The sequence below is a fragment of the Bradyrhizobium sp. RP6 genome, from assembly GCF_003837805.1.
Taxonomy (GTDB): domain Bacteria; phylum Pseudomonadota; class Alphaproteobacteria; order Rhizobiales; family Xanthobacteraceae; genus Bradyrhizobium.
The window spans coordinates 1-57,671 of the sequence record NZ_RQIT01000029.1 but is presented as its reverse complement, the minus strand read 5'-3'; the positions used below and the strand labels follow the sequence as shown (position 1 = coordinate 57,671).

Here is a 57,671-nt window from a genome sequence, read left to right as displayed (position 1 = left end):
GGGTCAAGCCCGGGCACGACGCTGGAGCAAGCGGCATGAGATCCCGGGTTAGCGCTAGTGCGCGCCGCGGGATGACGCGCTTTCGCGCGTCACTTCTTGGTCTTGCCGAGGTCCTTGACGGCTTCGAAGGTCGCGAACTCGACATTGTAGAGCTCGCCATCGACCTTCTCGACCTTGCGGATGTAGATGTTCTGCACGATGTCACGGGTCTCCGGATCGATCGAGATCGGGCCGCGCGGGCTCTCCCACTTCTGGCCCTTCATGGCTTCGATCAGCTTGTCGCCGTTGGTATCGCCGCTTGTCTTCTTCAGCGCCTCGTAGATCAGATGGATGCCGTCATAGCCGCCCACGGCCATGAAGCCGGGACGGTTGCCAAAGGCTTTCTTGTAGGCTGCGACGAAATCCTTGTTCATCTGCGAGGGATGCGCCGCGGAATAGAGGTGCGCGGTGACGGTGCCGAGCACGGCATCGCCCATGTTGTTGAGCAGGTCGTCATCGGTGACGTCGCCGGGCCCGATCACCTTGATGCCGGCCTTGTCGAGGCCGCGCTCGGCATATTGCTTCATGAAGTTGCCGCCCTGGCCCGCCGGCACGAATACGAAGATCGCATCGGGCTTGGCGTCCTTCATGCGCTGCAGGAACGGCGCGAAGTCGGGGTTTTGCAGCGGCACCTTGACCTCTTCGACCACTTCGCCGCCGCCGGCCGTGAAATGCTGCTTGAAGAAGTTGAGCGCGTCATTGCCCGGCGCGTAGTCCGAAGTCAGGGTCGCAACCTTCTTGATGCCGTTCTTCACCGCCCAGTCGCCGATGATGGTCGAGGACTGCGCCAGCGTGAAGCTGGTGCGCACGATATAGGGCGAGCGCTCGGTGATGATGGAAGTTCCGGCTGCCATCACGACTTCCGGAATCTTGGCCTGCGTGGCGAGCGGCGCAGCAGCGAGCGCGGCCGGCGTCACGCCAAAGCCGGCGATGAAATTGACCTTGTCGTTGACAATCAGCTCCTGCGCGGCGGTCTTGGTCTTGTCCGGGATCGCAGCATCGTCCTTGACGATGATCTCGATCTTCTTGCCGGCGACAGTGTCGCCCTTCTGCTGCATGTAGAGCTTGATCGCGTTCTCGATCTGCTTGCCAGTCGAGGCCTGGCCGCCCGTCATCGGGAGGATCAGACCGATCTTGACGCTGTCCTGGGCCTTCGCAGGCGAGAGGCCGGCAAGGCCTGCAATGGCCGCAACCGCGGCGGCCCAAGTCGCCTTATGCGACAGTTGTTTGCGTTCGAACATCAGATGTCCCTCCCCTTCATTCCTGACTGTTGTGCCCTGGACCGAGTGCCCGGCCCTTGCCTTCACGTTAGCTGCCGCAAGTGCTCTGGCGGCGCCACATGGGCGTCTTTCGCGCCCTGCTTGTCAATCGGACGTTCGGCGGCCCTTCGGCACAGCCCGAGTGCCCTGAAGACCGATCGACTGGACGCGGTGCCACCGCATCGGAGCAGCTCGAGCACCGCCTTCATTTGTACGAATGTACAAATAAAATGGACTTGTCAACGAAAACCCCCGCCGCGGGCCAGGCCATGTTGTCGCGAGCCTGGCACCAAGTCCAGAAATGCGAAGGATCGCGTGCATGGAGGATTTCGTCTTTCTTTTGCAGAATCTGTACATCCGCCCGCGTCAGTCGAGCACAACTCGGTAGTAAATTACCTACCTCGAATAAGTCTATTTTACCTTGTTGAAGGCTACTCCTCTCCTGGCCGGCCCGAGCCGGCGTCCAATGACCGAACGCGCGCGCACCCACACAATGCCCAAGACTCTTCGTTCCGCCCTCGTCCTCGTTGCGCTCGCCGCAGCGCTATCCGGCTGCGGGACGGTCAACGAAAAACTCTCCGCCGGCATGGGCGATTACGTCCCGCAATGGGCCGGCGGCCTGCCCGCCGATGCTCCGCCGCGACCGGGCACGCCGCAATACGACGCCTACATGAAGGAGCGCGAACGCAAGCGTCTGCTGCCGGCGGCAGATCGCGAGAAGGAAGAGCAAGCCCAGAAGGGCGCAACGGGAACGGCGTCGGCTGGCGCGGGGCGCTGAGGAAGCGAATGGCGAATAGGGAATGGCGAATAGGGCGCCCCCCGCTCCACTCGCTATTGGCCACTCATTGTTTGCTAGTCCACGAACACCACCGTCTTGCGGCCGTTGGGGATGACGCGATCGTCGAGATGATAGCGGATGGCCCGTGCCAGCACGCGGCGCTCGATGTCCCGGCCCTTGCGGACCAGATCTTCCGGCGTGTCGCGATGGCTGATGCGCTCGACGTCCTGATCGATGATCGGACCCTCGTCGAGATCGCGCGTGACGTAATGCGCGGTAGCGCCGATCAGCTTGACGCCGCGCTCATGGGCCTGGTGATAGGGCTTGGCGCCCTTGAAGCCCGGCAGGAACGAGTGGTGGATGTTGATGCAGCGCCCCGACAGCTTTGCCGATAGATCGTCCGACAGGATCTGCATATAGCGTGCGAGCACCACCAGATCGGTCTTCGTCTTGCCGACGAGGTCGATGATCTGCGCCTCTTGCTCGCGCTTGGTCTCCTTGGTCACGGGCAGATGGTGGAACGGGATGCCGCCGAAATCGAGCCCGGCATAGACTTCGCGCGGATGGTTGGAGACGATCGCCGTCGGGGTCATCGGCAATTCGCCGGTGCGCCAGCGATAGAGGATGTCGACCAGGCAGTGGTCGGATTTCGATACCAGCAGCATCACCTTGCGATGCGCAGCGCGGTCGCGCATCTGCCACTCCATGCCGAAACGTTCGGCGATCGCGGCAAAGCCGGTCTGCAGCGCCGACAGTTCCACGGCAAGATCGGCTGCTGTGAACACCACCCGCATGAAGAACTTCTCGGTCTCGACGTCATCGAACTGCTGGGCGTCGAGGATGTTCTGTCCGTTGTGGGCAAGGAACGTCGACACCGCCGAGACGATGCCGGGGCGATCCGGACAGGACAGGGTCAGGACATATTGATGGTCGGGCATGTTGATGAACGGGCTTGGCTCTTGATGAAGGTTTGTGTAGCGGAACTACCCGCGATTTGCGCCCTGCTCTAGCACCGACCCCGCCCTTGCGCCAATCCCAAGACTTGCTTCAACATAAAGCGCAGAGTCAGGACGAACGGACGAGCAATTCATGACCGGAGCATACCCATGGCCGACCGTTTGAATGGCTACCGCATATTAATCCTGGAAACGCGGGAGGAGGCGCAGTTTTCGAAGCTTCTGGTCGAGCAGGGCGCCGATGTCGTGCAATGCCCGATGTTCACCATCCATGATGCTCCGGATCCTGCTCCGGTGGAGGCCTGGATTCGCCGTGCCATCGACAAGCCCTTCGACGATCTCGTGCTGATGACGGGCGAAGGCCTGCGCCGGATCATGAAGCTCGCTGGCGCCCGCGGGCTCGACACCACCCTTGTCGCGGCACTCGCCAAAGCGCGAAAATTCACCCGCGGCCCGAAGCCCGGCAAGGCGCTACGCGAGATCGGTCTCGAGGCACAGCAGACAACGGAGAAGCCGACCACCGAGGGCGTGATCGAGATGCTGGCAAGGCTCGACCTGAAAGGACGACGCCTCGGTCTCCAGCTCTATCCAGACAAGGACCACGGCGCGCTGACCGGCGCGCTGACCGCGCAGGGCGCCGCCGTCGATACCGTGCTTCCCTATGTCTACGATTCCAAGGCGGCGGATGCCAACATCGTCGCCGCCATCGACGCCATGGCCGAGGGGCGGATCGACTCGATTGCCCTGACCAATCTCGGCCAGGTTCGCCGCCTGATCGAGGCCGCGAAGGCGCATGGCGTCGAGGCGCGTCTTCGCGCCGGGCTCGAGCGCACGCTGATCGCCTCGGTCGGCCCGGCGGTCTCCGGTGAACTCGCCGCGCATGGTCTGCGCACTGACATCTCGCCGCCAGAGGACGCCTATTTCATGCGTCCATTAATTTCGGCAATGGCCGCGGCGCTGACCGAGCGGAAGCCGACGACCGCCAGATAGGAGCCAAGCGCGGGAGCGGCATGCGGCGGTTCAGATTGACACGCGCAGCGTCGGCCCTAGGTTGCGGGAAATGAAAAGAAATCACACGGGCAGGGAATCGCCGTGACACGAGCCATCGCGCCTTGAGCACAGCACGACGTTCTGCGCTCGCGCCGTTCCGCATTCGCAATTATCGCTTTCAATGGCCATCCGATCTGCTCACCTCCTGGGCCTTCGAGGTGGAGACGTTGGTGCTCGGCTGGTACATCATGGTCGAGACAGGATCGGTGCTGCTGCTCACCGTGCTTGCCTCGCTCCAGTTCGTCGGGACACTGGTCGCGCCGGTGTTCGGCATGATCGGCGACCGCATAGGCCATCGCGATCTCCTGGTCGTGATGCGTCTTGCCTATACGGCGCTGTCGTCGACCATCATGGTCCTGGCACTGACCGGTCATTTGTCGCCGCTGAGCGTCATGATCATCGTCGCGATCATGGGACTGATTCGTCCCTCCGATCTCGGCGTCCGGGGTGCGCTGCTTGCCGAGATCATGCCGGCCGAGCAACTGGTCGGCGCCATCAGTGTTGCGCGCACGACCCAGGACAGTGCGCGCATCGCGGGAGCATTGACAGGCGCCGGGCTGTTCACCGTCCTTGGAATTGGGCTCGTGTATGTGGCAATTGCCGGACTCTACCTCATGGCCGCTCTTCTGATGCTTTGTCTGACACGGCCGAAAAGGTCCATCACCACGAGCGATCTCCCGCCGAACAGTCACGCCGTTTCGAGATTGCTGGGCGATCTGAAGGAAGGCATCGTCTATGCCTGGAATGGCCCGGGAATGCGCGCGGCGCTGTGCGTCGCCTTCCTGGCCAATCTCACCGCTTTTCCCTTCACGGGCGGATTGTTGCCCTACATCGCGCGCGAGATCTTTCATACCGACCAGACCGGCCTCGGTTATCTCTCGGCGAGCTTCGCCGTCGGCTCGCTGATCGGCTCCATCACGCTCAGCCTGGTCAGTGGCGTGCGCATTGCCCGGCTCCTGATCGGCGCGACGCTGGCCTGGTACGCCATGCTACTGGTATTCGTCGAGGTCAGGACCTTGCCGGTGGCGATGGCCTGCCTCGTTCTCGCCGGCATCGCCCAGAGCATGTCGATGATATCGGCGGCGGTGATCCTGATGCGCACCGCGAGCGCACATCTGCGAGGCCGCGTCATGGGCGTGCGCATGATGGTGATCTATGGCTTGCCGATCGGACTGCTCGCGGCCGGCAGTCTGATCGACGTCATCGGCTATTCCGCGACGGGCTCGCTCTATGCCGCCGCAGGCTTCTTCGCGATGCTGGCGATCGCGGTGCGTTGGCGCGCCGACCTCTGGCCGGTCCATGCCCCCGCCAATGCGCGGTGACGAAGATGCGCCCTAGTCCCCGTACCCGCGCAGCCGCTCGATATCGAGGATGGTGACGCCGCCATATTCCAGCCGCAGCAGCCCCTCTTTCTCCAGTCGGTTCAGCGCACGGTTGGCGTTCTGCCTGGACATGCCGGAAAGCGCCCCGATCTCCTCCTGCGTGATCTCCAGATGCGCGGTCGATTCGGGATAGAGGATCGGGTTGAACAGCGAAGCAATGCTGCGGGCGAGGCGCGCGGTGGCGTCGAGCGTCCGGTTGACTTCGAGCATGCCGATGAACTGACCAAGCCGCTCATTGAGCTGGCGCACCAGAAAGCGGTTGAAGCCGACGCTGTTCTCGAACAGCCACATGAAGGCACTGCGCTCCATCAGTGCGACGCGGCTGTCGCGCAGTGCGACCACGTCATAGCGGCGCGGCTCGTTCTTGAGCACGCTGCCCTCGCCAAACCAGGCCCCTGCCGTCAGCCCGGCAAGGCTGGTCTCCTTGCCGTCACGCGAAACCCCGCCCATACGGGCCAGGCCGCTCACCATGCCGGCCCAATAAGCAAAAATGTCCCCGCGCATGAACACGGTCTCGCCGGTGCCGTAGGACCGCTCCGTGATTCCGGCACGCGCGACCTCGATCTCCGCTTGCGTGAGCTCACGCGACCAGGCGGCGACGCGCTTCAGATGATCTTCTGAAATCATGATCTCGCGGCCAGCCGCACGGTTTCGTCACTCCGCCCTCTGCTGCATTGCAACATGATGCTTTCGACCGCCATTCGACCAAAGATGAACGCCGCTGCCGTCCGGCAAACTTTGTCGCAGAATTGTCAGCCGGGAGACATTTCAAAATAGCGCTTTCCCCTATTGAGGACCACCTCGGGCGATACGGCTTTCGATCCCAAACGGGAACGAGAGTGCGCGGCTCCGGTCGAGACCATCTGCTGCATGGCCTCACCGTCACCGCCGTACTAGGATCGCCCGACAGAACGGACGAAGAGCGCCGATAAAATGCGCCATGACCGGGAGGGATTCGTTTGGTGGCTACCAGTCTTGAAGTGCGCGGCGTGTCCTTGCGATTCGGCGGCGTCCGAGCGCTGACCGACGTCGGCTTCGCCATTAGAGAGGGCGAGTTGTTCTCGATCATCGGCCCCAACGGCGCCGGCAAGACCTCGATCGTGAACTGTATTTCCGGTCGCTACAAGCCCACCGAAGGCCAGCTCTTCTACCTAGGCCGCGACATCACTGGTTTAACGCCGAATGCCCGCGCCTCGCTCGGCATCGGCCGCACCTTCCAGAACCTGGCGCTGTTCCACCATATGACCGTGCTCGACAACATCATGGTCGGCCGCCATCACCTCCTGAAGAACAATTTCCTGACGGGCTCGCTATACTGGCTCACCGGCGCGCGCAAGGAAGAGCTCGAGCACCGCCGCAAGGTCGAGGAGATCATCGATTTCCTCGACCTGCAGTCGGTGCGCAAGGCGACCGCGGGCACTCTCTCCTACGGCCTGCGCAAGCGCGTGGAGCTCGCCCGCGCCATGGCGCTGGAGCCGCGTCTCATTCTCCTCGACGAGCCCATGGCTGGCATGAACTTCGAGGAGAAGGAGGACATGGCCCGCTACATCGTCGATCTCAACGAGGAGTTCGGGATGACGGTGGTGATGATCGAGCACGACATGGGCGTGGTGATGGACATCTCCCATCGCGTGATGGTGCTGGATTTCGGCAAGAAGATCGCCGAAGGCGATCCGGCTACCGTGCTCGCCGATCCCCACGTCAGGCGCGCCTATCTCGGCGAGGAGGACGAGGTGCTGGTCGATCCCGACGACGCTCCGCCGGCGCAGGAGAGCGCGGCATGATGGATTATGCAGGGCGCGTCGCGCAGGCCGACACCTATCCGAAAATGCTCCGGCTCAATGCCAGGGAGCACGGCAACGAGATCGCGCTGCGCGAGAAGGATCTCGGGCTCTGGCGCATCTTCACCTGGAACGACTACCAGACACGGGTGCGCGATTTCGCGCTCGGCCTGGTCGAACTCGGTCTTGGTCGCGGTGATGTCATCGGCATCATCGGCGACAACCGGCCGGACTGGGTCGCGGCGGAAGTCGCGACGCATGCGATCGGCGGCCTCAGCCTCGGACTTTATCGCGACGTGCTCGACGAGGAGGCCTCATATCTCCTCAACTATGGTGAGGCGCAGCTGGTTTTCGCCGAGGACGAGGAGCAGGTCGACAAGCTGCTCACCCTTGCCGAGCGCGCGCCCAAGCTGAAGCACATCATCTATTCCGATCCGCGCGGGATGCGGAAATATCACGACCCCCGGCTGATGTCGGCGGAGAAGTTTGCCGAGCTCGGCCGGGCGCGTGCTGCGCGGGAGCCGGAGCTCTACGACAGGCTGGTCGATGCCACCAAGGGCGAGGACGTCGCGATCCTCTGCACGACGTCAGGCACGACCTCGCATCCGAAGCTCGCGATGCTCGCGGCCGGCCGCGTCCTCGGGCATTGCGCGACCTATCTCGCCTTCGATCCGAAGGGACCCGATGACGAATACGTCTCGGTGCTGCCGCTGCCCTGGATCATGGAGCAGGTCTACGTGCTCGGCAAAGGCCTCTTGTGCCGGATGAAGATCAACTTCGTCGAAGAGCCCGACACCATGATGAACGATCTGCGCGAGATCGCGCCGACCTTCGTGCTCTTTGCCCCACGTGTCTGGGAATCGATCGCGGCCGACGTCCGCGCCAAGGTGATGGATGCGACGCCCTTCAAGCAGCGCCTGTTCGACATCGGCATGAAGAGCGGTCTCGCCGCACTCGAACAGGGTAAGCGTTCCGGCTTTGCCGACGCGATCCTGTTCCGCGCGCTGCGCGACCGCCTCGGCTTCACCCGCCTGCGGTCGGCCGCCACCGGCGGCGCAGCGCTCGGCCCCGAAACCTTCAAATTCTTCCAGGCCATGGGCGTGCCGCTGCGCACGCTGTACGGCCAGACCGAGCTGCTGGGGGCCTATACGCTGCATCCCGAGGGCAAGGTCGACCCTGATACGACCGGCGTGCCGATGGCCGACAGCATTGAGATCCGAATCGACAATGCCGACGTCCACGGCGTCGGTGAGATCGTGGTGCGGCACCCCAACATGTTCCTCGGCTATTACAAGAATCCCGAGGCGAGCGTCGCCGACATCAAGGACGGCTGGATGTGCTCCGGCGACGCCGGCTATTTCAACGCCGACCAGCAGCTCGTCGTCATCGACCGCATCAAGGATCTCGCGGAGACCTCGCGCGGCGAGCGCTTCTCGCCGCAATTCATCGAGAACAAGCTGAAATTCTCGCCCTATATCGCGGAGGCCGTCGTGCTGGGCGCCGGCCGCGACGCGCTCGCGGCGATGATCTGTATCCGTTACTCCATCATCTCGAAATGGGCGGAAAAAAACCGGCTCTCATTCACCACTTACAGCGATCTCGCCTCGCGGCCCGAGGTTTACGCCCTGCTGCAGAAGGAGGTCGAGACCGTCAACGCCACGCTGCCGCCGGCCCAGCGCATCTCGCGCTTCCTGCTGCTCTACAAGGAGCTCGATGCCGACGACGGCGAGCTCACTCGCACCAGAAAGGTCCGCCGCAGCGTCATCAACGAGAAGTATGAAGGGATTATCGACGCCATCTATCGCGGCGTCGCGGATATTCCCGTCGACACCGTGATCCGCTTCCAGGATGGCACCACGCAGCGGGTGCGTACCACGCTGCGCGTGGTGGATCTCGGCGGGCATGGGCACATGGCGGAGGCCGCGGAGTGACACAAGAAGTCGCCATGCGCGGGCTTGACCCGCGCATCCGTCCACTTCCGAACACGCTTTCCTCCGCATCGATGGATTGCCGGGCCAAGCCCGGCAATGACGAACTGGGTCAATCGGCATGAACACCGCGTTCCTCATCCAGCTCCTGGTCAACGGCCTCGTGGTCGGCACGCTCTACGGCGTAGTCGCGATGTCGTTCGTGCTGATCTACAAGGCGACGCAGGTCGTCAATTTCGCGCAAGGTGAATTGCTGCTGGTCGGCGCCTGGGTGTGCTGGGCCCTGCTGGCGAGATATCAGGTACCGTTCTGGATCGGGATGCCGATCACGTTGGTGTTCATGTTCGTATTCGGCATCGCGATCCAGGTCCTGATCCTGCGGCCGATGATTGGCGAGCCCATCATCTCGGTGATCATGGTGACGATCGGCCTATCGACGGTGTTGCAGGCGACGCTGAAGTGGATGTTCGGAGTCAATCCGCAGCCGTTCCCGCGCGTGTTCGAGAGCCAGTCGGTCAGCCTGTTCGGGCTCCAGATCCAGACCGTCTATGTCATGAGTCTCGTCGTCTCGGTCGCGATGATGATCGGCATGGCCTGGTTCTTCCGCGCCTCCAAATACGGCCTCGCGATGCGCGCCACCGCATTCAACCAGCAGGTCGCGCAGTCGCTCGGCATTTCCGTCAAGAGCGTGTTCGCGATGGCCTGGGCGATCTCGGCGACGGTATCGGCGGTCGCCGGCGTCGTCGTTGCAGTCGTGAACGGCGTGTCCTCGGGCCTTGCCGCCTACGGCATCAAGGTGTTCCCGGCGGCGATCCTCGGCGGGCTCGATTCCGTCGGCGGCGCCGTGCTCGGCGGCATCATCATCGGCCTGCTCGAGAACGTCGCCCAATATGTCGACAGCGAATATCTGCATTGGGGCAATCTCTACGAGATCGCACCGTTCTACGTCCTCATTATCGTGCTGATGATCAAGCCCTACGGGCTGTTCGGCACCCACGACATCGAGCGGATCTGACCCATGGCCGGCCCTGCCCTCATTCCTGCTGGTGATTTCCGCACCTCCTACGCGGCCGACACCACGATCTTCCCGACCGCGACGAGCCGCAACTTCGCCGTCGCTGGCGTGCTGCTGCTGTGTCTGGCGCCGCAATTCTTCAGCGGCTATTGGCTCAGCATCCTGATCCAGATCGGCATCTTCTCGATCGCGGCGCTCGGCCTCAATATCCTGGTCGGCTTCACCGGGCAGATCTCCATCGGCCATGCCGCCTTCTTCCTGCTCGGCGCCTTCACCTCGGCCTACATTTCCAACAACGCGCCGATCCCGGTGTTCTTCGCAATCCCGCTCGCCGGCATCGTCACCGCGCTGGTCGGGTTGATCTTCGGCATTCCGGCGGCGCGGCTGAAAGGTCTTTACCTCGTCATCGCGACGCTGGCCGCGCAATACATCCTGCTCGACTTCTTCTCACGCGCCGAATGGTTCTCCGGCGGCTCGGTGCCGGCGAGCGCCGCTCCCTTCTCGATCTTCGGCTATACGCTGCGCGGCGACCGACAGTACTTCTACGTCGTGCTGGCCTATGTGCTCGTGAGCTATGTCCTTGTCACCAATCTGATGCGCACCCGGGACGGCCGCGCGCTGGTGGCGATCCGGGACCATTATCTCTCCGCCGAGATCATGGGCATCAACCTCACCAAGTACCGGACGCTGTCGTTCGGGCTTGCCGCCTTCTTCGCCGGGATCGCCGGCGCGCTTTACGCGCATTACCAGCTCGTGGTCTCGCAGGAGGGCTTCGGCATCGAGCGTTCGATCCTGTTCCTCGCCATGATCATCATCGGCGGCACCGGCTCGATCATGGGCACGCTGATGGGTACCGCCTTCGTGGTGCTGCTGCCGGAATCGATGGAGTGGCTGAGCCATCATCTGAAGGGCGGCGCGATCGACCAGGCGCTTTCGCTCAACAACAACATCACCTTCCTGCGCGAGATCGCGATCGGGGTGATCATCATCGCGTTCCTGATGTTCGAGCCTGACGGGCTCGCGCATCGCTGGCGACAGATCAAGGCGTATTGGAAACTCTACCCGTTCTCGCATTGAGGGCGGGCAACTTCACTTAAACAATAAAACAGGAGGAACCGACCCATGACGACAAAGTCCCTTTTGAGCACCGCATCGCTCGTGCTTGCGATCGCCGCATTCTCGGCGAGCGCGCAGGCGCAGATCGCGATCGGGCATCTCGCCGACTATTCCGGCGGCACCTCGGACGTCGGCACGCCCTATGGCCAGGCTGTCGCCGACACCTTCGCCTGGGTCAACAAGAACGGCGGCATCGGCGGCAAGCAGGTCAATCTCGACACCAACGATTACGGCTATCAGGTGCCGCGCGCGATTGCGCTTTACAAGAAGTGGTCGGCGCCCGACAACAAGGTCGCCGCGATCATGGGCTGGGGCACAGCCGACACGGAGGCGCTGACCGGCTTCCTCGCGCAGGACAAGATCCCCGACATGTCCGGCTCCTATGCCGCCGCCCTCACCGATCCCGAAGGCGTCAGCGGCAAGGCGAAGCCCGCTCCTTACAATTTCTTCTATGGTCCGAGCTATTCGGACGCACTGCGCGCGATGTTGATGTGGGCGGCCGAGGACTGGAAGGCCAAGGGCAAGCCCGGCAAGCCGAAATTCGTGCACATGGGCGCCAACCATCCCTATCCGAACGCGCCGAAGGCCGCCGGCGAAGCCATGGCGCAGGAGCTCGGCTTCGAGGTGCTGCCGCCCTTGGTGTTCGCGCTCGCGCCGGGTGACTACAGCGCACAGTGCCTGAGCCTGAAATCCTCGGGCGCCAACTATGCCTATCTCGGCAACACCGCTGCATCCAACATTTCGGTGATGAAGGCCTGCAAGACCGCCGGCGTCGAGATCCAGTTCCTCGGCAATGTCTGGGGCATGGACGAGAACGCGGCCAAGACCGCGGGCGATGCGGCCAATGGCGTGATCTTCCCGCTGCGCACCGCGGTGAGCTGGGGCGGCGATGCGCCCGGCATGAAGACGGTGATGGAGATCTCGAAGATGTCCGATCCCACCGGCAAGGTCTATCGCCCCGTGCATTACGTCGCGGCCGTCTGCTCGTCGCTCTACATGAAGGAGGCGATCGAGTGGGCCGCCAAGAACGGCGGCGCCACCGGCGAGAACGTCGCCAAGGGCTTCCACCAGAAGAAAGACTGGGTGCCGGCCGGGATGGAAGGCGTCTGCAATGCTTCGACCTGGACCGGCAAGGACCATCGCGGCACGCTCAAGGTCGACCTCTATCGCACCAAAGTGTCAGGTGCGACCGATGGCGACCTCAACGACCTCATGGCCAAGGGAACGATCAAGCTCGAGAAGGTCAAGACCGTCGAGCTGCCACGCAAGCCGGAATTGCTGGGGTGGTGAGGCCCTAATGCGTCGTTCCGGGACGATGCGAAGCATCGGACTATGGTGCGCAATTGCGCACCTGGGAACCTCGAGATTCCGGGTTCGGTCCTGCGGACCGTCCCGGAATGACAGGATCGAGCAGCGACGATACCGAGAGAGTAACTGACCATGAGTGAAACGGCTCAAATCGAGCGTCCCTCCCCCAGCATCGTCCCCGCGCCTCCCCTCCTCGCCGTGCGCAACATCGAGGTCGTCTACGACGACGTCATCCTGGTGCTGCGCGGCCTCAGCCTCGACGTGCCAAAAGGTGCGATCGTGGCTCTCCTGGGCGCCAACGGCGCCGGCAAGTCGACGACGCTGAAGGCGATTTCCGGGTTGCTCAAGACGGAAGACGGCGAGGTTACGCGCGGCGAGATCCTGTTCGAAGGCGAGCGGATCAACGGCATCGACCCCGACAAGATCGTGCGCCGCGGCATCTTCCAGGTGATGGAGGGCCGGCGCATCGTCGCCGACATGACGTCGCTGGAGAACCTCAAGCTCGGCGCCTTCACCCGCAGGGACCGCGAGGTCGATTCCGACCTCGACATGGTCTTCAACTACTTTCCGCGCCTGAAGGAACGCACTGGCCTTGCCGGCTATCTCTCCGGCGGTGAGCAGCAGATGCTCGCGATCGGCCGCGCCCTGATGGCGCGCCCGAAGATGATCTTGATGGACGAACCTTCGATGGGCTTGTCGCCGCTGCTGGTGAAGGAGGTGTTCTCGATCATCCAGAAGATCAACCGCGACCTCGGCGTCACCATCCTGCTGGTCGAGCAGAACGCGCGCGCTGCGCTCTCGGTCGCGAGCCACGGCTACATCATGGAACAGGGCAAGGTCGTGCTCGACGGCAGCGCGGACGAATTGCGCGACAACGAGGACGTCAAGGAATTCTATCTCGGCGGCGCCGGCGACCAGCGCAAGAGCTTCAAGAACCTCAAAAGCTTCAAGCGGCGCAAGCGCTGGCTGTAGCGTTTTCAAACGAAGTAGGAACCGGTTCGCGTGAAGAAAACGCGTCGATGCAAAAGAGTTTCAATTTTCAAGCACCTGTTCCGCTTCCGTGACTGCGCAGAGAACATGATAGAACGACGACGCAGGAATGATGTCGATCAGCGATTTGCCGTCGCGATCGAACTGGTCGTACCAGCCACCCTTCACGGGATGGCTGAGATAGTGCCGTTCGAGCCGCACCAGCGCCGCGCGCGCCTCATCCGCCGCCCCCACCTCGCCGGACTCGGCTTGCGCAATCCACGCCTTCGCGATCTCGGTCTGCGGCCACAGCCGACGCGTGCTGCGGCGGACGTTGCCGACGTCGTCCCCCTCGTCGATCAGGCAGCCGGTGGCCTCGTCGCGATAGCGCAGCGCGGTCGACAGCAGTTCGGCACGCCGCGGCGCAGTCGGGCAGCCCGTGATGCGCTCGAACCCCTTCAGCAGCCAGACCCATTCCGCCTGGTGACCGGGCTCGACGCTGACGGGCTCGATCTTCGACCAGTCTTCCTCGAAGTACTCGGTCAGGATGCGCTTCTGCTTGTCGTAGAGATTGGCCAGGAACAGTGCGAAGAATTCTCCGGCACGGTTCTGGAACGACAGATCGTGGGTCGCCTCGAAGCACGCGATCATCGCCTCGAACAGATGCATGTGCGGGTTCTGCCGGCGCGGCAGCGAGACCGGAAGACCTTCGTGAACGCCACCATGCGGCGAGCGCAGATGGCCGTCGAGGAAGGCGAGCAGCGCATCGATCTCGCCGCGGACCTGCGCATCCTGGTCAAGGGCGTAGACGGCCGCGAGCGCAAAGAGGATGAAGGCGTGGTCATAGGCATCGCGCCGGGCATCCAGCACCGATCCTTCCGGCGTCAGCCGGTGCACATAGCCGGGCCGGCCGTCGGGCGCCTTCGCTTTGGCCAGCAGATGCTCCAGCCCCTTCAGCGCAATGGCGTGCCCCTGGGGGTACCAGCCCATTTGTGCGGCCTTGGCGTAGCACCAGATCTGACGGGCCTGCACGAACACGCGCCGGGGCGCGGCCGCGTCCGCCGCGCCGTCGCGGTGCAGCCTGTCGATGAAGCCGCCCGCGGCGTGATCCCAACCGACCGTCGACCAAAGCGGCAGCGCCTCGTCGATCATGCGGCGCTTCAGGCGCGCGACGACGTTCGACACCTCGTCCGCCGCAATGATTCCTTCGTCCGCCATCGGGTCCCCTTCAAGCCTAGCCAGTGGCGGTCTGATAGCCATGACGGTGGCGGCGCGCAACGGATGCCAACACGGAAAGAACAGCCATGACCGCCCATTACGACGCCCGCGAGACGCGTGAGCAAGCCGCGCGCGAGGCCGACCTGTTCTCCCGCCTGCCAGGGGTGCTGCGAGCCGCAATGGCCGCCCCGGCCTATGCCGAGCGGCTCAAAGGCTTCGATCCCGCCGCCGTGACCTCCAGGACGGCGCTGGCGGGCCTGCCGGTGTTGCGCAAATCGGAGCTGCCCGCCCTGCATAGGGCCTCTGCGCCCTTCGGAGGCCTTGTGGCGGGCCCCCCCGGCTCGTTCGCCCGCCTCTTCACCTCCCCCGGCCCGATCTTCGAGCCGGAAGGGCGGCAGGCCGATCCTTGGCGCGGCGCAAGGGCGCTGTTCGCGGCGGGGTTCCGGCCTGACGATATCGTCCTCAATACCTTCAGCTACCATCTCACCCCCGGCGGCTTCATCTTCGACGCCTCCGCGCGCGCGCTCGGCTGTGCGGTAATCCCGGCCGGCCCCGGCAATACCGAGCAGCAATTCGAGCTGATCGAGGCCTACCGGCCGGTTGGCTACAGCGGCACGCCGGATTTCCTGAAGATCCTGCTGGATGCCGCAGCAAGCTCCGGGCGCGACATCTCCTCGATCAAGCGCGCGCTGGTCTCGGGCGCTGCGTTCCCGCCCTCGCTCCAGGCCGAGATCAAAGCGCGCGGCATCGACGCCTACCAGGCCTTCGGGACCGCCGATCTCGGCCTCATCGCGTTCGAGACCGAGGCGCGCGAGGGCATGGTCGTGAACGAGGACCTGATCCTGGAGATCGTCAATCCCGGCACCGGAAATCCGGTGGCGCCAGGCGACGTCGGCGAGATCGTCGTGACCTCGCTCGATCCGCACCATCCCTGGATCCGGCTCGCACTCGGCGACCTCACCGCGGCCCTGCCCGGCACGAGCCCTTGCGGGCGCACCAACATGCGCATCAAGGGCTGGATGGGCCGCGCCGACCAGACTACCAAGATCAAGGGCATGTTCGTCCGGCCCGAGCAGATCGCCGAGATCGGCAAGCGCCATTCCGCACTCGGAAGACTGCGCCTCGTCGTCACGCGCCAGGGCGAAGCCGACGCGATGACGCTGAGAGCGGAAACGGCGGCCGCGAACAACGCCCTGCGTGAAGAGATCGCGGCCAGCTTGCGCGCCGTGACGAAACTCGGTGGAAGCGTCGAGCTGGTCAGTCCCGGCACCCTGCCGAACGACGGCAAGGTGATCGCGGACGAGCGGTAAGACCTGAGGCGAGGCGGCTATTTCGTTCCGATCGCCGCCCACGACATCTGGTTGACCCATTCGGTCCGCACATTCTTCAGCCCGGCCTCTTCCATCAGGCTCTGAACCGATTCGCGGCGCCAGTAATGCGCGATGCGCGGCAGCATCTGGTCGAATACGATCGAACGGATGTGCCGGAATGAGAACGTCCGCAACAGGTCGAAATAGGCCAGCCGCCCGACGCCGAGGCGAAGCAGCAGCCACAGCACCGCGCTCGGATAGAGCGAGAGATGGTGCACGAGGCCGATCGGCAAGCGCGAGAACAGCGCCTTGCGCAACGGATCGGCGAAGCGGACGATCCACTCGTTGTTCTCGTAGCCGTAGACCCAGATCAGGACGCGCCCGCCAGGCTTCGCCGCCTTCACCATCTGTCGCAGCGCCAGCTCCGGGCTCTCGAGGTGATGAATGACGCCGATCGAGAAGGCGACGTCGAAACGATCTTCGAAGCCGATGTCGAATGCGCTCCGCTTCAGCACGGTTGCGTTGGGATATTGCGCGAGGTTGCGGCGCGCGACTGCGAGCGAGCTGTCATCGATATCGATCGCGGTGGCCTCGCGCACGCCGTATTTCAGCGGCCACAGCGAATTGCGCCCGGTGCCGCAGCCGACGTCGAGCACACTCATGCCGTTCCAGTCGTCCGGCCCGAGGAACGGCGTCCATTTCCGGAACTGCGTCTCGTAGTCGGCTCGGATCTCGTTGTAATGGCTCCATTCGTAGCCGAAACGCTCGGATGAGCCGGTCTGCTTGCTCATGCCCGTGCTGTTCTCGCTCATCAAAATCTTCCGGTCGGGGCGACGTGCGCCTTGAGCCGCGCGAGGCTGTCGCGAATCGCGGGCGGCAGCACCCTAACGACGCGCTTGCGCAGGCGGAACCAGGACGGGGACACATCAGCAATCGCAACGCCCTCGGGCACGCGTGTGGCGCGGATCGCCGGATCGAGCGTGGCCTGATGCTCGCGGCGGACATAGAGGACGATGTTGTAGCGATACCAGAACGAAATGCGGTGATCGCTCACAACCTGAGGCCGGACAAAGTCGTAGGCGTCGAAGCCGTGCCGCGTCAGCCGCTCCCGCCAGAAATCGAGCGGCTGTTCGTTAACGTGATATTCGCCGCCCTGCCCCGGCACGGCCGCGGAGAACAGCAAGTACTTGTCCGCGTGGATCACGAGATTCTGCACGAACTGGTCGGCGAATTGCACCTGGATGTGTTCGGCGACTTCCAGCGATTGCACCAGATCGAATCGACGGGACAGATCGAGCGGCCGCGACAGATCCGCGGGCGTGAACAACTCGCGCGGAATCTCCAAACCGTCCTGATCGACATAGTCGCCGTCGACGCCCCTTATGTCGCTAACGCCGGACGCGCGCCAGACGCTCAGCCAGCCGCCGCCGGCGCAGCCGATGTCCGCGACGCTCGCAATCGGCAAAACGCGTAACAGTAGCGGAATGATCTCCGAGGCGGCGTAGTGGGACGAGATGGACGCGTAATCCATGAACTTCTCGTCGTACTGGCGCTGAGCGGCTTTCTCCGTCATGGGCCAACCACGCTGAGATAGGCGACATCGTGCATCGGGCCGTTCAACACCCGCGTCCGCGCAACGTCGGCCGCGCGTGACACGGTCGACACGAGATCCTCCAGCTTGCGCGGAAACCGGCCGCGATCCATGCGGAAGAACATCGCCTTTGCACGGTCGCGCGGATTAACCGGCAGGATGGCATCGACGATGTGAAGCGCCCCGCCCGGCCTGACCACACGCAGCGCCTCCAGCGCCATCGCCTGGAGCTGCTCGCCGTCGAGATGATGCGTGGTCGCGACCGAGATGACCTGATCGAACGAGGCATCCGGAAAAGAGAGCTTTGTCGCGTCCATCGCAATGAACTCGCCGCCGGAGCGAATTCGCTTTGCGGACGCGATGTAGTGGGGATTGATGTCGATACCGACATAGCGGCCGGGAATGAGCCTGCGTGTCGCGCCCGTGCCGCAGCCAAGATCGAGCACGTCGCCGCCTGCACTCAACGGCACCTCCTCGACCAGCAACTGCGTGTAGCGGCGCACGGTCGGCTGACCAATGAACTGGTTGAGATCGTAGACGGCGGGCAGTTCCAGAACCCGCTCCAGCGCTTTCCGCAACATCCGGTCCTATCCCATGGCTACAGGGCGACGAAAGGCCTGGAGGCCGAGCCAGATCCACAGGGCCATGGCATGGTTCGAACGCCTGTTGCGGTGTTGTTGCCACAAATCGGCGACCTCGGCGAGGTCAATGCCGGCGATTTTTTCCAGCGGTATGCGCTGCGGAATTTCCCGGAGCCAGGCAGCGAGCGGGATTCCGAACCCCTTCTTGGGCCGGGATACAAGGTCCGCGGGCACTTTTCGCGCCAGCAATTTCTTCAACAAATATTTCCCCACGCCATTGCGATATTTGAACGCGGTCGGCAGCCTCGCACTGAAATCGACGAGATCGTTGTCGAGGAAGATCGCGCGGGCCTCCAGCGAATTCATCATCGCGGCACGGTCGACCTTGGTTAAGATGCCGTCCTGGAGATAGAACTGGGTATAGAACTCCAGCGTCTTCTCGACGAGACTGAGTCTCGGGGATGCGTTCCACAGAGCCAGCGCCTCCTCGTAGAGTTCCTCGGTGTCGATCCTCTCGTCGAACAGTCGTTCTATGTCGGGCGGCGCCAGCGGGCCGAGCCAGGTCGGGTTCCACAACTCCGGACCATAGGAAAGGCCGGTCAACGTGCGCTTGAGCTTGAAATCCAGGCTCATGTTGCGGGTCGACACCGGCAATCTCCCGGCCACGCTACGAATGATGCCGTGTAGCACGTTTGGGACGCGGCCCTTGTAGATCGAAGCGACGCGCAGTGCGTGGAACGGGTCGTAACCGGCAAAGAGTTCGTCGGCCCCGTCGCCCGACAGCGTCACTGTCACCTTGCGTCGCGCGAACTCGCACAAGAGATAAGTCGGCAGCAGCGAGGAATCGCCGAGCGGCTCGCCGACCTTGTCCAGGAGCGCCGGAATGAGGTCGCGGGCTCGCGCCAAATCGAGCTTCTCCTCGTTGTGAAGAGACCGGAAGATCTGCGCCACGCGGCCGGCATGCGCGGACTCGTCGAACGAACGCTCGTTGAAGCCGATCGTGAACGTCTCGAGCCGCTCCTTGCCGACGATGTCGGTTGCGGCGGCCAGCACCGCGCTGGAATCGATACCGCCGCTCAGAAAGACTCCGAGGGGCACGTCACTGATCAGGCGGCGGCGCACCGCCTGTGTGACGAGATGATCGAGCTCGTCGACGAGATCGTCCTCCTTGCGCGAGGACATCGCCTCGTCGGGCGCGAGCGAAAACTGCCAGTATCGCTGAGTGGTGACGGCGCCCGAGCGAAGATCGAAACGCAGCCAGGAGCCGCCGGGTAATTTCGCCGCATGACGATAGGGCGTCCGCGGCGCCGGGAAGAAGCCGTAAGCGAACAGCTTTTGTAAGGAGCGAATGTCGAGCGAGGCGTCGAAACCGCGATGACTCTCGAGCGAACGCAACTCGCTCGAGAACGCAAAGAAGCCTACGCCCGTGGCGTAGAACAGCGGCTTCTCGCCGAACCGGTCCCGCGCCAGGAAGAGCTGGGCTTTCTCGCTGTCCCACACCGCGAAGGCGAACATGCCGTTCAGCCGCCGTGGCAGGTCGTTGCCCCATTCCTCGTAGCCGTGCACTAGAACTTCGGTGTCGGAATGGTCGGAGACGAAACGATGGCCACATCGCTCCAGCTCGGTGCGAAGCTCGATGTGATTGTAGATCTCGCCGTTGAAGATGACCGCGATCGTCGCAGTCTCGTTCCACATCGGCTGCGCGCCACCGCCGATATCGAGAATGGCGAGCCGCCGATGTCCCAGGAACACGCGATGCGTCTCGTCGGCATGATAGCCGAAGCCGTCTGGACCACGATGCGCGAGCGCATCCGTCATCGCACGGATGTCGCCGACGTCCCCTGCACCGCAAAATCCAGCTATGCCGCACATCGCGTCAATTATTCCTTTGACCGGTGCTCGTGGTCGCCTCGCCCTGGAAATTGATCAGCTCGCGCACGAGATAGGCACGGGCTCCTTGCGATTCGTAATAGGTGCGCACCAGCATCTCGGCGACGAGACCGAGCAGGATGCTGATCATGCCAACCAGGAACAATAGCGCAGCCAGCAGCGGCAGTGGCGTCTGGATCAGCGAGATTTGGGCACCGAAGCGCAGCAAGATGGCGAGCGCGATGGTGGCGAAGGCGGCGATGATCGAGACCAGCCCGAAGCCGCCAAACAGATAGATCGGCTTGGCGAAATAGCGTCGCAGGAACATCACCACGAGAAGATCGAGCACGACCTTGAACACGCGCTCGAGGCCGTAATTCGAGGCGCCGAACTGCCGCGCATGGTGGGCGACGGGGAGCTCGGTGATGCGTGCGCCCTGCCACTCGGCATAGATCGGGATGAAGCGGTGCATCTCGCCGTAGAGACGAACGCCGCTCACCATGCTACGGCGGTAGACTTTCAGCGTGCAGCCGTAATCATGCAGCTTCACGCCCGACATGCGCGAGATGAAGCGGTTGGCGACCCGGCTCACCCAGTTCCGCCTGAGCTCGGAATCCTTGCGCTCCCTGCGCCAGCCGGAGACGACATCGTAGCCCTCGTCGAGTCTCGCCAGCAGGCGCGGGATGTCGGCAGGATCATTCTGAAGGTCAGCGTCGATCATCACGACGATATCGTTCGTGGCGTGGTCGATACCTGCCATCAGCGCGGCGGTTTGGCCGTAATTCCTGCGGAAGTCGACGACCTTGACCTCGGGATGCGCCTGCGACAGTGAACGCAGAAGCGCAAGCGAGCCATCCTGGCTGCCGTCGTTGACGAGCACGATTTCGAAGCGGTTGGGCAGCCCGCGCAGAACAGCCATCAGCTTCTCCACCAGAAAAGGAAGCGACTGCTCTTCGTTGTAGACGGGCACGATGACGGAAAGGCCTGGGGGAGTTCGATCAGTCATGGTTTATCGCGCTCAACTGTTCCGCCGCGGTAAGACGCGCGGCAGCGACGACGACGTCAGCTCTTGGCGAAATACTCGTCAAGACCCTTGCCTCCGAGATACGCGCGCCTGAGCATCAGATAATACCACGGGGTCTCTGTTCTGGAGAAAGAGCCCTCGTCCGGCACATAGTGTTGACCCAGGACCGTCTCGTAAGCCTGGGCGTCGGCGACCAACGCCGCAGTCGGAATCCACGGCCGCCTCCATTGCGCCACGGCCAGAACAAGCATGAGGCAAGAGACCAGGGCCAGCGCCTCGCGCGTCGCGGTCGTCCGCTTCGTCAGGACCCAGGGCCACACCGCGTAGATCAAGCCGGCGAACACAGGCAGCTGGAACAGTCCAATGTAGCGCGGGAAGAGTTCCGACCAGAGATAGATCACGCGGAACACCTGATCGATACGCGAAATGGCGAAGCAGAGGATCACGACTGCAACCCATCCGAGCAAGATGACGACAGTATCCGCCACAGGAAGGGCCAGACGCTCCAACCAGTTCGTCCTAACGCGGCTGACGATCAACCCGAGCGAGGTGACGGCAGAGCGCAGCTTCGGCACGGCTAAGACCAGAAGTGCAAGCCCGATCGAAACGGCCAGAACGATGGCTGTCCCCAACAAGGAAAAACCCATGATCGACAGCATGCGTTCGCGCAGCACCGTGACGACGACCGTGAGCAGGATCGGAACCATGTAAGCCGGGCGTAACAACTCCTTGGGCCGCGAAGCGAGATCGCAGGCGATCATAACAGCGAGCAGGATCGGCGCTTCACTCTGGTGCACGAAGCTCACGACGATCGGCGCCCAATAGGCCAGCCCGCCCCGTCCCGACCAGCGCAGTGCAAATGCTGCGAAGGCGATCATGGCACAAAGGCAGCGGGGGAAAACCGAGAATGGCGAGAACGCCGCCCCCGGGTTGATCCAGGCGTAGAGACCAAGCCAGAGCGTATGATGCAGGCTGACGCGTGGCGCGGGCGGTGCCGGCGTCACCTGATATAGCGACCAAGATAGGCTGGGCGGCGGCACTGTGAGATAGAACAGCGCGGCAAGCGCGATGGCGGCAAACAGCGGAAGCACCAACGGACCTCTGGCCGCCCAGAATACAATGAGCAGACACAAAATGCCGACAAGCGCGCCCGAGAGGATCATGCCCCACCACAACGAGAGGTACAGAAACTCGGGAAAATCCCTCGCGGGATCGGTCATGCCGAGCGACTGCTGCATCCTTCCGACGAAATACATCGCGAGCGACGTGAACGGATAATTGTTGCAATAGGCAGCGCGCATCTTCGCGCGATAGATCAAGTGATCGCTCGCCGAGACCGCGATGAGGTGCTCGACGAGCTTGTCCTGCTGGTCATGCGAGACCTGTCCGGCCTGTTCGACCCCGCAAAGATACAGATACAGGAGATCCTTGTCGAAGCGGATGTCATGCTCGCCGATGCGCCCATTGATCCCGACCCAGACCACCAAGGACAACAACACCGCGATCAGAGAAGTGAGCGTAAAACGCCGCATCGAAACCACCGCACCTACCGTCATTGACGCCGAGTTCCTCTCGCCCTGGTTGCAAGCCGGACAATATAGACGCTCCCCCGCACATTCAACCGACATTCTTTCGCGTGTAGACACGGGGCAGGAACCGCATGCTACGCCTGCTCCGGCTGTGTCGCGGCTGATACGGCGGCTCGGCTGCGCTGGGAAGCGAACTTCCTGCTGCTTGTCTTCTTGGTCGGCGCGCCGCTCACGAGGTCAACCCCGTGGATCGTCGCGCGCAATTGCGGTCGGGATCGAGTTCGTAATTGACACCGCAGGGACGCAGGAGCTTGGCGAACTTGTCGAGATAGTCCGGGCTGCCATAGGAGGACAGGCCCATGACCTTGTGCTCGTCGTTGATCATCTGATAGCCGAGATATTGAGTCAGCCCCCGGAATAGAGACCAAGACTGTTATGGCGATCAAATCGTGTCGGCACGCGGAAGGCGTTGCCCCGCGCATGAGCGACGAGGCCGGACCTGGAATCGCCTGAGAAATAGAAGCAGGCGACGGTCGCCTCCGGAAAACCGGAGCCGTAGAACGAACTCGCGACAAGACAGAGATGATGGTCGTAGACTTTGATCTTCGGGCAATGGCCGAACTGACATTTGAAATATTCGGTGAGGCGCTGCGCGTAGTTCGTGGAGGTCTTCAGCGGCGAGCAGATCCAGTCGACCTTGCGCATGTTGATGCCGGCCTGCTTCAGGCAGAATTCGATTGCTCATGCGGTAGCTCGCCGCGCGCATGTTTCGCAAACGTGAAGCGCTCCTCCTCCGCGGCTGCGATCAACTAGCAGCACCGCCGCACCATCGTGGTGCCCGTGCTTGTTCCGATCACATACACGTCGCGTAGACCCCTTGCGAAGCCTTCTATCGAAACCGCCGCCGATGTAAATCGGGGCGGCCCGAACGGAACGCTTGACGGCAGCCACATTTGCGCAATGCCCCGGGGACGCAGGAGCCTTGCATCGTCCCTGCGGCTCCCGTATTACCAACCCCTGCTCCAATATGGCCTCGAATTGGCCCTTTCTGGACCCAAAACGTGCTTGAACGAACCCTCGTCACCATTGCCGAAACCGAGACCATTGAGGAAGCCTTCCGGCGCCTGAATGCGAACATGCTCGGCATCCTGTTCGCGCAGGACGCGAGCGGACGAATCGTCGGCGCCGTGACGGACGGTGACATCCGCAGGCGCATGCTGACCGGCATCACGATTCAGGACCGGGTTGCGTCCTGCATCAATCGCAACTTCGTCTGGGCGCCGACCGGCGGGCCACGCGAGCAAATCCTCAAGCTGCTCGACCAGCGCGTCCATGTGGTGCCGATCCTCGATGGCGAGGGACGGCTGGTCGACGTATTCAGCCGCGAGCTGTTCAACCTGTCGGAAGAGAGCGAGGTGTTCGCGCGTGCCCGCTCGCCGGTGCGGATCAGCTTCTCCGGCGGCGGCACCGACCTGACGCATTACTTCGTGGCGAATGACGGTGGCGCGGTTATCAGCGCCACGATCAAGATGTACGCGCACGCGACGCTGCGGCGCCGGAGCGATCCCAGCATCCGGATCTACTCGCACGATTTCCGCCGCACGGTTGAGGCCGACAATCTCGCGGAACTCGGAACGGGCGGAGATCTCGCGCTGATCAAGTCGGTCGTGCGCCTGATCAAGCCGACTTATGGATTCGAGCTCGAGGTATCCGCCGATTTCCCGGTCGGTTCCGGCCTCGGCGGCTCCGCGGTGGTCTCGTCCGCGATCATCGGTTGCTTCAACGAATTCCGTGGGGATCAGTGGGACCGCCACGAGATCGCGGAAATGGCGTTCCAGGCCGAGCGGCTGATGCTCAATATTCCCGGCGGCTGGCAGGATCAGTACGCCACCGTGTTCGGCGGCTTCAATCACATGGAGTTCTTCTCCGACCAGAACACCATCGTGCCGCTTCGCCTGGATCCCAACATCATCGCCGAGCTCGAGGAGAGCCTGGTGCTCTGCTACGCCGGCTCCGGCCGCGATTCCGGCGCCATTCACCGCGACCAGAAGGCTCAGCACGAGACCAGCGACGCCGTCGCCGCCGCAGCCAAGCAGAAGGAAGTGACGCGCGACATAAGGCGGCATCTGCTGCGCGGCCAGCTCCTGGAATGCGGCCGGCTGATCGACGAGGCCTGGCACGCCAAACGGAAGCTGAGCTCGAAGATCTCGTCGGAAGCGATCGACGCGATCTACGATTTCGCCAAGCAGCACGGTGCGGTCGGCGGAAAGCTCCTGGGCGCCGGCGGCGGCGGTTACTTCCTGTTCTTCGTGCGTCCGTTCGAGCGTTACCAGCTCATCGCGGCGCTGGAACAGCAGGGGCATCGCTGTTCGCGCATCATGTTCGAGGAGAACGGGCTGCGGACGTGGAAGTCGCGCGTTCCCGCGCGGCTCGCCTGACGCATATGAGACGAGAGTGTTGATGACATCGCCCAAACAGTCTGCTCCAGTCCGCATCGGCAACCGTCTTCTGGGCGATGACGAACCCTGTTACGTCATCGCCGAAATCGGCAACAACCACAATGGCGACTTCGACCGCGCCATCGCGCTGGTCGATGCCGCGGTTGCGGCGGGCGCCGACTGCGCCAAATTCCAGATGCGCAAACTCGACGAGGTCTATCGTGCCTCGAGCCTGTCCGGGAAGGACGACGATCTCGCCGTCGAATATACGCTCGATCTCCTGCGCCGCTTCGAGCTGCCCATCGCGCAGCAAAAGAAGATCGCCGAGTACTGCGCAGCCAAGGGTATCGAGTACCTCTGCACGCCCTGGGACGCGAAGAGCGTCGCCGTGCTCGAAAGCTTCGGCGTGCAGGCCTACAAGGTCGCGTCGGCCGACCTCACCAACCTGCCGCTGCTCGCTCGCCTCACAGCAACCGGCAAGACGCTGATCGTCTCGACCGGTATGAGCACGACGGACGAGATCAAGGCGGCGGCGAAGTTCCTCGACGACCGCAATGCCAGCTACGTGCTCCTACATTGCCAGAGCACCTATCCGGCCGCGCTCCACAACATCCATTTGCGTTTCATGGAAACGCTGCGCGAAATCCATCCGGTCGTCGGCTATTCCGGCCACGAGCGCGGCATTGCCGTTTCCACAGCCGCCGTCGCGCTCGGCGCCGTGGTCATCGAACGCCACATTACGCTCGATCGCGAGATGGAAGGTCCGGACCATGCCGCGAGCCTGGAGCCTGAGGAATTCAAGGCACTGGTCTCCGGCATCCGCGAGGTCGAGGCGGCGCGCGGAGAGAAGCTCGCGGAGCGCGCGCTGAGCCAGGGTGAGCTGATCAACCGCGAAAACCTCGCCAAGAGCTTGGTGGCCGCGCGCGACCTTCCGGCCGGTACGATGATCTCCGAAAACGACATCGCCGTGAAGAGCCCGGGACAGGGCCTGTCGCCACTGAAGATGCCGGCGCTGCTCGGCCGCAGGCTGAGGCGAACGATGGCGGCGGACGACTATTTCTTCCAGAGCGACCTCGACGAGGGCGTCGCGAAGGCACGGCGCTACCGTTTCGACCGGCCCTGGGGGGTGCCGGTGCGCTATCACGATACCGCGCGCTTCCTTGAGATCTGCGAGCCCGACATCATCGAATTCCATCTCAGCTACAGCGACATGGAACGCGATCCAGCGGCCTATCTCTCCGGCACCTATGATCTCAGCTTCGTCGTGCATGCGCCGGAGCTGTTTGCTGGCTCCAAGCTGATGGACCTCGCAACCCCCGACGAGGCGCTGCGGCGCTATTCGCTGGAGCAGACGCAAGCGGTGATCGACATCACCCGCGGCCTGAAAAAGTTCTTTCCCAAGACCAAGCGCCCGCCCATCGTCGCGAATATCGGCGGCTTCACCATGGATGAGCCGCTGCCGCCGGAGGAAAAAGCCGAGCGCTATCGCATTTTTGCGCAGAGCTTGAGCGAGCTCGACATGGACGGCGTCGAGCTGACGCCGCAGACCATGGCACCGTTCCCCTGGCATTTCGGCGGCCAGCGTCATCAGAACATCTTCATCTTCCCGGAGGAGTCGGCCGCATTCTGCGCCAGGCATGATCTGCGCATGTGCGTCGACATCTCCCACACCAAGCTCGCCGCCAATCATTTCGGCTTCGACTTCGCGCAAGGCCTCGCCCAGCTCGGGCCGCACACCGCGCATCTGCATTTCGGCGACGCCAAAGGGCTGGACGGCGAAGGACTCCAAATCGGCGAAGGCGAGATCGATTTCGACGAGATCGGACAGGTGCTGCGCAAGCATGCACCGACGGCGTCGTTCATTCCCGAGATATGGCAGGGCCACAAGAACATGGGCGAAGGTTTCTGGACCGCGCTCGAGCGCCTCGAGGGACACATCTGATGGCGCGCAAGACGCTGGCCGTGATCGCCGCGCGCGGCGGCTCCAAGGGTATCCCGCACAAGAACCTGCTCGATCTCTGCGGCAAGCCGCTGATCGCCTGGACGGTCGAGCAGGCGCGTGCCGCACGTGGCGTCGACGTGGTGGCGGTCTCGTCGGACAGTGACAATATCCTGGCCGCGGCCGAGGCCGCGGGCGCGGTCGGCGTGCGGCGTCCGGACGACATTTCGGGCGACCTCGCCTCCTCCGAATCCGCCTGGTTGCATGCCCTCGATGCGATCGAGGCGAGCATGGGACGGTTCGAGCGCATCGTCGCACTTCAGGCCACATCGCCGATCCGCGAGCCCGGCGACATCGAGAACGCGCTTGCGACCTTCGACCGCGACCGTCTCGACAGCCTGCTTTCGGTCTGCGAGGTCGAGGATTACTTCAACTGGCGGATCGGCGCGAGCGGACCGGAGCCGATCAATTACGACTATCGCAACCGCCGCATGCGGCAGCAGATCGAGAAGCGCTACCTCGAGAACGGCTCGTTCTACGTCCTGATCCCATCCCTCCTGCGCGAGCAGAACAATCGTCTCGGCGGCAAGATCGGCTTCCACGTGATGGAGCGTCACAAGATGTTCCAGATCGATCGTCCCGAGGACGTCAAGCTTTGCGCCGCCATCATGCGCAGTTACGGCTATGCCTGATCTCAGCGCCTTCTCTCTCGCAGGCAAGATCGCCGTGGTCACCGGCGCTTCGCGCGGCATCGGCGCCGCGATCGCGAGCGGCCTGAAGAATGCGGGGGCCACGGTGTTCGGCCTCAGCCGGTCCGGAACCGCGCCGCAGGGCGTCATCGCGATTGCCTGCGACCTTTCAGACGACGGAGCCATCGAAAGCGCGTTCCGCACCATTGCGGCAAAAGGCGATCGCATCGACGCACTCGTGAATGCCGCCGGCATCAGCCTTCCCGCCCAAAGCAGCGAAAGCGAGCTCGCACGCTTCCGCGCCACGGTCGCAACCGATCTCACCGGCGTCTACGCCACCATCCTCGCCGCCTACCCGCTGCTGAAGAACGCGGGCTCGGCGGCGATCGTCAACGTCACCAGCATCAATTCGGTGCGGGGCTTCCCCGGCAATCCCGGCTACGTGGCAGCGAAGGCGGGTCTGGCCGGGCTGACGCGCGCGCTCGCCGCCGACTACGCACCCGACGCCATCCGCGTCAACGCGCTTGCGCCCGGATACGTCGCAACGGAGATGACCGCGAGGAGTTACGCCGATCCCATCATGCACGAGGATCGACGCCGCCATACGATGCTCGGCCGCTGGGGACAGCCCGCCGACATGGTGGGCGCCGCCATCTTCCTGGCCTCGGAAGCCTCCGCCTACGTGACCGGCCAGGAAATCTTCGTCGATGGGGGCTGGACCACCAAGGGTCTCGCCATCAGCTCGGATAACACATCGTGACCGCAACACTGCAACGCATCGGCTTCATGCAGGGACGCCTGTCGGCACTGGTCGACGGCAAGATCCAGGCTTTCCCGTGGAATGAATGGCGCGAGGAACTTCCCCGTGCCAAGGCGCTCGGCCTGACGCGAATGGAATGGACCATCGATCAGGAGCGGCTGCGGGAGAACCCGCTCACGACCGAGGCGGGACAACAGGAGATTCTGACGCTGTCGCGCGAGAACGGCGTCCGCATCCCGAGCCTGACAGGCGATTGCTTCATGCAGGCGCCGTTCTGGAAGGTCGATGCTGTGGTACGCGACGCGCTCGTCACCGACCTCGACCTCCTGATCGCGGCCTGCAGCCGGATCGGCATCGAATTCGTGGTGATCCCGCTGGTCGACAACGGCAAGATCGAGCGCCTGAGCGAGACCGATACGTTGAAGCGCGTGCTTCTCGCGCGCTCCGAGCAGCTCGCAAGACGGAACGTCAGGATCGTCTTCGAATCCGATCTGCCGCCGCATGAGCTCGCCCGGTTCATGGAGGCGTTTCCGGCGGACGTCTTCGGCATCAACTACGACAGCGGCAACAGCGCTTCGCTCGGCTATGACAGCGACGAGGAGATTGACGCTTATGCGCCGCGCATTCTCAATGTCCATGTGAAGGACCGCATTCGGGGCGGCACCACCGTGCCGCTTGGCACGGGCAATGCCGACTTGGCGAAGACGATCCGTCTGATCGAACGCTCCGGCTACAAGGGGCAGTACATCCTGCAAACTGCGCGAGCCAGCGACGGCGATCACGCCGGCGCGTTGGCGAAGTATCGCGACATGACGGTTCGCTGGATCGAGGATGCCGCGCGATGAAACTCGAGCTGAACGATCGCGTCGTGCTCGTCACAGGGGCCAGCCGCGGCATCGGGCTTGCGATCGCAACGACGCTCGCCGCGGAAGGTGCCAAGGTCGCGCTCGCCGCACGCGGCGCCGATGCGCTCGATGCCGCACGGGCCGCGGTCCGCGGCAGCACGTCGGTACACGTGGCCGATGTCGCCGATCCGGCTGCCGCTGCGACGTTGGTGCAGGAGGTCGAACGGCAGTGGGGCCGCCTCGACATTCTCGTCTGTAACGTCGGCAGCGGCGCTTCCGTACCTCCTGGGAAGGAAACCGCCGCGGAGTGGTCGCGGGTGATGGACCTCAATCTCTTTGCCACGACCAACATGATCGAGGCCGCACGGCCGCTGATGGCGCGCGGCAGCGGCGACCGGTCCATCGTCTGCATCTCCTCGATCGCCGGCATGGCGGCGCTTGGCGCGCCCGTAACTTACTATGCCGCGAAGGCGGCGCTGAACGCCACCGTGCGCGGGCTGGCGCGCCCGCTGGCGCTTGAGGGCATCCGCATCAATGCGGTCGCACCCGGCAACATCCTCGCCGCCGACGGCACCTGGGCGCGCAAGCTCGCCGAGAACAGGGCCGCAGTCGAGGACATGCTTGTTCGCGAGGTGGCACTGCGCCGGCTGGGCAAGCCGGAAGAGGTCGCCGACCTCGTCGCGTTCCTCGTCTCGCCGCGCGCGGCGTTCATCACCGGCAGCGTCATGGTCGCCGACGGCGGCCAATTGCGCAGCTGAACAGGAGCTCCCGATGGCAAGCCCGTCCTCACGCTATGACCTGACCGGCCGCACCGCTCTCGTGACCGGTGCAGGCGGCCTGCTCGGCCGGCAGCATGTCGCGGCGCTCTCCGAGGCTGGCGCGCGCGTCGTCGTCACCGACGTCGGGCTTGCGCAGGCCGAAGCCGCCGTTGCCGCGCTCAAGCAGAACGCGCCGTCCGCCGACCTGATTGCGCTTGCGATCGACGTCACCACACTCGATTCGGTGCGCGCTGCGCACGAGCAGCTTTCCAGCCGTGCCGTCTCCATCGACATCCTCGTCAACAACGCTGCAATCGATCCCAAGGTGACCTCCGCACCCGGCGTGATGCATTCCTCCCGCTTCGAGGCGTTTCCGGTGCCGCAATGGCAGACCGAGATCGCCGTGGGCCTGACCGGCGCGATGCTGTGCGCGCAGGTGTTTGGCGGCGCGATGGCCAAACGTGGTCGCGGCGTGATCCTCAACATCGCCTCCGATCTCGGCGTGATCGCACCGGACCAGCGGCTTTACCGCCAGCCGCAGGTGACACGCGAGGAAGAGCAGCCGGTGAAGCCGGTGACTTATTCGGTGATCAAGCACGGCCTGATCGGGCTGACGAAATATCTGGCGACCTATTGGGCCGACCATGGCGTCCGCGTCAACGCGATCTCTCCCGGCGGCGTCTTCAACAACCAGGATCCCGCTTTCGTCGAACGACTGACGCGCCTGATCCCCATGGGCCGCATGGCCGAGGTCGACGAATACCGCGCTGCGGTGCAGTTCCTCTGCTCGGATGCCTCCAGCTACATGACCGGGCAGAACCTAGTGATCGACGGCGGCAGAAGCGTGTGGTAGCGGCGCAAGCGCCCACGCGCGACGGCTCTCCGGCCCGAGGGCGTCCCCTCATGGGAATTCTCGATCCACGGTCACCATTTCTGAGATACACGTCCGCGGGACATTGATCACGGCCGACCTCTGACGGGTTTGTCGGATTCAGGCCGGACGAGAACATCCATCTCTGACTGCCCTCCGCTTGGAGGCGCGAGAGCCGGCTCCGCTCCTGCGGAAACTCGGTCCGCCATGAGCACGATCAGCAGCTTGGAGGGGAACCTGCGGCCGGCGACGTAGTCGGAAAAGAGGCACTTCGACCTCGATCGGATTTGCTTCCGAGTCCGCCCCCGCAACCTTGCGTTGCGCCTGCGCCCCCCATATAATCAAAGCTGGCTATGCGATTTGGTACCCGCCTGAACAGCCGGATCAGGGCCCATCCTGGACATCCACCACGACGACCGTTCGTCAGCACCATGCCAACCACGACGTCCATTCAACCGAGGAATCGCTGACGTGCGTTGGCAGACAAAGGCGCGAGCGTTCTTGGTGCTGTCGAACATCCCCTTTGGCGAAGACATCCACTACGCCCTGCAGCGCTACGTTACACGACGGCTGCCCCGGCCCGAGAAGCAGGTCAAATCCGTCTACACGCTCGCGCGGCGGCTGCTGGGCGTTCACCAAGCGTACAGTCTACGGCCGCTACGGGATTCGACCTGCTTCGAGTTCGGCACCGGGCGCGATCTGATCATTCCGCTCGCCTTCAGCGCGTATGGAGCGCAGCGCTTCATCACGGTCGACATCGCGCGCTTGGCCAAGCTGGAGCTGATCCGCTCCAATGCCGCCATCATTTCCAGACTCAGCGGCACCAGCCACCCCGATATCAATTCCCTTGACGACCTCAAACGTTCCTGGAGGATCGACTATCGCGCGCCAGCCGATGCCCGGACGACAGGCCTGCCGGCCGGTTCGATCGACTGCGCGGTCTCCGTCGAAACGCTCGAACACATTCCCAAGGATAACATCGCGGCGATCTTGAAGGAGCTGCGACGCATCATTCGTCCTGACGGACTGGTCCTCATGCAGATCGACTATGGCGACCACTTCAAAGGCTTCGATCCGTCCATCAGCTCGTTCAACTTTCTGACCTATTCCGAGGAGGATTGGGCGCCTTTCCAGTCGCGCTTCCAGTACGTCAATCGTTTGCGCCACAGCGAGTATCTGAAACTATTTAGAGAGGCCGGGTTTGAGCTACTCAGCGATCAGCCCGATCGTCGGCCGCCGGAGCGGCATATTCTGGAACGATTGGCACCATGCTTCACAGGCTTCTCCGAAGAGGATCTGTTCACGCTTGGCGCCCTGATCATCTGTCGTCCGGCCGATCCATCGAACCAAAATTGAAGGTCGCGATTTGCTCGTTGCTGTGCAGAATTGCGGGCTGTGTCAGGGCAATTGCGGACGTCGCACCACAAAGCGGCGAAACAATCGAGTCCTGTCGGCCAGCACCAACGGAAGAATGGGGGCCCGCTCCTCGACAATGATTGCCGCAAAGAGCGCAGCAATCTTCACCCAATATGTCGGCGTCGCGACAAAGTTCAGCATGCCGCCGATGTACATTACGTAGATGCCGTACAGCACGTAGAAAGATAGAGCCGCCGTCAGATATCGTTCGACGATGATTGACCGGATCATGACAGCTGAGAGGAGCGCAGTGAGCCAACCGGCCCCCAGCAGAAAGATCCAGCCGAAATAGGGACCAAACAGTTCGAAGAAAATTTCGGGAAACCCGCCGGCGAATTGAAAACCGCCTGTGATGTGTTCGGTCGTCCGCGGCTCGCCAATGGTTTCGGACATCAGAAGTTGCGGGGTCGTGTTCCGTCCCGCAACGATGGGACGGTCGAACAGAAAATCGAAGACGTGGCGCGCATCCCAATCTCCGTGAACCAGAACGCGTTGATAGGACGCCCATCCTATCTCCGAGGGCTGCACCAGAACGCGCTCCACGAAAGCATCCAGCGCCGCATGACCTTCGAACCCTCGAACCCTGGTCAGATTCCAATAGAGCGCGAATGCAATCATCGTGGCCGTCAACACAATGACGCCGGTGCCGGCCAGCACGATGCGACGGTCGGTAATGCGGGGCAGCAAGCTGAACAAACTTGCGCTCCCGAGACCTCGCGCCTGAACGATCAGCACCGCGGAAAACGGTATGACAAAGAACGAGCAAAATCGGTAAAAGGGCGAGAAGCGTCCGCCTACGAGAAATATGTAGAAGACGAGGACGGCCAGCAATCCCACAAAGCGGTAATCGTATCGCTGGCGTCGCAGTCGCTCGGCCGCAAACATGGTCCCCCACCAGAAGCAGAGCATGTCGCCTCGCTCGATCACCAGACGATGGAGAAAATTGGCCTGTTCGTTGAAGGTCCAACGCTCGATCTTGGCAAACAGCGGAATGACACCTCCTTGAAGGAGGGCAGCGAAAAGCAGGATCAAGAAGAGGATGGACGCGTAGAACGTGACGTCGGAAAGGGTCAGCTGGGATCGGGGCGCAGGCAGTCCGGGAATCGGAGCCGAGCGCGCCCATTCATCGAGCGAACGGGAGTTAAAGACCCAAAGGAAGGGAAGAAGCGTCAGAAAATACGCAATCGACTGGAACACCGACATGACGCCGGGTCCAATGAACATCTGCAGTTGGGACGAGAACAAGGGCCCCGCCAGATCGATGTAGAGCGACGAAATCGTCCGCCATGCGAAAGTGAACAAAAGGAAAACAAGACAAACAAAGATGGTCGACCTGAACAGTCCCAACCAAACGATGAAGAGTAGTATGGAGGCTCCAGCCAGAAGGGTCATTGCCGAAGTCCTACCCGAGACGAGCGGGCCGCCTCAGAAAAAAGGTCAAAAGACCGACGAAGAGCAGAATGCCCAAGCCCGCCAGGATGGCTCTTTGCACGAGATTGACTTCCCTCGGCCCTTCTGTCGCGGGAGGCGATCCATCCTGTGGACCCGTCATCCTCACGGTGCGTTCAAGGTAAGCCAGTAGAGCAATGCGCGTATCGATGTTGAGCATCCTGTCGACCGAAGTCCCAGGACTCTCCACGAGGGTAGAGCCGATGGAAATCCCGTCCGGCCGAGCCGGCGTGAATTCCATCTTCTTCAATGCATCGCTGAGCACCGCTCTTGCATCTTGCAGGCGCACGCGCATCGAACGCAACAACTCCATTCTCGGTTCGAGCAACCTTTGGTGCGCAGCCTGGATCGCAAGAACAGCTTGTTGAAGCAGGGTCACCGCCTCCTCCTTCGAGGCGGAACTCGCCTCCAGGCGGATCGACGAATCGCCAATAACGATCCCGCGCAATGAGGCTCCACCGAACGCCCCACGCGAGTCGGGAAAGGCCTTCCGAGCATCGGCCAGAACAGTGCTCTGAAATTGGACCGTCCCGATTCGCGTCACCAGATCGCGGGCACTTTCCACGGGTTCAACTCCTGCTCCAGCGGGCCCGAGAATACTTTGAAGGGAGGGCACTGTACCAATCGCGATCGTCGAGGTCGCGGTCCAGGATTCCACCCTCTGCCCGACGGCAAGGGAGCCAAGAGCAGCCAACAGGATTGCCCCGATCATGAGCGAAAGGACCCAATGTATCCGCACTACTCGGACGGCACCATGGAACCATCTCGCGAGCTGCTGAAACGCTGGAGCTCGCGACGTACGCTCGGCCATAGGCATGTGACTCTTGTCCCCGGCAATCCCCACAACACGGATGGGGAACCCAATCACTATCATACTGAGCTATCTCTGGTTGATCAATCGGCCCATGGCAAGGGCTCTCGATGAACGATCTCCGTATGAGCGCCCGCCTGCGCTCCGCGCCGCCGGTTCGTTCAACAGGAGAGTCCACGACTTCTCCCTTGCTCGTTGCCTCCGAGCGTCGCTACGCGTAAACAGAGAACACAATGGTTTCTGAGGTAGCGAGCAGTGCGCCATTGACAAGTGTTGGTGCGGGGTCTTTGTCACTCAGTGTCGCTCCACCAAGCCCTTTATCAACGCTCGACCGACGTTGTGGGAATATCCGGCCACCACAGCTCAATCCAACGAGAGCCAGAACCTTGAGACAGACATTTGTTGCTCACCTTCGACGGAGGTGCCGAGGGGGAGAGCCGTCATGCTGAGACAGGCCGTCGTCCTCGTCGGGGGGCTCGGCACCCGCCTCGGCGAACGCACCAAAACCGTGCCGAAGCCGATGCTCGACATTGGAGGGCGGCCGTTTCTCGACACGCTGATCGACGAGCTCGTACGTTATGGCGTGTTCGATGAAATTCTCCTGCTTGCAGGCCACAAGGCGGAGATCGTCGAGACGCACTACGCCGCGGCCGCCAGGGAATCGACGCGAATCATCGTGTCGCGCGAGACCGAGCCGCTCGGCACCGGCGGTGCGCTCGTGCACGCGCGAGATCTGCTGCATGATCGCTTCCTGCTCCTCAATGGCGATTCGCTGTTCGATTTCAACCTGCTCGACCTGATCGTGCGCGCCCAAGGGGGGCACGTTCACATGGCGTTGCGCGACGGCGTCGTCGGCGACCGCTATGGGCGCGTCGTTCTCGACGGTGACGTAGTGCGTGACTTCATCGCCCCGGGTGTGGGTGCCACGGGACCCGTCAATGCCGGTATCTACATCATCGACAAGTCCGTTCTTGCCGGCATCACAAAGCTTCCCGCCTCGCTCGAGCAGGACGTATTCCCTGGCCTAGCCAATTCTGGCGCGCTGCGCGGCACCGCCTATCGCGGTTACTTTATCGACATCGGCATTCCCGACGATTTTGCGCGCGCCGACCGCGAATTGCGGGACAAGCTGCGGCGGCCGGCCGTGTTTTTCGATCGCGACGGCGTGCTCAACCATGATTCAGGATACACTTTCGAGGCGCACAAGCTCGAATGGATCGAGGGCGCACGCGAGGCCGTGAAGGCCGTCAACGACGCCGGCTATTTTGCCTTCGTCATCACCAATCAATCTGGAGTCGCACGCGGCTATTACGAGGAGCATCACGTGGTCGCGCTGCACCGCTGGATGGCGGACCAGATGGCACTGATCGGCGCGCATGTCGATGCGTTCGAATATTGCCCCGATCACCCTGAAGGAACCGTCGCGCGCTATTGCCGCACTAGCGACCGGCGCAAGCCGGCGCCGGGCATGATCACCGATCTCGCGCAGCGCTTTCGGATCGACATGACGCGCAGCATGGTGATCGGCGACAAGCCGAGCGACATCGAAGCCGCTCGTGCAGCCGGCCTCGCCGGCCACTTGTTCGAGGGCGGCAATCTGGAGACCTTCGTGAGACAGCGCCTCATCCCGGCCGGCCAAGCCTAGGCGCGTATCACGAAAACTGCTGCATCCCCCGGCATTTGGCAGCTTTCCAGTGCTGCTCTGTTGCGCGCAACCGCCAGTGTGCTATAGCGCACATCTTCTTGTGAACACAGGCTTAATCGCCTTCTGGGGTCCGGCATGGCAGATCTAAGTGGCGCCCGCGTCCTCGTTACCGGCAGCGACGGCTTCATCGGTTCGCATGTCGTCGAGGAGCTGGTGAAGGCCGGGGCCCGCGTCAAGGCGATCGTCTACTACAACTCCTTCAATTCCTGGGGCTGGCTGGACACGGTTCCCGCCGACATCATGAAGTCGGTGGAGGTGGTCGCCGGCGACATCCGCGATCCGCATTTCATGATCGCAACCGCCAGCGGCTGCACCGACGTGCTACACTTGGCGGCGCTGATCGCGATCCCCTTCTCCTACGTTGCGCCCGACTCCTATGTCGACACCAACGTGAAGGGCACTGTGAATGTGCTTCAGGCGGCGCGCATGGCTGGCGTGCGGCGCTTCGTGCAGACCTCGACCAGCGAGGTCTACGGCACGGCGCAGATCGTCCCGATCAAGGAGAACCATCCGCTGGCGGGCCAGTCGCCCTACTCGGCCTCGAAGATCGCGTCCGATCAGATGGCGCTGTCGTTCCACGCCTCGTTCGACATGCCGGTCGTTGTGATCCGCCCGTTCAACACCTTCGGCCCCCGGCAGTCGGCGCGCGCGGTGATCCCTACCATCATCAGCCAGATCGCGACCGGCAAGCGCAAGATCCGTCTCGGCGCCGTCAGTCCGACGCGGGACTTCTCCTTCGTCACCGACACCGCGCGTGGCCTCATCGCAGGCCTCAGCGCGCCGGCCGAGCAATGCGTCGGCCAGACCATCAATCTCGGCAGCGGCTTCGAGATCTCGGTCGGTGCGACCGTCGAGATGATCGCCGATGTCATGGGGACCACGATCGAAATCGAGACCGACGAGGCGCGCCTGCGTCCCGCCAACAGCGAGGTCGAGCGGCTCTGGGCCGACAATTCCAAGGCACGCCAGCAGCTCGGTTGGAGCCCTGAATTCGGCGGTGTCGAGGGCATGCGTCGCGGCATGGTCAAGACCGTCAACTGGTTCACCAATCCCGCAAACCTCAACCGCTACAAGGCTGACGTCTACAATGTCTGAGGTGATGGTGGACAGTGTCGTGACCAGCTCAGACTTCAAGGCGGAGACGATCGTGGACGCCGTGCGGCACGTGGTGGGAACGCCGAACGGCGTCCTCGGCCTGCACGAACCGGTGTTCGCCGGAAACGAGATTGCCTACCTCGAAGAGTGCATCAAGAGCACCTTCGTTTCCTCGGTCGGCCCCTTTGTCGATCGGTTCGAGCGCATGCTGGAGGAGCTCACCGGCGCCAAACGTGCGGTCGCCGTCGTCAATGGCACGGCCGCCTTGCATGCCTGCTTCAGACTCGCCGGCGTCGAGCCCGACGACGAGGTCATCTCGCCAGCGCTGACCTTCATCGCGACGACGAACGCGATCGCTTATTGCGGCGCAAGGCCGCATTTCGTCGACAGCTCGCTTGCCACGCTCGGCATGGATCCCAACGCCCTCGCGGTGCGCCTTGGGGCGATTGCGGAGCGGACCGCAAGAGGCACGATCAATCGCGAGACCGGACGCCGCATCGCGGCGATCTCGCCGATGCACACGTTCGGGCATCCCGTTGCACTCGACGAGATCGCAGCCATCGCGCACGACTGGGGCATTGCGCTGGTGGAGGATGCCGCGGAATCGCTCGGCTCGACCTACAAGGGTCACGCCGTCGGATCGCGGGCACGGCTCGCGGCGCTGAGCTTCAACGGCAACAAGATCGTCACCACAGGCGGCGGTGGTGCCATCCTCACCAATGACGAGGAATTGGGACGACGCGCGAAGCATCTCACCACGACCGCGAAGCTGCCGCACAAATGGGCCTTCGTGCACGACGAGATCGGCTTCAACTACCGCCTGCCCAATCTGAACGCCGCGCTCGGCTGCGCGCAGCTCGAGCAGCTCGAAGGCTTCCTGGCGAGCAAGCGCCGGCTGGCGGCTGCCTATGAACGTGCGTTCGCGCATGTCCCGGGGGTACGCTTCTCGCGGGAGCCGAAGGACACCACGAGCAACTACTGGCTGAATGCGATCCTGCTCGACGAGGCGCATGCCGAGCGGCGCGACGACGTGCTCACGGCGCTGAACGAAGCGGGCTTCGGCGCGCGCCCGGCCTGGACCCTGATGCACAGGCTGCCGATGTTCGCGCAAAGCCCCCGCGGCGATCTTTCCGTCGCAGAATCCATCGAACGCCGGCTGATCAACCTGCCCAGCAGCGCAAGCATCAGGCCTCGCGATGAGTAGTGGCGGACGAAAAATCTGCTTCGTCACCGGGAGCCGGGCCGATTTCGGGCTGCTGGTCTGGCCGATGCGCGCCATCCGTCAGACGCCAGGCCTAACGCTTCAGCTCATCGCCACCGGCATGCATCTCGCGCCGGAATTCGGCTACACCTTCAATGTCATCCACGAGGAGGGGTTTGAGGTCGACGAGCGCATCGAGACGCTGCTGAGCAGCGACAGCGGCGCCGGCGTCGCCAAATCGGTCGGACTCGGCGTGATCGGCTTTGCCGACGCCTTCACGCGGTTGCAACCAGATCTCGTGGTCGTGCTCGGCGACCGCTTTGAGATGTTCGCGGCCGCGCAGGCCGCAATGTTCATGCGACTGCCGATGGCGCATCTGTTCGGCGGAGACGTCACCGAAGGCGCCGTCGACGAATCCACGCGCCACGCCATCAGCAAGATGTCGCATCTCCATTTCACCAGCAATCAGGGTTCGACCCGGCGGTTGATGCAACTTGGCGAGCACCCGTCCCGTATCCATACCATCGGCTCGGTCGGCATCGACGCCATCAAGCATCTCGATCCGATGAACCGCGACGACATAGGCGACGCGATCGGAATGCCGCTCGGCGAACGCAATGCACTCATCACGTTTCACCCCGTCACGGTCGAAGCCGGGCGGTCGGTGGCCGAGCTGGACGAGTTGTTTGCTGCGTTGTCGACACTCGATCCCGCTTTCCGTCTTATCTTCACGCTCGCCAATGCCGATGCCGAAGGCCGCGCGCTGAACGAGCGGACCAAGGCCTTCGCGTCGGGCCGACCGAACACGATCGCGGTCGCCTCGCTCGGACAGCTCCGCTACCTCAGTCTGATGAGCCAAGTAGACCTGGTGATCGGCAACTCCTCGAGTGGCGTGCTCGAAGCACCTTCCTTCGGCGTTCCCACGGTGGATATCGGCGACCGTCAGAAGGGGCGTGAGCGCGCGGCCTCGGTGTTTCACGCCGCGCCCGAACGTGGCGCAATTGCCGCCGCCATCGCGGCGGGGCTCCAGCGTGGCCGCGAAGACACCGTCAACCCCTACGGCGACGGCAAATCCAGCCGGCGATTTGCCGACATTGTCGCTAAAATCCCCGATTTCAGGCGGCTTCTGGCCAAGGGCTTCTACGAACTTCCCGCAAGCGGAGCGCGGCCATGACGACGCACACGCTGATCATCGCGGAAGCCGGCGTCAATCACGACGGCAGCCTGGAAAAGGCGCTGGCCCTGGTCGATGCGGCAGCCGATGCCGGTGCCGACATCGTCAAGTTCCAGACGTTCAATGCGAAGGCATTGGCGGGCGGCGCGGCGAAGAAGGCCGACTATCAGCAGCGCACCACCGATGCCGGCGAGAGCCAGCTGGCCATGCTGAAGCGTCTCGAGCTGCCGCAGGCTGCGCATGATACGCTGATCGCGCGCGCCAAGGAGCGCGGCATCGAATTCCTGTCGACGCCGTTCGATGATGCGTCGCTCGGCTTCCTCTTGTCCCTGAAACTGCCGCGGGTCAAGATCGGTTCGGGCGATCTCACCAATGCGCCGCTGCTCCATGCAGCGGCGAGGGCCGGCGCCATGCTGATCCTGTCGACCGGCATGGCAACGCTCAGTGAGGTCGAGGAAGCGCTGGGCGTATTGGCCCATGGCTATGCGCAGCGCAAGGATCCCGCAGGCGTCGCCTCATTCCGCGCAGCATGGCGCGATCCGGCGGCGCGCGCCGCGCTGGCGCGGCACGTCAGCCTGCTCCATTGCACGACCGAATATCCCTGCCCCATCGCCGATGTGAACCTCGCCGCGATGGCGACGATGCGATCGGCGTTCCAGCTTCCGGTCGGCTATTCCGATCACACCGATGGGTTCGAGATTTCGATCGCCGCAGTCGCGCTCGGCGCGGCCATCATCGAGAAGCACCTGACGCTGGATCGCGATGCGCCCGGCCCCGACCACGCAGCCTCACTCGAGCCGGACGATTTCAAGCGCATGGTCAGCGCCATCCGCAATGTCGAGGCCGCGCTCGGCGACGGCGTGAAGACGCCAAAGGAATCCGAGATCAGGAACGTCCCGGTAGCGCGCAAGAGCATCGTGGCGGCGCGCGCGCTGAGGGCCGGCGAGATCATCGGACCGGCCGACATCACGGCCAAGCGGCCGGGCACCGGACGGCCGCCTATCGATTATTGGTCCTTGATCGGAACAGCGGCGCCGCGGGCGCTCGAACCGGACGATCTGGTTTAACGACGAGGCTTTGCAGGAATCCCGCGCAGTACGGAGCCGGGCGGCCATGAAGCCGTGACGACAGAACCCATCGCCACCAGCGTATCATTGCCGAGAGAAATGTGATCGCGGACACGGCTGCCGAGCCCCACAAAGCTGTTGTCGCCGATCTCTGCCCCGCCGCCGATTACGGTTCCGGGAGACAGATGCGTGCAGTGCCCGACTCGCACGTCGTGCTCGACGATCGCGCCGGAATTGATGATGCAGTGATGGCCGATCATGCTGCGCGCATTGACGATCGCACCCGGCATGATGACGCTGCCTGCACCGATCGTTGCCGACGGCGAGACGGACGCACGCGGATGAATTACCGACGCCCAGCGCTTGAGCTGCAGCCGGCCGACCATCTGCCGGCGCGCAGGCCCCGCCTGCATCGTTCCTATCCCGACCACGAAGGCAGCATCCGGATAGTTCGACGCATCGTCGTCGGTTCCGAGATAGCGCGCATCGCCCAATGTTCCCGGCTGGCGATCTAGAAAACCCATGACGTTGAACTGGCCCGACAGGAGAGCGGCCTCGTAGACCATGAAGGCATGCTCACCGCCACCGATGATGATCAGATCGTCCATCGCGATTCCCCTGCACCGATCAACCTTAGCGACCGGGCTGCGGCACTTCAAACCGCCCGGCCTGACCAGAAAAACACTAGGATTAACAAGGTCCGCGCCGGGGCCCCTGGCGGGGTTGACGCCGCCTCTCGCAGCCGCGATATAGCAGGCTCAGCCGTGGGCCGCCCCCAATATCTTGCGTATACGAGGCAGATTGCCATGAAATCCTGGCGCAAAGCCGTCGTCGGTACCCAGGCGACCGTGGGCGAGGCCATCGCCGCGATCGAGAGCGGAAGCATCCAGATTGCGCTGGTGCTCGACGACCAGAACCGTCTGCTCGGCGTGGTCACCGACGGCGACGTCAGGCGCGGGCTGCTGCGCGGCATTCCCCTCACCGGACTTGCGACCGAGATCATGAACCGGGCACCGGTGTCGGCCCCTGCGACGTTGCCGCGCGAGGATCGCCTGCAGCTGATGCGGCAGAGGTCGATCAAGCAGCTGCCGCTTGTCGACGGGGGCGGCCATCTGGTCGTGGTCGAGACGCTCGATGAGCTGCTCGAACCGCGTCATTATCCGAACCCTGTGTTGATCATGGCCGGCGGGCTCGGTGAGCGTCTGGGCGCGCTGACGCGCGATGTGCCGAAGCCGATGCTCAATGTCGGCGGCCGACCACTGCTCGAGACGATCGTCCGTAACGTTGTGCAGCAGGGTTTTGCGAACATCTTCATTTCGGTCAACTACAAGGCCGAGACGATCAAAGACTACTTTGCCGATGGCGCCGCCTTCGGTGCCAACATCCAATACGTGCACGAGACCGAGCGACTCGGTACCGCCGGTGCGCTCGGACTGTTTTCGACTCCGCCGGATCTGCCGATGATCGTCACCAACGGCGACATCCTCACCACAATCAACTACGGAGCGCTTCTCGACTTCCACAACGGAACGCCGGCGGAAGCGACGATGGCCGTTCGTGAGCACAAGGTGCACGTCCCCTATGGCGTGGTTTCCACGTCAGAGGGCTTTCTCCAGACCATTCGCGAGAAGCCGACCGAGAGCTGGTTCGTCAGTGCCGGCATATATGTGATTGGAAGCTCCGTCTTCCGCCATGTCGCCCCAGGGGTCAGCATCGATATGCCGACCGTGTTGGAGCGCGTGATCGCCGATAAGGGACGCGTCGCCGTCTTTCCCATTCGCGAGTACTGGCTCGACATCGGCCGCCTGGAGGATTTCGAGCAGGCGCATGCCGAGTTTCACGAGGTCTTTCCGTGACCTCTACAACCGCCGTCGTGGTTGGCCTCGGCTCGATCGGCGCAAGGCATGCGCGGGTCCTGCACGAGCTCGGCCTTCGAGTCGCGACAGTCAGCCGGCGCGAAGGCGGCGACTACGGATCGATCGCGCAGGCCGTCGCGGCGGCGCATCCGGACTACGTGGTGATCGCTACCGAAACTGCACGCCATGCGGACAATCTGCAAGAGCTTGCGCAGACCGGGTTCCATGGCAGAGTCCTCGTCGAAAAGCCGCTGTTCGCAACACCGGCACCGGCCCCGAAATATCCCTTTGCCCATGTCAGCGTCGGATACAATCTGCGCTTTCACCCTGTGATGACGGCGCTGGCGGAAAGATTGCGCGGGCGCGACGTGATCACGGTCGGCGCCTATGTCGGCCAGGACATCAGGGACTGGCGGCCGGGCCGCGATCACCGCGCGACTGCATCCGCCACGGCCGATGCCGGCGGCGGCGTGCTGCGCGATCTCAGCCATGAGCTGGACTATCTTTTGTGGCTGTTCGGGCCATGGCATCGCGTCGCAGCGCTCGGCGGGGCCTCCGGAGCTCGCGACGTCGACGTCGACGACCACCTCGACCTGTTGCTGGATATGCAGCGGGCGCCATCGGTCCACGTCCATATGGACTATCTCGATCGCCAGGGCATCCGCCGCATTCGCGTCAATGTCGACGACGACACCATCGAGGCCGATCTCGTCGGCAGCCGTCTCACGGTCAACGGCAGGGCAACAGAGATCCCCAGCGAGCGCGACCAGAGCTATCGCGATATGCATGTCGCGGCGATGCGTGGCGCGAGCCCGGTCTGCTCGCTGCCCGAGGCGCTCGGTGTCGTGCATCTGATCGACGCCAGCGAGCGCGCGCTGCGCACCAAGACCTGGGTATCGCCATGAGTCTCGTCTGCACCATCTGCGCGCGCGGCGGCTCTAAAGGCGTCGTCGGCAAGAACGCGCGAGACCTCCTGGGCAGGCCAGTGCTCGCGTGGAGCATCGCGCAGGCGCGCGAGACCGGCCTGTTCGATGCGATCGCCTTCAGCAGCGATTCGGACGGCCTGCTCGACGCCGCGCTGAAGGCGGGCGCCGACATCGCGGTCAGGCGTCCCGACGAGATGGCGACCGATACCGCGCCAAAGCTGCCGGCGATCCGCCATTGTCTCGAGCAGGCGATCGCGCAAATAGGCACGACGCCGGAGATCTTCGTCGATCTCGACGTCACGTCGCCGCTCAGGCTGCCCTCAGACATCGCGGGTGCAGTGGCACTGCTGCGCGAGAGCGGCGCCCGCAACGTCATTACCGGGGCGCCGGCGCGGCGCTCGCCCTATTTCAACCTTGTCGAACAGCGCACCGACGGCAGCGTCGGCCTCTCCAAATCGGCCGATCCCCCGGTTACGCGACGGCAGGATGCGCCTCGCTGCTTCGACATGAACGCGTCGATCTATGTCTGGCGCGTCGCGTCCTTTCTGGAGCAGCCCGCAGTGTTCTACCCGGACACGCGCCTGTTCGAAATGCCGGAAGAGCGCTCGATCGACATCGATTCCGATCTCGATTTTGCGCTGGTGGAACTGTTACTGCGCCAACGACTGCCGGCCTGAGGAGGCTCAAGCGATGACCACGAGCTTCAAGGCTCTGTTCGATCTGACCGGGCGCACTGCCGTCGTCACCGGCGGGTGCGGTATCCTGGGGCGCCGCTTTGCCGATGGCCTTGCCGAGTTCGGCGCCAACGTTGCGATCGTCGATCTCGATCAGGCCGCAACCGATGCCGCGGCAGCCGACGTCGCCTCACGCCATGCCGTGCGCGCCGGGGGCTACGGCTGCGACATCACCAACCCTGACGCGGTGCGCAACACGGCCGATGCGATCGAGGCCGACCTCGGACCGGTCTCGATTCTGCTCAACAACGCGGCCAGCAAGACCCGCGACGTGGACGCCTTTTTCGCGCCAGTCGAGGAATTCTCGCAGGTGACCTGGCGCGAGATCATGGCTGTCAATCTCGACGGCATGTTCACCGTCGCGCAGGTGTTCGGCGGCCGAATGGCCGAGCGCGGCTACGGCTCCATCGTGCAGACCGCATCGATCTACGGCCTGATGGCCCCCGACCAGCGCATCTACGAAGGCTCCGAATATCTCGGCCGCGCCATCAACACGCCCGCGGTCTACACGGCGTCCAAAGCCGGCGTTATCGGCCTGACCAAGCACCTGGCGACCTACTGGGCAGCGAAGGGCGTTCGCGTCAACACGCTGACCCCGGGCGGAGTCGAGAGCGGACAGAATGAGACCTTCAAGGCGCGCTATGGTGCCCGTATCCCGCTTGGTCGCATGGCCCGCGCCGACGAGATGGTTGGGACGATGCTGTTCCTGGTGTCTGACGCGGCGTCCTACGTCACCGGCCAGAACATCGCCGTCGATGGCGGCCTGAGCGCGTGGTGAGCCGGGCCATGCCATGCTGAAGCGCCTTGTCCAGAACACCGTGGTGTCGGCGATCGTCTTCGGACTTGTCGCCGTCCTCGGCGTCATCGTCATCCCGATCATCATTCGCACCTGGGGCGTCGCCGAGTTCGGATTGATCGTTCTGACGCGCCTCTTCCTACCGTCCGGGCTGATCGGGGTCATCGATTTTGGCCTGGCGGAAGTGACCACGCAGGTGGTGGCGCGCGCCAGGGAGCACCGCGATTGGCGGCTGGCCGGCGGTCAGCTCCTGTTGCTGACGGTGGTCTCGCTGCTGCTGGCCATCGTGCTCAGCGCTGCGATGTGGCTGACGGTGCCGTTGATCGTTGCTCAGTTCAAGGTCGAGCCGGCTCACGCCGCGAGCTTCACCAACATGCTGCTCGCGACGGCGGCGAGCAACCTCGTGCTGTTTCCGGCGCTGGTGTGGGAAGGCGTCGTCAAGGGCTTCGAACGTTACGGGCTGCTGCGGCTCTGCGAATTCTTGACAACCCTGCTCTACGTGGGCGCCACCATCCACGCTGCGCGATCCGGGCAACCCTACGAGGTGGTGACTTACTATTTCCTCGGCAGCGGCTTGTTGCGCGCGCTGATCCTGCTCGGCGCCTCGATCGCCGCGCTCAGTCGCACGCGGATCAGGCTGTCGGTACCTGTCGCGGCGGTCAGCCGCGAGGTGATGACGCGCTGCATCCTTGTGATGCAGGGCAAGTTGATCGGCGGCATCATTGCGCCGATCCAGCCGTTCCTGATCGGCATCTATATCGGTCCGCAGAGCGTCGGCATCTATGATACGCTGGTCAGAATTCCGCGGCTCGCCAAAGTGGTCGCGAGCCTGCTCATCTCGGCGATGCTCCCGGTGGTCAGCCGGCTTGATCAGCGCGACAACCACCGCCAGTTCAACCGGTTTGGTGAAACGGGCATCATGATGCTGCCGATCGTAACCGTGCCGCCCTTGGTCGCGGCCGCGGTGATGTCACCCGCGATCATGCATATCTGGATCGGACCGCAGATTGTTCCTTACGCCCACTGGATGGGCCTGATGTTCGTGGTCACGATGTGCTTTCAATATGTGATCTTCGGTAACACGCTGTTCATGACGCGCACGAAGGTTCAGGGGCGGCTGAACATGCTGATGATGATCCATCTGGCGGTCTGGGCGGTTTTGACCCTTGCGGCCGTCAACGTCTTGTCCGAGCGGGCCTTCATTCTCGGACAGACCATTGGAACCGCAGCGATCGTACCATGGCAGCTCATGATCTTCGTCAAGGAACTCGCAATGGATGCGAAGCGCTTCTGGGTTGCCATCCTGATCCACTGGACGATCCTTGCGATCGCTGCGCTTCTGCTCGCCGCCATCCTCTATTTCGCGCCCGAGCCGGGGATCGTCACCCTGACGGGGCTGATGGGTGCGTTTTGCGCCGCCACATGGGCAGCACAATACTTCCTGGTCCTGAGCGAGGATCAACGCGGCCAGATTGGCTCTCTTGGACGGACCTATTTCGGCCGAAAGGGCGTCTCACCGGCCACACTTTAGGGTGGCAAAGGAGGGCGCCTTGAGGTTAAAGAGACTTGCTTTCCTGCGATCGGGCAACCCCACATGACGACCATCGATGCCGGCGTGAAAACACCGAAGAAGCAGAAGATCAACCAGTTTCGGCGCCTGTTGTGGCACATCAACCGGACGGATCTCGGCTGGGTCACCAAGGCGGCCCTGACAACTCTGCAACCGGGCGCACGGGCAAAGCGCGTCGCACTGCTCAATCAGCTTCCCTCGAAAGCGGAGTGGAGCGAGGCAAGCCGGAAGCTCGACCGGGACGGCTACGTCGACGTATCCACGCTGGTGGACCGCGGCCTTGCTGAAGCGGTCGCGGCAGTCGCGGACAACAAGGTGAGCCGGCTGAACGAGCTCTCCGACAAACAGCAGCTCGGTCACAAATCCTTCTGGGTGAGCCTCCTGGACGAGGATCTCGTCGACGGTGCTTTCGCGACCGACCATCCCTTCGTTCGCTATGCGCTGCAGCCGGCGGCGCTGCGCATCATTGGCGATTTCATGCGTGATCTGCCGCAACTCTCCGACGTACTGCTGACGCTGTCGCAGCCGACTCCGAACCAAGCGCTGAGCTATTCCCAGCTCTGGCATCTCGATCACGACGACAAGCGTGTCTGCAAGCTCTTCATCTACCTGACCGACGTCCGCGACACCGCCGACGGTCCGTTCACGTTCATTCCCGCCGGCCCCTCCAGGCCGTTCCGAAACACGCTGAAGAGCCACATGAACGATGCGACGGTGTTCGCCAAAACCGGGCCCGACGCGGTCAAGGAGATGGTTGCGCCGCGCCTGTCGTCCTTCATCGTCAATACGGCCCGCTGTCTGCACATGGGAAGCCGGATCCAGTCCGACCACAGCCGCCTGCTCTACACCGCGACATACATCCAGCAGCCGCGCATCTATCCCGAACCGCGCCCGCGCTTCCGGGCGAGCGGAGCCCTGACGGACGTCGAGCGCGCCGCGATGCGCCTGTGAGCCGCACCTGCCTGGAGCTCACATCTTGCGCATAGGCCTGGTGGTCGATCACCCCAAGCGTGACCTGCCGGGGGCAGTCATGCTCGGCTATCAATTGGCGCGGCGCGGCGTCTCCGTCGTGCTGGTGCCGATGTACGAGCAAGCTGTCGACGTTCCGAGGCTTGGGCTCGACGCGCTCGTCGTCAACTACGCGCGTCCCGTCAATCTCGATCTGATGCGCAGCTTTGCGCGGGCCGGGCTCGCATTGTACGTGCTCGATACCGAAGGCGGCGTGCTCGCGGAAAAGGGCGGGAACTCGCCCCGGGCAATGGCCGCCCACATCAAGGACAGCGGCTACGCCGACATCCTGGCGGGCTATTTCTTCTGGGGCAGCCGGCTGCACGAGGCCTTCCTCGCGGCCGGAACCATGAAGCCGGAGCAGCTTCACCTCACCGGATGCCCGCGCTTCGACTTTGCGGCGCCGCGCTGGCGCGCGCTGCTCGATGGCGAACCGCGCGACTACCTGCTGGTCAACGCCAATTTCCCATTGGTCAATTCACGCTTCACCGGCAAGCCGGGCGGCGAGCGCGAAGCGATGGTGCGGGCCGGCTGGGATGGGGCCTATGTCGATAGCTTCATCGCGGACCTGAAGCAGGTCTTCGCCAACTATCTCGCCGAGATCGACCGGCTCGCCGCGGCGCGGCCCGATCGCACCATTCTGGTGCGTCCGCATCCCTTCGAGAGCGAGGAGGTCTACCGCAACGCGCTTGCGCGCCACGCCAACGTCCTGATCGACGGCAGCGGCAGCGTACTCGACCGTATCCGCAATGCGGCCGCGGTCGTTCATCTCAACTGCGGCACGGCCGTCGAATCGGTCCTGCTCGGAAAGCTTCCGCTCCAGCTCGAATATCTGAACACGCCGATCACCGCCGGACATGCAGCGCTGCCCGCGCGCGTGAGCAGGCCGGTCGCCTCGTTCGAGGAGCTGCTTGGCGCGATCGACCGCATCGAGCGCGAGACCGAGACATTCGATTTCGCCCGGGTTCATGCCGCCGATATCGAGGCCTTCTTTCATCTCAACGACGGGCAAGCCGCCGAACGCGTCGCTGATGTCCTGACGCACGCTGGGGCGACGCGCCGGCCCTACGTGTCGTTGCTGGCGACCGTGAAGGGCACGCGCGACAAGCCGAGTGTCGGTCAGATCGTCAAAGGCGCTGCCAGCGCCGCGCTCGGATCGGCCGTGACGGAACGGCTGCGCAGCCGGTTCAACCCGGCCCGGCGTGACAAGCAGATCGGGCCGGTCTTCGTCAAAACCCTGCTGCAGCGTATCGCAACTCATGACCGTGCGAGCCCGGCGCAATTCACCGCAAGACGCGCGCACTGCGCGACGACAGGCCTGCCGCTCGCGAGCATCGCCATCGAACCCGCCCGATAGAGTCATGACCACATCCGCAAAGACCATTCTCATCACCACGCTTGCCGAATACCAGACCCGGTTCTGGATTCCGGTCGCGCAGCGGCTGCGTGCGGCAGGCAACGACGTCGAATTGCTCGCCTTTGACGATCGCAGCGCCGAGATGTCGGCGGCAGAAGGCGTGCCGGTCACGAACATGTATCGCGACGGCCTCAAGACCGGTCCGTCGCCCGACGATCGCCGCGCGTTCGACGCGCGCGTCGTCGCCTACGGACTCGACGGGACCAATTTCCTGTTCAGCCATGAGCGGTTCACGTTCGGCATCCGCGACACCGCCGCGCTTCGCCGGCGGTTCATGATCTATGCCAACGCGATGGAGGCGTTGCTCGACCGCCTGGACACGCAGGGCAAGCGCGTCGAGCTGGTTCAGGAGCTCGGGGGCTTCCTCTCCGTCATCGCGAGCTTCTACGCCGCCAGGCGTCGCAACATCCGCAACTGGTTCATCGAGCCATCGTTCTTTCGTGGCCGGATGTATTTCACGCCCGACAGTCTCGCCGCGCCCGACGTGATGCCGACACCGGCGGATACGGTGTCGGCAGAGGTACGCGCCTATCTCGACGACACGCTGAAGCAGCGGGCGATCGTCATCCCCAAAAAAGACCAGCATCATTATTCGGCGGCTTTCAAGAAGGTCGTGAACCTGCGCAACGCCCGCCGCCTCTCCGAAAAGCTGTGGGACCAGTTCGCGCTCGGTAAGCATCAGGAGTTCGGACACAATCTGCGTCACGCCCGCGTGCACGCGGCGATGGCGCTCAACGCGACGCGGCTGCGCAAGCTCTACAAGCCGATCCCCGGGGCGCCCTTCGTCTACTATCCATTCCACGTTCCGGCCGACATGGCGCTGACGCTGCGCTCGCCCGCCTATCTCGACCAGGTCGCGACCGTCGATTTCCTGCTGCGGACGATTCCGGACTCGCATGTGCTGGTGGTGAAGGAACACCCCGCCCAGATCGGCGCGATCTCGGCCGATCGCCTGTTCGAGCTGGCGCGCCGCTTCGACAATTTCGTGCTGCTGCCGCCACAGACCAACAATTACACAGTGCTCAACCGCGCCGATGCGGTCATCTCCGTCAACAGCAAATCGGGCGCCGAGGCCTTGCTGCTCGGCAAGCCGGTCGTGGTGATGGGCGATGCGTTCTATCGCTCCTGCCCGCTGGTCTACGCGGTCGACCGACTGGCGGACGTGCCCGCGCGGCTGCGCGAGGCGCTCTCCTCCGGTCCATTCGATCCAGCCAAGGGCGCACCCTATTTCGAATCGGCCTGGCGCAAGTCTTATCCGGGCGAACTCTATATCAGCGATCCCAAGCTGCTCGACACGTTCGCGGCCTCCTTGTGCGCCGCGATCGCCGAGCCCGCTCGCGCGCATTGAACGGACCCGTCATGCCGCTCGTCTCGATCATCACCCCATCCTGGAACGTCGAAGGTCTGATCGAGGAGACCATCCGCTCGGTGCAGAGCCAGAGCTTCTCCGATTGGGAGCTCCTGATCGCCGACGACTGCTCGACCGACAGGACACCGCAGATCATCGCTGACATCGGCGAGCGCGATCCCCGCGTCAAGCTGATCCGGCAGGCGAAGAACGGCGGGCCGGCGCTGGCGCGCCAGGCCGCGATCGACCGGGCGCAGGGCCGCTATCTCGCCTTCCTCGACAGCGACGATCTGTGGCTGCCCGAAAAGCTGGAGCGGCAGCTCGCCTTCGCGAAGGCGAAGCAGGCCGCGCTGAGCTACACCGCCTTCCGCCGCATCAACGAGACCAGCACGGTCACCGGACGGCTGATCGAGGTGCCGGCCTCGCTGACCTACGACCAGCTCCTGAGGAACACCGCGATCGCGACGCTGACCGCGATGGTCGATCGTGAGATCTCAGGCCCCATCGCGATGAAGAACGAGGGTTACGACGATTTCTGCCTGTGGCTCTCGATCCTCAAGCGCGGCCATACCGCATACGGCCTCAACGAAGATCTTGCTCGTTACCGCGTCAGGGGGTCCTCAGTGTCGAGCCGACCGATGCGCTCGGCCAAATGGGTCTGGCAGGTCTACCGCAATGTCGAGCACCTCTCCCTGGTCCGATCGGCCTGGTGCTTCGGCCATTGGGGCGCGCGGGCCTGGTTGAAGCGGCGGGAATTCTAGGCTGATCGCGGCCCCCCGGCGCGCCCACCGTGTAAAAAGCGCGAAAACAACCCTATGCACAGTAGAGGTGTTTCGATACCTCGATCCAAGGCATTTGGCTATTGGCGAGTCCGGCCGTTGCCGATACCACTCAGCCGCTCCCTTGCGAACAATCTGGAACCGATCATGCCGTTTGAAAACTACAGGAACAGCCGCATCCTCGTGACCGGGGGAGCCGGGTTTATCGGATCGCACCTTTGCGAGCGACTGCTCGGTTCGGGAGCCGAGGTGGTGTCCGCGGACAATTATTTCACAGGCAGCCGGCGCAACATTTCGCATCTGATCGCAAATCCGCTGTTCGAGGCTGTCCGGCACGACGTCACCTTCCCGCTCTACATCGAGGTGGACGCGATCTTCAACCTGGCCTGCCCGGCCTCGCCGATCCACTACCAGCGCGATCCCGTGCAGACCACCAAGACCTCGGTGCACGGCGCCATCAACATGCTGGGGCTCGCCAAGCGACTCAAGGCGCGCATCTTTCAGGCCTCCACCAGCGAGGTCTATGGCGATCCGCTGATCCATCCGCAGACCGAGGATTACTGGGGCAACGTCAACCCCATCGGCATCCGCTCCTGCTACGACGAAGGCAAGCGCTGCGCCGAGACGTTGTTCTTCGACTATTGGCGTCAGCATGGCCTGCCGATCAAGGTCGCGCGCATCTTCAACACTTACGGCCCGCGCATGCAGCCCAACGACGGTCGCGTGGTGTCGTCCTTCATCGTCCAGGCGCTCAAGGGCGAGCCGATCACCGTGTTCGGCGACGGCGGTCAGACCCGCTCATTCTGCTATGTCGACGACCTCGTCGAGGCCATCATGCGGTTGATGGTGAGTGCAGAAGACGTCACCGGACCGATCAATCTCGGCAACAATTCCGAGTTCACCATCCGCGAGCTCGCCGAGAAGGTCATCAAGCTCACCGGCTCGCGCTCCCGGCTCGAGTTCAAGCCGCTGCCGCAGGATGACCCGCGTCAGCGCCAGCCCGACCTCGCCAAGGCGAAGGCTGTCCTGAACTGGGAGCCGAACGTCGCGCTCGAGGACGGGCTGAAGGAGACCATCGCCTACTTCAAGCACTCGCTCGAAATCGCCTGATCCGGCTCGCAACGTCTCTCGTCCGCAGCGAGCCTGTTCGCCATCAGCGAGCCGTCCGACATCATCAGCCATCTCCGATCGCGGCTGACTCGAAGGCCGCACTGGCGTCAGGCGAGCAGCAAACCGCTGCCGTGCAGATCGTGGAGAAGGTCAACGGGGCTGACGGGTACGGGAATATCCTGATTTACCACCGCCTCAGCGGGCATCGACGGCGCGGACGTGACCTCCGCGCCAACCCACCCGGGCATCGGATCTGGCGCCTCCGGCGGGCCGGACAGTGGCGCCTCATCGAACTTGAACACGAGAGCACTGTCACTGGGCGGCGCAGCGCCGACAGCGCCATCGCCGTTGAGATCCTGCTGGAGCGTCGGCTCCAGGGTTTTCAGAGACGGATCGGACCCGAGCACTTCGGAGGCCGCGGCGAGCGTGCTCAGGAAGTTGCCGTTGCTGTCCGTGCTCCACACCGAATAATGCTGGTTCGATGAACTCTTCCAGACGACATCGTAGCCGCCGCCCGCCACCTGCTCGGCGCCAATGACCGTCCACACGCCCCAATTCGCCGCGACCACCGCAGACCCTGCATATTTCAGGACAGGTCCGGTGCCGCTCGAGATGCTGTTCAGGTGGTAGTTGTCGCCGGACAGGACCACGCTGGTCGACCCGAACGTCTCGATCGTGGTGTCACTGACGGCCGGCACGCCAATCGTGCCATCGCCATTGAGATCCTGCTGGAGCGTCGGCTCCAGGGCTTTCAGAGACGGATCGGACCCGGGCACTTCGGACGCCGCGGCGAGCGTGGTCAGGAAGTTGCCGTTGCTGTCCGTGCTCCACACCGAATAATGCTGGTTCGATGAACTCTTCCAGACGACGTCGTAGCCGCCGCCCGACACCTGCTCGGCGCCAATGACCGTCCACACGCCCCAATTCGCCGCGACCACCGCAGACCCTGCATATTTCAGGACAGGTCCGGTGCCGCTCGAGATGCTGTTCAGGTGGTAGTTGTCGCCGGACAGGACCACGCTGGTCGACCCGAACGTCTCGATCGTGGTGTCACTGACGGCAGGCACGCCAATCGTGCCATCGCCGTTGAGGTCCTGCTGGAGCGTCGGCTCCAGCGCTTTCAGAGACGGATCGGACCCGAGCACTTCGGAGGCCGCGGCGAGCGTGGTCAGGAAGTTGCCGTTGCTGTCCGTGCTCCACACCGAATAATGCTGGTTCGATGAACTCTTCCAGACGACGTCGTAGCCGCCGCCCGACACCTGCTCGGCGCCAATGACCGTCCACACACCCCAATTCGCCGCGACCACCGCAGACCCCGCATATTTCAGGACAGGTCCGGTGCCGCTCGAGATGTTGTTCAGGTGGTAGTTGTCGCCGGACAGGACCACGCTGGTCGACCCGAACGTCTCGATCGTGGTGTCACTGACGGCAGGCACGCCAATCGTGCCATCGCCATTGAGATCCTGCTGGAGCGTCGGCTCCAGCGCTTTTAGAGACGGATCGGACCCAAGCACTTCGGGGGCCGCGGCGAGCGTGGTCAGGAAGTTGCCATTGCTGTCCGTGCTCCACACCGAATAGTGCTGGTTCGATGAACTCTTCCAGACCACGTCGTAGCCGCCGCCCGACACCTGCTCCGCGCCAATGACCGTCCACACACCCCACTTTGCCGCGATCACCGCAGATCCCGCATATTTCAGGACAGGTCCAGTGCCGGTCGAGATGCTGTCCAGGTGGTAGTTGCCGCCAGACAGAATCACGCTGGTCGCCCCGAACGTCTCGAGCACAGTCGTCGTCAGGCTGGCGCTACCGGCCGTGCCATCCGCGAACCGGAAATACTCGACCGCGGCAACGGTATCGGTGCCGTCGGGTGAGCCACCGCGCAGGTCGGTCAGGGTGAAGGTCTGTGCCGCCGTGTTGTACGAAATCGTATAATTGGCTTGGCCGCCCGAATACACCGCCGTGTCGGTGCCCGAACCGCCATTGATGGTATCGTTTCCCGCACCGCCGGTGATCGTATCGCTGCCGCCACCGCCGTTCAGCATGTTGGCGATGGCATTGCCAACAATCGTATCGTTGCCGGACCCGCCGATGGCGTTGTCGATGTAGGAACGCGCATCGCCATTGTAGAGATAGGCGTTGTAGACGTTGCCCGACGCGTAATGGCCATTGCCGAGATAGGCCAGCTGCACGGAGGAGAACACCGACGAGGCGCCGGGATTGAGATTGATGCTCAGGCCCGTCGTGTAGTTCGACAGGTCGTAGGTATCGACGCCGCCGCCATCCCAGACGGTCTCGTAGATGCGGTTGGCCGAGCCGCCGACGCCTCCGCCCGGTGCGAGCTGCCCGACCCCGTTGATGAACTCCTGCCCGGTGGTCGGATTCCAGGTGTAGACGGTGTTGCTGCTCTGGGTCGCGAAGTCCGCGCCGTACATGGTCTGGAGCGCGAGGATATCGTTGGCCATGTAGGTCTGCGGATACCCGTACGCTTCGTTGGTGTAGCCGCTCGTGGTCGAAGCGCCGACATAGCTGCGATAGCTCATGACGGTGTATTCGCTGTCGTCATGCGCGCTCGGCACCGCGACGTTGGCGGGGCCACCGGTCTCCTGGCTGTGTTTGAGACCCACGGCATGGCCGAGCTCGTGCAGCGCGGTGGTGAAGTAGTAATTGCCGAGCTTGGCCAGCGAGAAATCGTATTGGGTGCCGAACCAGATGTCGCCGCCGGACGCATAATTGCCGGGATAGTAGGCGTAGGCGGTCGGATTGGCCGCCGGCGACTGCGCGATCATGATATCGGCGCCGTTCGTGCCGGCATATTGGATGTCGGCGTTGGTGTAGCTGAGGATCAGTCCGATTGCGTAATTGATTGCGGCCTGTATCTGCGTGGGTGCCGAGGCAAAGCCCGAGGTGGTCGGCTCGCTGCTGCCACCGTAATAAGGATTGGAATAGTCGCTGGGTGCGTCGGGAAAACTATAGGTGATCGCGCCGGACCATTTATAGCCCGACAGCAGGCCGTCGATTTCGGCGTTATTGGTGGCACTGACGTAAACAGCGGTGGCCAATCGACTCTCCAGAGCAAAGCGTCGCAAATTCGCGGCGAAGGCACATGATTCTAGCTTGAGAGTTAAACGTTTGGTTTAATTTGGGCAGCGGCGTTCGTTCCATTTCATAAGGACTCGTCAGCCATCAAATTCCGTAGTCCTACGGACAGGAACAAGAGCTTGGTTCCCACGGCATCGTCATTTGCAGGCTTTCATGAGACGACGTTCATCCTCGGCCGGTCTGCTGGGAGCGCTGATGACGCTCGCCGGATTCGGTCACATCACCCTCGGAGGACTGCCCGTCATGGTGCAAAACGCCAACGCGGATGACAACGGCAAGGCGGCGCGCGCGCCCTCCATGCCAATGGCCCGCGATCCTGCCGTCGCGGTGGCAGAGGAATACGAAGCCGCCCGCCGGAAGGGAACGCGGGAAGCCTTCGAGCTCTTCATTGCGCGCCACGGCGACGATCCCTTGGCCGAGCAGGCGCGCGCGGAACTGAAGCGCCTGTCGCGCTGAGCCGTTGCGCAGCGCAGCAAAGCCGCGTCAGGCATGGCATTTCGGCAGGCAGCATCCGCATTGGACCAGGGTTGCCGCAAGGGCTTTCGGCACTATGGTAGCCCCGCAATCTGTCCCGGAGCCGCTCAAAATGCCCTTTCCGCATGCCTCGGAAGCCCTGTCGCGTTTCACCGTGCTCGACCTGACCCGCGTCCGTTCTGGGCCCACCTGCGTGCGGCAGCTCGCGGACTGGGGCGCCAATGTCGTCAAGATCGACGCACTCACCGAGGATGCCGGCGGTGAGCAGCCGGGCGGCCCCCGGCGGGGTTCCGACTTCCAGAATTTGCACCGCAACAAGCGGGCGATGACGCTGAACCTGAAGGACGAGCGCGGACTCGCCGTATTCAAGCGCCTGGCCGCCAAGGCCGACGTCGTGGTCGAGAACTTCCGTCCCGACGTGAAGAAGAAGCTCGGCATCGACTATGACAGCCTCGCCGCGATCAACCCGCGCATCGTCTATGGCAGCATCTCCGGCTTCGGCCAGGACGGCCCCTACCACAAGCGCCCCGGCTTCGATCAGATCGCGCAAGGCATGGGCGGGCTGATGTCGATCACCGGCGCGCCGGGCGGAGGCCCGATGCGGGTCGGCATTCCGGTCGCCGACCTCACCGCCGGCCTGTTCTGCGCCATGGGCATCCTCACCGCGCTGCTCGAACGCGAGGTCTCCGGCAAGGGCCAGTGGGTGCAGACCTCGCTGCTCCAGGCCCAGATCTTCATGCTCGACTTCCAGGCCGCGCGCTGGCTGATGGAGAAGGAGGTCGCCAGGCAGGCCGGCAACAACCACCCGACCAGCATCCCCACCGGCGTGTTCAGGACCTCCGACGGCTACATCAACATCGCGACCACCGGCGGGCGGATCTGGGAGCGTTGCGCGCAGGCGATCGGTGCGCCGGAGCTCTTTGGCCACCCCGACTACGCGACAGCCCCTGCCCGCTCCAAGAACCGTGATGCCCTCAACGCCGAGATCGAGAAGCGCACCGTGACGAAGTCGACCGAGACCTGGGTCCGCGAACTCAACGACGCCGGTGTGCCCTGCGGTCCCATCTACGCCATCGACCAGATGTTCGACGACGCGCAGGTGAAGCATCTCGGCATTGCGCAGGACGTGCCGAACGACGAGGGCCGCCATATCCGCCTGATCGGTCAGCCCGTGACGCTGTCGCGCACGCCGAGCAGGATGGTGGCGCGGCCGCCGGAATTCGGCGAGCAGACCGACGAGGTGCTGAAGGAGTTCGGTTTCGGCGCCGACGAGATCGCGGGGCTCAGGGACGCCAAGGTGGTGTGAGTATCGCTGACTTTGACACCATCAGCCCTTCGGCCGTTGAAGCACGAAGCCTCTCTGGTGCGCTCCCTCTCGCGCTTGCGGGACGGGGCTGGGAAGAGGATGCTTCCGCAATGGGACGATCCCCAAGCGGAGAAAGCCCTCACCCGGCGCGCGGGACGATGCTTCGCATCGCCCGGAACGTGCCGACCTCTCCCGCAAGCCGAGGGCTTTGCTTAATCGGGCGTGCGGGAGCAGTTCCCGATATGAGACTTTTTTGCGAGGCGTCGATCGGCGCGCGGCGTCGAACGATTGCGTTTTCGCGGCCGATCGAGGGCGTTGGGCTGCGGC

51 protein-coding genes are annotated in these 57,671 nt (G+C 63.5%); 35 read left to right on the top strand and 16 right to left on the bottom strand.

Annotated elements, in window-relative coordinates:
- Positions 1–89: 89 nt before the first annotated feature.
- On the bottom strand, positions 90–1,280 hold the full coding sequence (locus EHH60_RS33105) for an ABC transporter substrate-binding protein (protein ID WP_124163485.1): 1,191 nt from the start codon (positions 1,278–1,280) through the stop codon (positions 90–92).
- A 511-nt stretch (positions 1,281–1,791) separates the two neighbouring features.
- Here EHH60_RS33105 and EHH60_RS33100 point away from each other — a divergent pair.
- Positions 1,792–2,076, top strand: coding sequence for a hypothetical protein (locus EHH60_RS33100; RefSeq protein ID WP_124163484.1), 285 nt, complete (start codon positions 1,792–1,794; stop codon positions 2,074–2,076).
- 74 nt (positions 2,077–2,150) lie between these two features.
- Here the strand turns inward: EHH60_RS33100 and purU are convergent, their stop codons facing one another.
- Positions 2,151–3,014 carry a formyltetrahydrofolate deformylase gene (purU, locus tag EHH60_RS33095; RefSeq protein ID WP_124163483.1) on the bottom strand — a complete coding sequence of 288 codons (864 nt, stop codon included), beginning with the start codon at positions 3,012–3,014 and terminating at the stop codon, positions 2,151–2,153.
- 168 nt (positions 3,015–3,182) lie between these two features.
- On the opposite strand from purU, the gene EHH60_RS33090 reads away from it, so the two are divergent.
- Positions 3,183–4,022: a uroporphyrinogen-III synthase gene (locus EHH60_RS33090; protein ID WP_124163482.1), complete on the top strand. Its 840-nt coding sequence runs from the start codon at positions 3,183–3,185 to the stop codon at positions 4,020–4,022.
- A gap of 122 nt (positions 4,023–4,144) precedes the next feature.
- On the top strand, positions 4,145–5,404 hold the full coding sequence (locus EHH60_RS33085) for an MFS transporter (protein ID WP_124163481.1): 1,260 nt from the start codon (positions 4,145–4,147) through the stop codon (positions 5,402–5,404).
- A gap of 12 nt (positions 5,405–5,416) precedes the next feature.
- On the opposite strand, the gene EHH60_RS33080 is transcribed toward EHH60_RS33085, so the two are convergent.
- Positions 5,417–6,091, bottom strand: coding sequence for a Crp/Fnr family transcriptional regulator (locus EHH60_RS33080; protein ID WP_028137580.1), 675 nt, complete (start codon positions 6,089–6,091; stop codon positions 5,417–5,419).
- Between the two features lie 335 nt (positions 6,092–6,426).
- Here EHH60_RS33080 and EHH60_RS33075 point away from each other — a divergent pair, with 335 nt between their 5' ends.
- From EHH60_RS33075 to EHH60_RS33050, 6 genes are all read left to right on the top strand, one after another.
- The gene (locus EHH60_RS33075) at positions 6,427–7,248 is read left to right on the top strand and encodes an ABC transporter ATP-binding protein (RefSeq protein WP_124163480.1); all 822 of its coding nucleotides are present in this window, start codon (positions 6,427–6,429) and stop codon (positions 7,246–7,248) included.
- Positions 7,245–9,176 (top strand): long-chain fatty acid--CoA ligase, encoded by a 1,932-nt coding sequence (locus EHH60_RS33070; RefSeq protein ID WP_124163479.1) that lies wholly within the window; start codon positions 7,245–7,247, stop codon positions 9,174–9,176. The genes EHH60_RS33075 and EHH60_RS33070 overlap by 4 nt, the downstream gene beginning before the upstream one ends.
- A 118-nt stretch (positions 9,177–9,294) precedes the next feature.
- Positions 9,295–10,188: a branched-chain amino acid ABC transporter permease gene (locus EHH60_RS33065; RefSeq protein WP_124163478.1), complete on the top strand. Its 894-nt coding sequence runs from the start codon at positions 9,295–9,297 to the stop codon at positions 10,186–10,188.
- A 3-nt stretch (positions 10,189–10,191) separates the two neighbouring features.
- The gene (locus tag EHH60_RS33060; RefSeq protein ID WP_124163477.1) at positions 10,192–11,265 is read left to right on the top strand and encodes a branched-chain amino acid ABC transporter permease; all 1,074 of its coding nucleotides are present in this window, start codon (positions 10,192–10,194) and stop codon (positions 11,263–11,265) included.
- A gap of 45 nt (positions 11,266–11,310) precedes the next feature.
- Positions 11,311–12,594, top strand: coding sequence for an ABC transporter substrate-binding protein (locus EHH60_RS33055; protein WP_124163476.1), 1,284 nt, complete (start codon positions 11,311–11,313; stop codon positions 12,592–12,594).
- 150 nt (positions 12,595–12,744) lie between these two features.
- Positions 12,745–13,584 carry an ABC transporter ATP-binding protein gene (locus tag EHH60_RS33050; protein ID WP_124163475.1) on the top strand — a complete coding sequence of 280 codons (840 nt, stop codon included), beginning with the start codon at positions 12,745–12,747 and terminating at the stop codon, positions 13,582–13,584.
- Between the two features lie 60 nt (positions 13,585–13,644).
- Here EHH60_RS33050 and EHH60_RS33045 read toward each other — a convergent pair whose 3' ends face one another.
- Positions 13,645–14,799, bottom strand: coding sequence for an AGE family epimerase/isomerase (locus EHH60_RS33045; protein WP_124163474.1), 1,155 nt, complete (start codon positions 14,797–14,799; stop codon positions 13,645–13,647).
- A gap of 86 nt (positions 14,800–14,885) precedes the next feature.
- Here EHH60_RS33045 and EHH60_RS33040 point away from each other — a divergent pair, with 86 nt between their 5' ends.
- A complete protein-coding gene (locus tag EHH60_RS33040) occupies positions 14,886–16,109 on the top strand; it encodes a phenylacetate--CoA ligase family protein (RefSeq protein WP_199752337.1) in 1,224 nt (407 codons plus the stop codon).
- 17 nt (positions 16,110–16,126) lie between these two features.
- On the opposite strand, the gene EHH60_RS33035 is transcribed toward EHH60_RS33040, so the two are convergent.
- The 8 genes from EHH60_RS33035 to EHH60_RS38305 form a co-directional block, all read right to left on the bottom strand.
- Positions 16,127–16,921: a class I SAM-dependent methyltransferase gene (locus tag EHH60_RS33035; RefSeq protein ID WP_124163473.1), complete on the bottom strand. Its 795-nt coding sequence runs from the start codon at positions 16,919–16,921 to the stop codon at positions 16,127–16,129.
- Positions 16,921–17,682 (bottom strand): methyltransferase domain-containing protein, encoded by a 762-nt coding sequence (locus EHH60_RS33030; protein WP_124163472.1) that lies wholly within the window; start codon positions 17,680–17,682, stop codon positions 16,921–16,923. Before EHH60_RS33030 ends, EHH60_RS33035 begins: the two co-directional genes overlap by 1 nt.
- Positions 17,679–18,281 carry a class I SAM-dependent methyltransferase gene (locus EHH60_RS33025; protein WP_124163471.1) on the bottom strand — a complete coding sequence of 201 codons (603 nt, stop codon included), beginning with the start codon at positions 18,279–18,281 and terminating at the stop codon, positions 17,679–17,681. The genes EHH60_RS33030 and EHH60_RS33025 overlap by 4 nt, the downstream gene beginning before the upstream one ends.
- Before the next feature lie 6 nt (positions 18,282–18,287).
- The gene (asnB, locus tag EHH60_RS33020) at positions 18,288–20,153 is read right to left on the bottom strand and encodes an asparagine synthase (glutamine-hydrolyzing) (protein WP_124163470.1); all 1,866 of its coding nucleotides are present in this window, start codon (positions 20,151–20,153) and stop codon (positions 18,288–18,290) included.
- A 4-nt stretch (positions 20,154–20,157) separates the two neighbouring features.
- Positions 20,158–21,156, bottom strand: a complete 999-nt coding sequence (locus tag EHH60_RS33015; RefSeq protein ID WP_124163469.1) for a glycosyltransferase family 2 protein — start codon at positions 21,154–21,156, stop codon at positions 20,158–20,160.
- Between the two features lie 56 nt (positions 21,157–21,212).
- On the bottom strand, positions 21,213–22,706 hold the full coding sequence (locus EHH60_RS33010; protein WP_124163468.1) for a hypothetical protein: 1,494 nt from the start codon (positions 22,704–22,706) through the stop codon (positions 21,213–21,215).
- Between the two features lie 226 nt (positions 22,707–22,932).
- Positions 22,933–23,088 carry a hypothetical protein gene (locus EHH60_RS38310; protein ID WP_245454652.1) on the bottom strand — a complete coding sequence of 52 codons (156 nt, stop codon included), beginning with the start codon at positions 23,086–23,088 and terminating at the stop codon, positions 22,933–22,935.
- A 20-nt stretch (positions 23,089–23,108) separates the two neighbouring features.
- Entirely contained in the window at positions 23,109–23,408 is a 300-nt protein-coding gene (locus tag EHH60_RS38305) for a carbamoyltransferase N-terminal domain-containing protein (protein WP_245454651.1), read from the bottom strand.
- Positions 23,409–23,764: 356 nt separating this feature from the next.
- Here EHH60_RS38305 and EHH60_RS33000 point away from each other — a divergent pair, with 356 nt between their 5' ends.
- From EHH60_RS33000 to EHH60_RS37285, 8 genes are all read left to right on the top strand, one after another.
- Positions 23,765–25,141 (top strand): GHMP family kinase ATP-binding protein, encoded by a 1,377-nt coding sequence (locus tag EHH60_RS33000; RefSeq protein ID WP_124163467.1) that lies wholly within the window; start codon positions 23,765–23,767, stop codon positions 25,139–25,141.
- Between the two features lie 22 nt (positions 25,142–25,163).
- A complete protein-coding gene (locus EHH60_RS32995; protein WP_245454650.1) occupies positions 25,164–27,083 on the top strand; it encodes an N-acetylneuraminate synthase family protein in 1,920 nt (639 codons plus the stop codon).
- Positions 27,083–27,772 (top strand): acylneuraminate cytidylyltransferase family protein, encoded by a 690-nt coding sequence (locus EHH60_RS32990; RefSeq protein WP_124163465.1) that lies wholly within the window; start codon positions 27,083–27,085, stop codon positions 27,770–27,772. The genes EHH60_RS32995 and EHH60_RS32990 overlap by 1 nt, the downstream gene beginning before the upstream one ends.
- Positions 27,765–28,529: an SDR family oxidoreductase gene (locus tag EHH60_RS32985; RefSeq protein ID WP_124163464.1), complete on the top strand. Its 765-nt coding sequence runs from the start codon at positions 27,765–27,767 to the stop codon at positions 28,527–28,529. The genes EHH60_RS32990 and EHH60_RS32985 overlap by 8 nt, the downstream gene beginning before the upstream one ends.
- Positions 28,526–29,374: a sugar phosphate isomerase/epimerase family protein gene (locus EHH60_RS32980; protein WP_124163463.1), complete on the top strand. Its 849-nt coding sequence runs from the start codon at positions 28,526–28,528 to the stop codon at positions 29,372–29,374. The genes EHH60_RS32985 and EHH60_RS32980 overlap by 4 nt, the downstream gene beginning before the upstream one ends.
- A complete protein-coding gene (locus EHH60_RS32975) occupies positions 29,371–30,132 on the top strand; it encodes an SDR family NAD(P)-dependent oxidoreductase (RefSeq protein WP_124163462.1) in 762 nt (253 codons plus the stop codon). Before EHH60_RS32980 ends, EHH60_RS32975 begins: the two co-directional genes overlap by 4 nt.
- Positions 30,133–30,145: 13 nt before the next feature.
- Positions 30,146–30,985, top strand: coding sequence for an SDR family oxidoreductase (locus EHH60_RS32970; protein ID WP_124163461.1), 840 nt, complete (start codon positions 30,146–30,148; stop codon positions 30,983–30,985).
- Positions 30,986–31,474: 489 nt separating this feature from the next.
- On the top strand, positions 31,475–32,359 hold the full coding sequence (locus tag EHH60_RS37285; protein WP_199752335.1) for a class I SAM-dependent methyltransferase: 885 nt from the start codon (positions 31,475–31,477) through the stop codon (positions 32,357–32,359).
- Positions 32,360–32,401: 42 nt separating this feature from the next.
- Here the strand turns inward: EHH60_RS37285 and EHH60_RS32960 are convergent, their stop codons facing one another.
- Entirely contained in the window at positions 32,402–33,811 is a 1,410-nt protein-coding gene (locus tag EHH60_RS32960; RefSeq protein WP_124163460.1) for a DUF6418 domain-containing protein, read from the bottom strand.
- A 10-nt stretch (positions 33,812–33,821) separates the two neighbouring features.
- Entirely contained in the window at positions 33,822–34,433 is a 612-nt protein-coding gene (locus tag EHH60_RS32955) for a hypothetical protein (RefSeq protein ID WP_124163459.1), read from the bottom strand.
- 688 nt (positions 34,434–35,121) lie between these two features.
- Between EHH60_RS32955 and EHH60_RS32950 the strand changes: the two genes are divergently transcribed.
- From EHH60_RS32950 to neuB, 5 genes are all read left to right on the top strand, one after another.
- Positions 35,122–36,324 (top strand): HAD-IIIA family hydrolase, encoded by a 1,203-nt coding sequence (locus tag EHH60_RS32950; RefSeq protein ID WP_124163458.1) that lies wholly within the window; start codon positions 35,122–35,124, stop codon positions 36,322–36,324.
- A gap of 135 nt (positions 36,325–36,459) precedes the next feature.
- Positions 36,460–37,479, top strand: a complete 1,020-nt coding sequence (locus tag EHH60_RS32945) for an NAD-dependent 4,6-dehydratase LegB (RefSeq protein WP_124163457.1) — start codon at positions 36,460–36,462, stop codon at positions 37,477–37,479.
- 19 nt (positions 37,480–37,498) lie between these two features.
- Entirely contained in the window at positions 37,499–38,683 is a 1,185-nt protein-coding gene (locus tag EHH60_RS32940) for a LegC family aminotransferase (RefSeq protein WP_245454649.1), read from the top strand.
- Positions 38,676–39,854 carry a UDP-N-acetylglucosamine 2-epimerase gene (gene neuC / locus EHH60_RS32935; protein WP_124163455.1) on the top strand — a complete coding sequence of 393 codons (1,179 nt, stop codon included), beginning with the start codon at positions 38,676–38,678 and terminating at the stop codon, positions 39,852–39,854. The genes EHH60_RS32940 and neuC overlap by 8 nt, the downstream gene beginning before the upstream one ends.
- The gene (neuB, locus tag EHH60_RS32930) at positions 39,851–40,921 is read left to right on the top strand and encodes an N-acetylneuraminate synthase (RefSeq protein WP_124163454.1); all 1,071 of its coding nucleotides are present in this window, start codon (positions 39,851–39,853) and stop codon (positions 40,919–40,921) included. Before neuC ends, neuB begins: the two co-directional genes overlap by 4 nt.
- Here the strand turns inward: neuB and EHH60_RS32925 are convergent.
- On the bottom strand, positions 40,918–41,529 hold the full coding sequence (locus tag EHH60_RS32925; RefSeq protein WP_124163453.1) for an acetyltransferase: 612 nt from the start codon (positions 41,527–41,529) through the stop codon (positions 40,918–40,920). The genes neuB and EHH60_RS32925 overlap by 4 nt on opposite strands.
- Before the next feature lie 198 nt (positions 41,530–41,727).
- On the opposite strand from EHH60_RS32925, the gene EHH60_RS32920 reads away from it, so the two are divergent.
- From EHH60_RS32920 to EHH60_RS32875, 10 genes are all read left to right on the top strand, one after another.
- Positions 41,728–42,777, top strand: coding sequence for a nucleotidyltransferase family protein (locus tag EHH60_RS32920; protein WP_199752333.1), 1,050 nt, complete (start codon positions 41,728–41,730; stop codon positions 42,775–42,777).
- Entirely contained in the window at positions 42,774–43,682 is a 909-nt protein-coding gene (locus EHH60_RS32915) for a Gfo/Idh/MocA family protein (RefSeq protein ID WP_124163451.1), read from the top strand. Before EHH60_RS32920 ends, EHH60_RS32915 begins: the two co-directional genes overlap by 4 nt.
- Positions 43,679–44,380, top strand: coding sequence for an acylneuraminate cytidylyltransferase family protein (locus tag EHH60_RS32910; protein WP_124163450.1), 702 nt, complete (start codon positions 43,679–43,681; stop codon positions 44,378–44,380). Before EHH60_RS32915 ends, EHH60_RS32910 begins: the two co-directional genes overlap by 4 nt.
- 13 nt (positions 44,381–44,393) lie before the next feature.
- Positions 44,394–45,215: an SDR family oxidoreductase gene (locus tag EHH60_RS32905; RefSeq protein ID WP_124163449.1), complete on the top strand. Its 822-nt coding sequence runs from the start codon at positions 44,394–44,396 to the stop codon at positions 45,213–45,215.
- A 13-nt stretch (positions 45,216–45,228) separates the two neighbouring features.
- Entirely contained in the window at positions 45,229–46,764 is a 1,536-nt protein-coding gene (locus tag EHH60_RS32900) for a lipopolysaccharide biosynthesis protein (RefSeq protein ID WP_199752331.1), read from the top strand.
- A gap of 63 nt (positions 46,765–46,827) precedes the next feature.
- The gene (locus EHH60_RS32895; RefSeq protein ID WP_124163448.1) at positions 46,828–47,754 is read left to right on the top strand and encodes a hypothetical protein; all 927 of its coding nucleotides are present in this window, start codon (positions 46,828–46,830) and stop codon (positions 47,752–47,754) included.
- A 25-nt stretch (positions 47,755–47,779) separates the two neighbouring features.
- A complete protein-coding gene (locus tag EHH60_RS32890; protein ID WP_199752329.1) occupies positions 47,780–49,168 on the top strand; it encodes a surface carbohydrate biosynthesis protein in 1,389 nt (462 codons plus the stop codon).
- Between the two features lie 4 nt (positions 49,169–49,172).
- Positions 49,173–50,576, top strand: a complete 1,404-nt coding sequence (locus tag EHH60_RS32885; protein WP_124163447.1) for a capsular polysaccharide export protein, LipB/KpsS family — start codon at positions 49,173–49,175, stop codon at positions 50,574–50,576.
- 11 nt (positions 50,577–50,587) lie between these two features.
- Positions 50,588–51,337, top strand: a complete 750-nt coding sequence (locus EHH60_RS32880; RefSeq protein WP_124163446.1) for a glycosyltransferase family 2 protein — start codon at positions 50,588–50,590, stop codon at positions 51,335–51,337.
- Positions 51,338–51,502: 165 nt separating this feature from the next.
- Positions 51,503–52,465 carry a UDP-glucuronic acid decarboxylase family protein gene (locus tag EHH60_RS32875; protein ID WP_124163445.1) on the top strand — a complete coding sequence of 321 codons (963 nt, stop codon included), beginning with the start codon at positions 51,503–51,505 and terminating at the stop codon, positions 52,463–52,465.
- A gap of 107 nt (positions 52,466–52,572) precedes the next feature.
- Here the strand turns inward: EHH60_RS32875 and EHH60_RS37280 are convergent, their stop codons facing one another.
- Positions 52,573–55,524 carry a M10 family metallopeptidase C-terminal domain-containing protein gene (locus EHH60_RS37280; protein WP_158626799.1) on the bottom strand — a complete coding sequence of 984 codons (2,952 nt, stop codon included), beginning with the start codon at positions 55,522–55,524 and terminating at the stop codon, positions 52,573–52,575.
- A 193-nt stretch (positions 55,525–55,717) separates the two neighbouring features.
- Between EHH60_RS37280 and EHH60_RS32865 the strand changes: the two genes are divergently transcribed.
- Together EHH60_RS32865 and EHH60_RS32860 are read left to right on the top strand one after the other, a co-directional pair.
- A complete protein-coding gene (locus tag EHH60_RS32865; RefSeq protein ID WP_124163444.1) occupies positions 55,718–56,020 on the top strand; it encodes a hypothetical protein in 303 nt (100 codons plus the stop codon).
- Positions 56,021–56,150: 130 nt separating this feature from the next.
- Positions 56,151–57,344, top strand: a complete 1,194-nt coding sequence (locus EHH60_RS32860; RefSeq protein ID WP_199752328.1) for a CaiB/BaiF CoA transferase family protein — start codon at positions 56,151–56,153, stop codon at positions 57,342–57,344.
- The last annotated feature ends 327 nt before the right edge of the window (positions 57,345–57,671 follow it).

Excerpts from the sequence above, each read along its gene's own strand:
- EHH60_RS32865 (WP_124163444.1), top strand. The coding sequence starts at position 55,718 with ATGAGACGACGTTCATCCTCGGCCGGTCTGCTGGGAGCGCTGATGACG.
- EHH60_RS38310 (WP_245454652.1), bottom strand. The coding sequence starts at position 23,088 with ATGATCAACGACGAGCACAAGGTCATGGGCCTGTCCTCCTATGGCAGC.
- EHH60_RS32920 (WP_199752333.1), top strand. The coding sequence starts at position 41,728 with ATGAAATCCTGGCGCAAAGCCGTCGTCGGTACCCAGGCGACCGTGGGC.
- EHH60_RS32985 (WP_124163464.1), top strand. The coding sequence starts at position 27,765 with ATGCCTGATCTCAGCGCCTTCTCTCTCGCAGGCAAGATCGCCGTGGTC.
- EHH60_RS33030 (WP_124163472.1), bottom strand. The coding sequence starts at position 17,682 with ATGACGGAGAAAGCCGCTCAGCGCCAGTACGACGAGAAGTTCATGGAT.
- EHH60_RS33070 (WP_124163479.1), top strand. The coding sequence starts at position 7,245 with ATGATGGATTATGCAGGGCGCGTCGCGCAGGCCGACACCTATCCGAAA.
- EHH60_RS32990 (WP_124163465.1), top strand. The coding sequence starts at position 27,083 with ATGGCGCGCAAGACGCTGGCCGTGATCGCCGCGCGCGGCGGCTCCAAG.
- EHH60_RS32975 (WP_124163462.1), top strand. The coding sequence starts at position 29,371 with ATGAAACTCGAGCTGAACGATCGCGTCGTGCTCGTCACAGGGGCCAGC.
- EHH60_RS33090 (WP_124163482.1), top strand. The coding sequence starts at position 3,183 with ATGGCCGACCGTTTGAATGGCTACCGCATATTAATCCTGGAAACGCGG.
- EHH60_RS32910 (WP_124163450.1), top strand. The coding sequence starts at position 43,679 with ATGAGTCTCGTCTGCACCATCTGCGCGCGCGGCGGCTCTAAAGGCGTC.
- EHH60_RS33025 (WP_124163471.1), bottom strand. The coding sequence starts at position 18,281 with ATGTTGCGGAAAGCGCTGGAGCGGGTTCTGGAACTGCCCGCCGTCTAC.
- EHH60_RS32875 (WP_124163445.1), top strand. The coding sequence starts at position 51,503 with ATGCCGTTTGAAAACTACAGGAACAGCCGCATCCTCGTGACCGGGGGA.
- EHH60_RS33045 (WP_124163474.1), bottom strand. The coding sequence starts at position 14,799 with ATGGCGGACGAAGGAATCATTGCGGCGGACGAGGTGTCGAACGTCGTC.
- EHH60_RS32880 (WP_124163446.1), top strand. The coding sequence starts at position 50,588 with ATGCCGCTCGTCTCGATCATCACCCCATCCTGGAACGTCGAAGGTCTG.
- EHH60_RS32945 (WP_124163457.1), top strand. The coding sequence starts at position 36,460 with ATGGCAGATCTAAGTGGCGCCCGCGTCCTCGTTACCGGCAGCGACGGC.
- EHH60_RS33040 (WP_199752337.1), top strand. The coding sequence starts at position 14,886 with ATGACCGCCCATTACGACGCCCGCGAGACGCGTGAGCAAGCCGCGCGC.
- EHH60_RS32960 (WP_124163460.1), bottom strand. The coding sequence starts at position 33,811 with ATGACCCTTCTGGCTGGAGCCTCCATACTACTCTTCATCGTTTGGTTG.
- purU (WP_124163483.1), bottom strand. The coding sequence starts at position 3,014 with ATGCCCGACCATCAATATGTCCTGACCCTGTCCTGTCCGGATCGCCCC.
- EHH60_RS32970 (WP_124163461.1), top strand. The coding sequence starts at position 30,146 with ATGGCAAGCCCGTCCTCACGCTATGACCTGACCGGCCGCACCGCTCTC.
- EHH60_RS32900 (WP_199752331.1), top strand. The coding sequence starts at position 45,229 with ATGCTGAAGCGCCTTGTCCAGAACACCGTGGTGTCGGCGATCGTCTTC.
- EHH60_RS33055 (WP_124163476.1), top strand. The coding sequence starts at position 11,311 with ATGACGACAAAGTCCCTTTTGAGCACCGCATCGCTCGTGCTTGCGATC.
- EHH60_RS33100 (WP_124163484.1), top strand. The coding sequence starts at position 1,792 with ATGCCCAAGACTCTTCGTTCCGCCCTCGTCCTCGTTGCGCTCGCCGCA.
- EHH60_RS32895 (WP_124163448.1), top strand. The coding sequence starts at position 46,828 with ATGACGACCATCGATGCCGGCGTGAAAACACCGAAGAAGCAGAAGATC.
- neuC (WP_124163455.1), top strand. The coding sequence starts at position 38,676 with ATGAGTAGTGGCGGACGAAAAATCTGCTTCGTCACCGGGAGCCGGGCC.
- EHH60_RS32950 (WP_124163458.1), top strand. The coding sequence starts at position 35,122 with ATGCTGAGACAGGCCGTCGTCCTCGTCGGGGGGCTCGGCACCCGCCTC.
- asnB (WP_124163470.1), bottom strand. The coding sequence starts at position 20,153 with ATGTGCGGCATAGCTGGATTTTGCGGTGCAGGGGACGTCGGCGACATC.
- EHH60_RS33080 (WP_028137580.1), bottom strand. The coding sequence starts at position 6,091 with ATGATTTCAGAAGATCATCTGAAGCGCGTCGCCGCCTGGTCGCGTGAG.
- EHH60_RS32860 (WP_199752328.1), top strand. The coding sequence starts at position 56,151 with ATGCCCTTTCCGCATGCCTCGGAAGCCCTGTCGCGTTTCACCGTGCTC.
- EHH60_RS32885 (WP_124163447.1), top strand. The coding sequence starts at position 49,173 with ATGACCACATCCGCAAAGACCATTCTCATCACCACGCTTGCCGAATAC.
- EHH60_RS33015 (WP_124163469.1), bottom strand. The coding sequence starts at position 21,156 with ATGACTGATCGAACTCCCCCAGGCCTTTCCGTCATCGTGCCCGTCTAC.
- EHH60_RS33060 (WP_124163477.1), top strand. The coding sequence starts at position 10,192 with ATGGCCGGCCCTGCCCTCATTCCTGCTGGTGATTTCCGCACCTCCTAC.
- EHH60_RS38305 (WP_245454651.1), bottom strand. The coding sequence starts at position 23,408 with ATGCGCAAGGTCGACTGGATCTGCTCGCCGCTGAAGACCTCCACGAAC.
- EHH60_RS33010 (WP_124163468.1), bottom strand. The coding sequence starts at position 22,706 with ATGCGGCGTTTTACGCTCACTTCTCTGATCGCGGTGTTGTTGTCCTTG.
- EHH60_RS33105 (WP_124163485.1), bottom strand. The coding sequence starts at position 1,280 with ATGTTCGAACGCAAACAACTGTCGCATAAGGCGACTTGGGCCGCCGCG.
- EHH60_RS33035 (WP_124163473.1), bottom strand. The coding sequence starts at position 16,921 with ATGAGCGAGAACAGCACGGGCATGAGCAAGCAGACCGGCTCATCCGAG.
- EHH60_RS32905 (WP_124163449.1), top strand. The coding sequence starts at position 44,394 with ATGACCACGAGCTTCAAGGCTCTGTTCGATCTGACCGGGCGCACTGCC.
- neuB (WP_124163454.1), top strand. The coding sequence starts at position 39,851 with ATGACGACGCACACGCTGATCATCGCGGAAGCCGGCGTCAATCACGAC.
- EHH60_RS33050 (WP_124163475.1), top strand. The coding sequence starts at position 12,745 with ATGAGTGAAACGGCTCAAATCGAGCGTCCCTCCCCCAGCATCGTCCCC.
- EHH60_RS32925 (WP_124163453.1), bottom strand. The coding sequence starts at position 41,529 with ATGGACGATCTGATCATCATCGGTGGCGGTGAGCATGCCTTCATGGTC.
- EHH60_RS33065 (WP_124163478.1), top strand. The coding sequence starts at position 9,295 with ATGAACACCGCGTTCCTCATCCAGCTCCTGGTCAACGGCCTCGTGGTC.
- EHH60_RS32995 (WP_245454650.1), top strand. The coding sequence starts at position 25,164 with ATGACATCGCCCAAACAGTCTGCTCCAGTCCGCATCGGCAACCGTCTT.